The organism is Dietzia sp. NPDC055343 (genome assembly GCF_053645265.1).
On sequence record NZ_JBSHMJ010000005.1, the window covers coordinates 55,622 to 112,548 of the forward strand.

At 69.7% G+C, this 56,927-nt stretch carries 54 protein-coding genes and 4 tRNA genes (2 of these 58 running past the window's edge); 45 read left to right on the top strand and 13 right to left on the bottom strand.

Features of this window, described 5'->3' with window-relative positions; all coding sequences use genetic code 11:
* The 3 genes from ACWIE7_RS03915 to ACWIE7_RS03925 form a co-directional block, all read left to right on the top strand.
* A protein-coding gene (locus ACWIE7_RS03915; RefSeq protein WP_454068624.1) for a hypothetical protein crosses the window boundary here: on the top strand, positions 1-10 show its final stretch. The gene continues 479 nt to the left of window position 1, outside the view; the window shows 10 of its 489 coding nt (coding positions 480-489); its start codon lies off the left edge, out of view; the stop codon is at positions 8-10.
* A gap of 61 nt (positions 11-71) precedes the next feature.
* A complete protein-coding gene (locus tag ACWIE7_RS03920) occupies positions 72-1,322 on the top strand; it encodes a glycosyltransferase family 4 protein (protein WP_454057647.1) in 1,251 nt (416 codons plus the stop codon).
* 24 nt (positions 1,323-1,346) lie between these two features.
* Positions 1,347-2,036 (top strand): demethylmenaquinone methyltransferase, encoded by a 690-nt coding sequence (locus ACWIE7_RS03925; protein ID WP_452098521.1) that lies wholly within the window; start codon positions 1,347-1,349, stop codon positions 2,034-2,036.
* A gap of 58 nt (positions 2,037-2,094) precedes the next feature.
* Here ACWIE7_RS03925 and ACWIE7_RS03930 read toward each other — a convergent pair whose 3' ends face one another.
* On the bottom strand, positions 2,095-3,402 hold the full coding sequence (locus ACWIE7_RS03930; protein ID WP_452098734.1) for a geranylgeranyl reductase family protein: 1,308 nt from the start codon (positions 3,400-3,402) through the stop codon (positions 2,095-2,097).
* Positions 3,403-3,538: 136 nt separating this feature from the next.
* Here ACWIE7_RS03930 and ACWIE7_RS03935 point away from each other — a divergent pair, with 136 nt between their 5' ends.
* The gene (locus tag ACWIE7_RS03935) at positions 3,539-4,588 is read left to right on the top strand and encodes a polyprenyl synthetase family protein (protein ID WP_452098522.1); all 1,050 of its coding nucleotides are present in this window, start codon (positions 3,539-3,541) and stop codon (positions 4,586-4,588) included.
* A 68-nt stretch (positions 4,589-4,656) separates the two neighbouring features.
* Here the strand turns inward: ACWIE7_RS03935 and ACWIE7_RS03940 are convergent, their stop codons facing one another.
* The 5 genes from ACWIE7_RS03940 to ACWIE7_RS03960 all read right to left on the bottom strand — a co-directional run bounded on the left by ACWIE7_RS03940 (position 4,657) and on the right by ACWIE7_RS03960 (position 8,387).
* The gene (locus ACWIE7_RS03940) at positions 4,657-5,829 is read right to left on the bottom strand and encodes a sulfate/molybdate ABC transporter ATP-binding protein (RefSeq protein ID WP_454068625.1); all 1,173 of its coding nucleotides are present in this window, start codon (positions 5,827-5,829) and stop codon (positions 4,657-4,659) included.
* Positions 5,822-6,607, bottom strand: a complete 786-nt coding sequence (locus tag ACWIE7_RS03945) for an ABC transporter permease (RefSeq protein ID WP_454057702.1) — start codon at positions 6,605-6,607, stop codon at positions 5,822-5,824. The genes ACWIE7_RS03940 and ACWIE7_RS03945 overlap by 8 nt, the downstream gene beginning before the upstream one ends.
* 35 nt (positions 6,608-6,642) lie before the next feature.
* Complete coding sequence (gene modA, locus ACWIE7_RS03950; RefSeq protein WP_454068626.1) at positions 6,643-7,404, bottom strand: molybdate ABC transporter substrate-binding protein; 762 nt, start codon at positions 7,402-7,404, stop codon at positions 6,643-6,645.
* On the bottom strand, positions 7,401-7,811 hold the full coding sequence (locus ACWIE7_RS03955) for a TOBE domain-containing protein (RefSeq protein ID WP_452098525.1): 411 nt from the start codon (positions 7,809-7,811) through the stop codon (positions 7,401-7,403). The genes modA and ACWIE7_RS03955 overlap by 4 nt, the downstream gene beginning before the upstream one ends.
* Positions 7,812-7,892: 81 nt before the next feature.
* Entirely contained in the window at positions 7,893-8,387 is a 495-nt protein-coding gene (locus tag ACWIE7_RS03960; protein WP_454068627.1) for a YajQ family cyclic di-GMP-binding protein, read from the bottom strand.
* Between the two features lie 134 nt (positions 8,388-8,521).
* Between ACWIE7_RS03960 and ACWIE7_RS03965 the strand changes: the two genes are divergently transcribed.
* The 6 genes from ACWIE7_RS03965 to ACWIE7_RS03990 all read left to right on the top strand — a co-directional run bounded on the left by ACWIE7_RS03965 (position 8,522) and on the right by ACWIE7_RS03990 (position 13,984).
* Positions 8,522-8,603 (top strand) — tRNA-Tyr (locus ACWIE7_RS03965).
* Between the two features lie 198 nt (positions 8,604-8,801).
* Positions 8,802-9,815, top strand: a complete 1,014-nt coding sequence (locus tag ACWIE7_RS03970; RefSeq protein WP_454068628.1) for a polyprenyl synthetase family protein — start codon at positions 8,802-8,804, stop codon at positions 9,813-9,815.
* Positions 9,812-10,687: a phytoene/squalene synthase family protein gene (locus ACWIE7_RS03975; protein ID WP_454068629.1), complete on the top strand. Its 876-nt coding sequence runs from the start codon at positions 9,812-9,814 to the stop codon at positions 10,685-10,687. Before ACWIE7_RS03970 ends, ACWIE7_RS03975 begins: the two co-directional genes overlap by 4 nt.
* The gene (gene crtI / locus ACWIE7_RS03980) at positions 10,684-12,339 is read left to right on the top strand and encodes a phytoene desaturase family protein (protein WP_454068630.1); all 1,656 of its coding nucleotides are present in this window, start codon (positions 10,684-10,686) and stop codon (positions 12,337-12,339) included. The genes ACWIE7_RS03975 and crtI overlap by 4 nt, the downstream gene beginning before the upstream one ends.
* Complete coding sequence (locus ACWIE7_RS03985; RefSeq protein WP_452098529.1) at positions 12,336-12,710, top strand: lycopene cyclase domain-containing protein; 375 nt, start codon at positions 12,336-12,338, stop codon at positions 12,708-12,710. Before crtI ends, ACWIE7_RS03985 begins: the two co-directional genes overlap by 4 nt.
* Entirely contained in the window at positions 12,707-13,984 is a 1,278-nt protein-coding gene (locus ACWIE7_RS03990) for a prenyltransferase (RefSeq protein ID WP_454057643.1), read from the top strand. Before ACWIE7_RS03985 ends, ACWIE7_RS03990 begins: the two co-directional genes overlap by 4 nt.
* Before the next feature lie 51 nt (positions 13,985-14,035).
* Here ACWIE7_RS03990 and ACWIE7_RS03995 read toward each other — a convergent pair whose 3' ends face one another.
* Positions 14,036-14,758 (bottom strand): glycosyltransferase family 2 protein, encoded by a 723-nt coding sequence (locus ACWIE7_RS03995; protein ID WP_452098531.1) that lies wholly within the window; start codon positions 14,756-14,758, stop codon positions 14,036-14,038.
* A gap of 158 nt (positions 14,759-14,916) precedes the next feature.
* Here ACWIE7_RS03995 and ACWIE7_RS04000 point away from each other — a divergent pair.
* Together ACWIE7_RS04000 and ACWIE7_RS04005 are read left to right on the top strand one after the other, a co-directional pair.
* A tRNA-Thr gene (locus tag ACWIE7_RS04000) sits at positions 14,917-14,989 on the top strand.
* Between the two features lie 41 nt (positions 14,990-15,030).
* Positions 15,031-15,104 (top strand) — tRNA-Met (locus ACWIE7_RS04005).
* A gap of 103 nt (positions 15,105-15,207) precedes the next feature.
* Here the strand turns inward: ACWIE7_RS04005 and ACWIE7_RS04010 are convergent.
* The 4 genes from ACWIE7_RS04010 to ACWIE7_RS04025 are packed head-to-tail and all read right to left on the bottom strand — an operon-like array spanning position 15,208 to position 17,895.
* A complete protein-coding gene (locus ACWIE7_RS04010) occupies positions 15,208-16,935 on the bottom strand; it encodes an acetolactate synthase (RefSeq protein WP_454068631.1) in 1,728 nt (575 codons plus the stop codon).
* Between the two features lie 53 nt (positions 16,936-16,988).
* Positions 16,989-17,171 (bottom strand): hypothetical protein, encoded by a 183-nt coding sequence (locus ACWIE7_RS04015; RefSeq protein ID WP_452098533.1) that lies wholly within the window; start codon positions 17,169-17,171, stop codon positions 16,989-16,991.
* Positions 17,168-17,416: a helix-turn-helix domain-containing protein gene (locus ACWIE7_RS04020; RefSeq protein ID WP_452098534.1), complete on the bottom strand. Its 249-nt coding sequence runs from the start codon at positions 17,414-17,416 to the stop codon at positions 17,168-17,170. Before ACWIE7_RS04020 ends, ACWIE7_RS04015 begins: the two co-directional genes overlap by 4 nt.
* Positions 17,416-17,895, bottom strand: a complete 480-nt coding sequence (locus ACWIE7_RS04025) for a DUF2975 domain-containing protein (protein ID WP_454068632.1) — start codon at positions 17,893-17,895, stop codon at positions 17,416-17,418. Before ACWIE7_RS04025 ends, ACWIE7_RS04020 begins: the two co-directional genes overlap by 1 nt.
* Positions 17,896-18,066: 171 nt before the next feature.
* Between ACWIE7_RS04025 and ACWIE7_RS04030 the strand changes: the two genes are divergently transcribed.
* The 11 genes from ACWIE7_RS04030 (at position 18,067) to ACWIE7_RS04080 (ending at position 26,544) form a co-directional block, all read left to right on the top strand.
* Positions 18,067-19,296 (top strand): aminotransferase class I/II-fold pyridoxal phosphate-dependent enzyme, encoded by a 1,230-nt coding sequence (locus ACWIE7_RS04030; RefSeq protein WP_454057641.1) that lies wholly within the window; start codon positions 18,067-18,069, stop codon positions 19,294-19,296.
* On the top strand, positions 19,296-20,213 hold the full coding sequence (locus tag ACWIE7_RS04035) for an NAD-dependent epimerase/dehydratase family protein (protein WP_454068633.1): 918 nt from the start codon (positions 19,296-19,298) through the stop codon (positions 20,211-20,213). The genes ACWIE7_RS04030 and ACWIE7_RS04035 overlap by 1 nt, the downstream gene beginning before the upstream one ends.
* Before the next feature lie 84 nt (positions 20,214-20,297).
* Complete coding sequence (locus ACWIE7_RS04040; protein WP_454068634.1) at positions 20,298-21,407, top strand: acyl-CoA dehydrogenase family protein; 1,110 nt, start codon at positions 20,298-20,300, stop codon at positions 21,405-21,407.
* Positions 21,408-21,529: 122 nt separating this feature from the next.
* Positions 21,530-21,928, top strand: coding sequence for a (3R)-hydroxyacyl-ACP dehydratase subunit HadA (gene hadA / locus ACWIE7_RS04045; RefSeq protein ID WP_454068635.1), 399 nt, complete (start codon positions 21,530-21,532; stop codon positions 21,926-21,928).
* The gene (locus ACWIE7_RS04050) at positions 21,925-22,383 is read left to right on the top strand and encodes a MaoC/PaaZ C-terminal domain-containing protein (RefSeq protein WP_452098539.1); all 459 of its coding nucleotides are present in this window, start codon (positions 21,925-21,927) and stop codon (positions 22,381-22,383) included. The genes hadA and ACWIE7_RS04050 overlap by 4 nt, the downstream gene beginning before the upstream one ends.
* Before the next feature lie 153 nt (positions 22,384-22,536).
* Positions 22,537-22,609: transfer RNA gene (locus tag ACWIE7_RS04055), tRNA-Trp, on the top strand.
* A 37-nt stretch (positions 22,610-22,646) separates the two neighbouring features.
* Positions 22,647-22,982: a preprotein translocase subunit SecE gene (secE, locus tag ACWIE7_RS04060; protein ID WP_230928309.1), complete on the top strand. Its 336-nt coding sequence runs from the start codon at positions 22,647-22,649 to the stop codon at positions 22,980-22,982.
* A gap of 64 nt (positions 22,983-23,046) precedes the next feature.
* On the top strand, positions 23,047-23,955 hold the full coding sequence (nusG, locus tag ACWIE7_RS04065) for a transcription termination/antitermination protein NusG (RefSeq protein WP_452098540.1): 909 nt from the start codon (positions 23,047-23,049) through the stop codon (positions 23,953-23,955).
* A gap of 238 nt (positions 23,956-24,193) precedes the next feature.
* On the top strand, positions 24,194-24,628 hold the full coding sequence (rplK, locus tag ACWIE7_RS04070; RefSeq protein WP_230928307.1) for a 50S ribosomal protein L11: 435 nt from the start codon (positions 24,194-24,196) through the stop codon (positions 24,626-24,628).
* 90 nt (positions 24,629-24,718) lie between these two features.
* Positions 24,719-25,441 carry a 50S ribosomal protein L1 gene (gene rplA / locus ACWIE7_RS04075; RefSeq protein WP_454068636.1) on the top strand — a complete coding sequence of 241 codons (723 nt, stop codon included), beginning with the start codon at positions 24,719-24,721 and terminating at the stop codon, positions 25,439-25,441.
* 116 nt (positions 25,442-25,557) lie between these two features.
* On the top strand, positions 25,558-26,544 hold the full coding sequence (locus ACWIE7_RS04080; protein ID WP_454068637.1) for a hydroxymethylglutaryl-CoA lyase: 987 nt from the start codon (positions 25,558-25,560) through the stop codon (positions 26,542-26,544).
* Here the strand turns inward: ACWIE7_RS04080 and ACWIE7_RS04085 are convergent.
* Positions 26,537-27,757 (bottom strand): CaiB/BaiF CoA transferase family protein, encoded by a 1,221-nt coding sequence (locus ACWIE7_RS04085; RefSeq protein ID WP_454068638.1) that lies wholly within the window; start codon positions 27,755-27,757, stop codon positions 26,537-26,539. The genes ACWIE7_RS04080 and ACWIE7_RS04085 overlap by 8 nt on opposite strands.
* A gap of 144 nt (positions 27,758-27,901) precedes the next feature.
* Positions 27,902-28,885, bottom strand: a complete 984-nt coding sequence (locus ACWIE7_RS04090; RefSeq protein ID WP_454068639.1) for a diacylglycerol/lipid kinase family protein — start codon at positions 28,883-28,885, stop codon at positions 27,902-27,904.
* Positions 28,886-29,230: 345 nt separating this feature from the next.
* Here ACWIE7_RS04090 and rplJ point away from each other — a divergent pair, with 345 nt between their 5' ends.
* From rplJ to ACWIE7_RS04200, 22 genes are all read left to right on the top strand, one after another.
* Complete coding sequence (rplJ, locus tag ACWIE7_RS04095; protein WP_230928303.1) at positions 29,231-29,743, top strand: 50S ribosomal protein L10; 513 nt, start codon at positions 29,231-29,233, stop codon at positions 29,741-29,743.
* A gap of 60 nt (positions 29,744-29,803) precedes the next feature.
* On the top strand, positions 29,804-30,190 hold the full coding sequence (gene rplL / locus ACWIE7_RS04100) for a 50S ribosomal protein L7/L12 (protein ID WP_230928302.1): 387 nt from the start codon (positions 29,804-29,806) through the stop codon (positions 30,188-30,190).
* Between the two features lie 287 nt (positions 30,191-30,477).
* On the top strand, positions 30,478-31,581 hold the full coding sequence (locus ACWIE7_RS04105) for an ABC transporter ATP-binding protein (protein WP_452098546.1): 1,104 nt from the start codon (positions 30,478-30,480) through the stop codon (positions 31,579-31,581).
* A 28-nt stretch (positions 31,582-31,609) separates the two neighbouring features.
* Positions 31,610-32,440: an MlaE family ABC transporter permease gene (locus tag ACWIE7_RS04110; RefSeq protein ID WP_452098547.1), complete on the top strand. Its 831-nt coding sequence runs from the start codon at positions 31,610-31,612 to the stop codon at positions 32,438-32,440.
* 48 nt (positions 32,441-32,488) lie between these two features.
* Positions 32,489-33,298 (top strand): MlaE family ABC transporter permease, encoded by an 810-nt coding sequence (locus tag ACWIE7_RS04115; RefSeq protein WP_452098736.1) that lies wholly within the window; start codon positions 32,489-32,491, stop codon positions 33,296-33,298.
* Positions 33,295-34,731, top strand: coding sequence for an MCE family protein (locus ACWIE7_RS04120; protein ID WP_454057634.1), 1,437 nt, complete (start codon positions 33,295-33,297; stop codon positions 34,729-34,731). Before ACWIE7_RS04115 ends, ACWIE7_RS04120 begins: the two co-directional genes overlap by 4 nt.
* Positions 34,728-35,819 (top strand): MCE family protein, encoded by a 1,092-nt coding sequence (locus ACWIE7_RS04125; RefSeq protein WP_452098549.1) that lies wholly within the window; start codon positions 34,728-34,730, stop codon positions 35,817-35,819. The genes ACWIE7_RS04120 and ACWIE7_RS04125 overlap by 4 nt, the downstream gene beginning before the upstream one ends.
* Positions 35,816-36,838, top strand: a complete 1,023-nt coding sequence (locus ACWIE7_RS04130; protein ID WP_295647650.1) for an MCE family protein — start codon at positions 35,816-35,818, stop codon at positions 36,836-36,838. The genes ACWIE7_RS04125 and ACWIE7_RS04130 overlap by 4 nt, the downstream gene beginning before the upstream one ends.
* Complete coding sequence (locus tag ACWIE7_RS04135; RefSeq protein ID WP_452098550.1) at positions 36,838-38,064, top strand: MCE family protein; 1,227 nt, start codon at positions 36,838-36,840, stop codon at positions 38,062-38,064. The genes ACWIE7_RS04130 and ACWIE7_RS04135 overlap by 1 nt, the downstream gene beginning before the upstream one ends.
* Entirely contained in the window at positions 38,064-39,374 is a 1,311-nt protein-coding gene (locus ACWIE7_RS04140) for an MCE family protein (RefSeq protein WP_452098551.1), read from the top strand. Before ACWIE7_RS04135 ends, ACWIE7_RS04140 begins: the two co-directional genes overlap by 1 nt.
* Complete coding sequence (locus ACWIE7_RS04145; RefSeq protein ID WP_452098552.1) at positions 39,371-40,615, top strand: MCE family protein; 1,245 nt, start codon at positions 39,371-39,373, stop codon at positions 40,613-40,615. The genes ACWIE7_RS04140 and ACWIE7_RS04145 overlap by 4 nt, the downstream gene beginning before the upstream one ends.
* 53 nt (positions 40,616-40,668) lie before the next feature.
* On the top strand, positions 40,669-41,358 hold the full coding sequence (locus tag ACWIE7_RS04150) for a hypothetical protein (RefSeq protein ID WP_454057632.1): 690 nt from the start codon (positions 40,669-40,671) through the stop codon (positions 41,356-41,358).
* A gap of 20 nt (positions 41,359-41,378) precedes the next feature.
* Positions 41,379-42,098 (top strand): hypothetical protein, encoded by a 720-nt coding sequence (locus ACWIE7_RS04155; protein WP_452098554.1) that lies wholly within the window; start codon positions 41,379-41,381, stop codon positions 42,096-42,098.
* Between the two features lie 440 nt (positions 42,099-42,538).
* Positions 42,539-46,045, top strand: coding sequence for a DNA-directed RNA polymerase subunit beta (rpoB, locus tag ACWIE7_RS04160; protein ID WP_452098555.1), 3,507 nt, complete (start codon positions 42,539-42,541; stop codon positions 46,043-46,045).
* A gap of 132 nt (positions 46,046-46,177) precedes the next feature.
* Positions 46,178-50,137 carry a DNA-directed RNA polymerase subunit beta' gene (locus tag ACWIE7_RS04165; RefSeq protein WP_452098556.1) on the top strand — a complete coding sequence of 1,320 codons (3,960 nt, stop codon included), beginning with the start codon at positions 46,178-46,180 and terminating at the stop codon, positions 50,135-50,137.
* Positions 50,138-50,347: 210 nt separating this feature from the next.
* On the top strand, positions 50,348-51,721 hold the full coding sequence (locus ACWIE7_RS04170; protein WP_454057631.1) for a glycosyltransferase family 4 protein: 1,374 nt from the start codon (positions 50,348-50,350) through the stop codon (positions 51,719-51,721).
* Positions 51,715-52,434 carry a class I SAM-dependent methyltransferase gene (locus ACWIE7_RS04175; protein ID WP_454057630.1) on the top strand — a complete coding sequence of 240 codons (720 nt, stop codon included), beginning with the start codon at positions 51,715-51,717 and terminating at the stop codon, positions 52,432-52,434. Before ACWIE7_RS04170 ends, ACWIE7_RS04175 begins: the two co-directional genes overlap by 7 nt.
* A 90-nt stretch (positions 52,435-52,524) precedes the next feature.
* A complete protein-coding gene (locus ACWIE7_RS04180) occupies positions 52,525-53,718 on the top strand; it encodes a prenyltransferase (RefSeq protein WP_454057701.1) in 1,194 nt (397 codons plus the stop codon).
* A 76-nt stretch (positions 53,719-53,794) separates the two neighbouring features.
* Positions 53,795-54,652: an LLM class F420-dependent oxidoreductase gene (locus ACWIE7_RS04185; protein ID WP_454057629.1), complete on the top strand. Its 858-nt coding sequence runs from the start codon at positions 53,795-53,797 to the stop codon at positions 54,650-54,652.
* 134 nt (positions 54,653-54,786) lie between these two features.
* Positions 54,787-55,680 carry an SDR family NAD(P)-dependent oxidoreductase gene (locus ACWIE7_RS04190; protein WP_452098559.1) on the top strand — a complete coding sequence of 298 codons (894 nt, stop codon included), beginning with the start codon at positions 54,787-54,789 and terminating at the stop codon, positions 55,678-55,680.
* A gap of 60 nt (positions 55,681-55,740) precedes the next feature.
* A complete protein-coding gene (locus tag ACWIE7_RS04195; protein WP_454068640.1) occupies positions 55,741-56,781 on the top strand; it encodes a pirin family protein in 1,041 nt (346 codons plus the stop codon).
* Positions 56,782-56,836: 55 nt separating this feature from the next.
* Positions 56,837-56,927 carry the start of a GNAT family N-acetyltransferase gene (locus ACWIE7_RS04200; RefSeq protein WP_452098561.1) on the top strand. It continues 272 nt past the right edge of the window, so 91 of the gene's 363 nt are visible here — the first part of the coding sequence; the start codon lies at positions 56,837-56,839; the stop codon falls past the right edge of the window.

The following is a 56,927-nucleotide window of genomic DNA, read 5'->3' on the forward strand; positions in this document are numbered from 1 at the left end:
GTCATCGTGAATTCCCCGGGTCGTCCCCGGGAGATCACCGGCGTGTGGCCGGCGCGGGCGACAGTGATGAGGTGCGAGTAGCAATCGTCACCGAATCGTTCCTGCCGAACGTCAACGGCGTCACCAACTCCGTCCTCCGCGTGCTGGAATACGCGCGCAGGCACGGGCACGACTGCCTGGTCGTGGCGCCGTCGGGCAACGTCGGCCTGTGGCAGGGTGCGGCGGACGCGGTGCGCGCGCATCCGCTGGTCAGCGGGTTCGTCCCCCTCTTCGGCGGGCCCGAGTCGATGATGTCCGAGCGCGACCACCACCTGGGCTTCCCCGTCCACCGGGTCACGTCCGTTCGTGTGCCGGTCGTCTCCTCGCTGCCCGTGGGCGCCCCCAGCCCGAGCGTCTACAACGCGCTCCGCGACTTCGCGCCCGACGTGGTGCACCTGGCCTCGCCGTTCGTGCTCGGCGCCGCGGGTGCCGCCGCCGCGCGCGCCCTCGACGTGCCCACCGTCGCCGTCTACCAGACCGACGTCGCCGGGTTCGCGGACTCCTACGGCGTCGGCGTCATGGCCGACGCGGCCTGGGCCTGGACCCGGGCCATCCACGTCAGCTGCGACCGCACCCTCGCGCCGTCCACCGCGGCCATGGCCGACCTGTCCGGCCACGGCATCCCGCGCCTCTACCGGTGGGGCCGCGGTGTGGACTCCGTCCGGTTCAACCCCGCCCGGCGCAGCGAGGCCCTGCACAGGCTGTGGTCGCCAGAGGGGCGGCCCGTCGTGGGGTTCGTCGGCCGGCTCGCCCCGGAGAAGCACGTCGAGAGATTGCAGGCGATCGCCGACCGGTCGGGCCCCGCCGGCGATCTGCAACTCGTCGTCGTCGGCGACGGCCCGGACCGTCCCGCGCTCCAGGACGCGATGCCGCACGCGATCTTCACCGGTGAACTCCACGGAGAGCAGCTCGGCCAGGCCTACGCCACCTTCGACGTGTTCTGCCACGCCGGCGAGTTCGAGACGTTCTGCCAGTCCATCCAGGAGGCGCAGGCTTCGGGCGTGCCCGTCCTGGGCCCCGACCGGGGCGGCCCGCGCGACCTGGTCCGGGCCGGCGTGAACGGCTATCTGCTCGACCCCCGTACCTACGCCGCCGAGGTCTCCGACACGGTGGACCGCGTGCTCGCCGACCACGACGCGCTCGCCGCCGGCGCCCTGTCGACCGTCTCGGGCCGCACCTGGGACGCGATCTGCGGTCAACTCTTCGACCACTACGCGGCCGCGGGGGCCCGGACCACCGCCCGACGGCACGGCGTGGCCCGGCCGTCGCGTGTGGTGGCCTGACCACCAGCGGGTAGCGTCGTGGGCGTGTCCCGCGCCGATCTCGACAAGCAGCCCCGCGACGTAGCGTCGATGTTCGACGGAGTCGCCGACCGCTACGACGTGACCAACACCGTCCTCTCCGGGGGCATGGACCACCTGTGGCGTCGTCGTGCACGCTCGCTGCTCGCGCCGCGGCCCGGCGAGAGTGTCCTCGACCTGGCGGCCGGCACCGCGGTGTCGACGGTCGAGCTGGCGAAGTCCGGCGCATGGTGCGTGGCGGCCGACTTCTCGCTCGGCATGCTCCGCGCCGGTGCCCGCCGCGACGTGCCCAAGGTCGCCGGTGACGCCATGAGGCTGCCGTTCGCCGACGACTCCTTCGACGCCGCGACCATCAGCTTCGGGTTGCGCAATGTGCAGGACACCGCCGCCGGGCTGCGGGAGATGGCACGCGTGGTGCGGCCCGGCGGCCGGCTGGCCGTGGTGGAGTTCTCCACCCCGGTGTTCCCGCCGTTCCGTGCGATCTACATGAACTACCTGATGAGGGCGCTGCCGAAGATCGCCACCAGCGTGTCCTCGAACCCGGACGCCTACGTCTACCTGGCCGAGTCGATCCGCGACTGGCCCGACCAGGCGGCACTGATGCGGATCATCGAGTCGAGCGGCTGGGAGCGCTGCAGCGTCACCAACCTCACCGGCGGGATCGCGGCGATCCACATGGCCCGCAAGCCCGCCTGACCTCACCCCGCCCGTCCCATCCGGCAACGGATGCCGGGGCGCAGAGCGGCGCGCAGGGTCAGTCGGTGAAGAGCGGGCGGCGGTCCAGGCGGCGGGCGATCGAGCCTGCGGCCCGCCAGCTCCGGGCGACGATGTCGCGGTCGGAATCGGCCACCGTATTGGACATGCAGCGCACCGCGGCCGTCATCAGCGCCTGCGAGCGCATCCCGATCGGCCCGGCCAGTGGCAGGAACTTCGGGAACGTCAGCAGATGGGCCGCGTCGCGGGCGATCGCGAACGACTCACCGTAGGTCGCGCGCAGCAGCTCCGGCCAGGCGCGGGAGAGGTCGACGGTGACGGGGCGCGTGCCGGACCCCGAAGCGCTCGAGCCGGCGCCGGCGGGCCCGGGGCCCGAGCAGATGAGCTCGGCCAGCAGACGACCTCCCTCGAGTGCGTAGTCGATGCCCTCGCCGTTGAGCGGGTTCACGCACGCCGCGGCATCGCCCACGGCAGCCCAGTTGCGACCGGCCACCCCGGACACCGCGCCCCCCATCGGCAGCAGCGCCGACGTCACCGCCCGCGGCTCGCCGGTCAACTCCCAGTCGTCGCGCACGAGACGCGCGTAGTGCTGCAGCAGTTCCTTGACCGCGACGTTCGCCGGGCGGGCCGCCGTCGCGAGTGCACCCACGCCCAGGTTGATCTCGCCGTCGCCGAGCGGGAACACCCAGCCGTAGCCGGGTTGGATGGCGCCCGCTTCGTCGCGCAGTTCGAGATCAGAACCGATCCACGGATGGTCGTGCCTGCCCGACCGGATGTAGGAGCGCGCCGCCACGGCGTACACGGTGTCGCGATGCCAGGTCCGACCGAGCATCCTGCCCACCGGCGAGCGGACGCCGTCCGCGACCACGAGGGTCCGGCACGCGATTCGCTGCTCCCCGGCCCGGACGGCGACGACCGCGTCGTCGTCGCCCCTCTCCACGCCCGTCACCCGCACGCCCTCATGGACCACGGCGCCGGCCTCGACGGCGGTCTGACGCAGGCGGTTGTCGAACACCGTGCGGCGCACGGCCGAACCGGTCCCGCCGTGATCGCCCGCCGGCCACGGAACCCGGCGCTGATGGCCGAAGCCGCGCAGATCCAGCCCCCTGATGGTGATGCGATCCCGCGCCCACGTGCCCAGACCCAGCCGATCGACCTCGGCCATCGCCCGTGGCGTGAGCCCGTCACCGCAGGTCTTGTCCCTGGGGAAGATCGCTGCGTCCAGCACCGTCACCTCGCGCCCGGCCCGCGCCAGCCACGTCGCCGTGGCCGACCCGGCGGGCCCGCAGCCCACCACGAGGACATCGGTCGAAGCGGGAAGTGGCGGCCGTGACTCCATGTGCTCCATGGTGGCAGGTCGCACGGCCGGACGGTCGCCGGGACCTCGGACGGGGTGGGGTGCCGCAGCCCTGAGTGCGGGACCGTAGTCTGTCCTCAGGGCCGGTCGACGCCGGTTCCGCTACAGGCGACGAGGACGAGTGGGGATGTCGAGCGATTCAGTGACGACCGGCACCGCGGCAACGACGCCCGACCACACGGTGGCGGGTGTGGACCTCGGTGACGCAGCCCTCGCGGCCGACTTGCGGAGCACGCTCGACGAGGTCGAGAAGTTGCTCGTCAGTCGACTGGCCAGCGGGGAGGACTTCCTCTCCGAGGTCGCCCTGCACCTCGTCACCGCCGGCGGCAAGCGATTCCGCCCGCTCATGACGCTCCTGACCGGGCAGCTCGGCCCGGAGCCCGACCGCGAGCGACTGGTCAAGGCCGCCGTCGTGTGCGAGATGATCCACCTCGCCACCCTGTACCACGACGATGTGATGGACGAGGCGGCCATGCGTCGCGGTGTCGAGTCCGCGAACAGTCGCTGGGATAACTCGACCGCCATCCTCGCCGGCGACTTCCTGTTCGCCCACGCGTCCATGTTGCTGGCCGACCTCGGCCCGGCGGCGGTGCAACTCATCGCCCAGACCTTCGCCGAGCTGGTCACCGGTCAGATGCGTGAGACCGTCGGACCCGGAACCGGTGAGCAGGCCACCGACGCCGCCGAGCACTACCTGCGCGTGATCTGGGAGAAGACCGGCTCGCTGATCGCCGCCGCCGCCCAGTTCGGTGGCGAGTACTCCGGAGCGGACGCCGAGCAGATCGAGCGCCTGCGCCGCCTCGGCGACGCGGTGGGGATCGCGTTCCAGATCGCCGACGACATCATCGACATCGCCTCGCCCGCAGACGACTCGGGCAAGACGCCCGGCACGGATCTGCGCGAGGGCGTCCACACGCTGCCCATGATCTACGCCATGGAGGACGGTTCAGCGGACAGCGCCCGGCTGCGGGAACTGCTCGCGCAGCCGTTGACCGACGACGCCGAGGTCGCCGAGGCCCTCGACCTGCTCCGTGCCTCGGAGGGCATGCGCCGCGCGCGGGTCGCGCTGGAGCAGTACGTCGACGACGCCATGGCCGAACTCGACGCGCTGCCGGCCGGCCCCGCCAACGAAGCGCTGCGACGGCTCGTGCGCTTCACCGTCGACCGCGTCGGCTGACACCTCCGCCCGGGAGTCGCCGGGTAGTCGCCGCGCGCCCCAGAGGCGATCGACGAGGCGGGCGGGCGTCAGGGACGCGGATAGAGCGCGACCTGGGCGGCTTTGACCACCAGCATCACGTCCGACCCCGGCGCGAGCGACAGCTCGGCGGCCGAGCGGCTGGTCACCTCGGCATCCACCCGCTGCCCGTCCCGTAGCTCTGCCGTCAGCCGGGTCAGCGCGCCCGCCGGGGCCACCGCCACCACGCGCGCGGGCCACGAATTCCGCGGGCTCGAGGCGGGGCCGGCCGGGCTGTGGGCGAGGTCGACCGGGCTCCCCGCGAGCGCGCCCGGACCCGCCGGCGCGCCGACCGCACGGATCGCCACCGATCGCGGATCCACCGTCGCGATCGCCCGCCCGCCGTTGCGCCACCCGTCCGCGGGCTCGGCACGGACCCCGGTGACCGCGTCGCCGGCGGGGGTGTGGACCTCGTCGTCGTCGACGATCGTCCCCTCCACCAGCGACACCCCCGCCAGTCGCGCGCCGAAGTCGGACGCGGGGCGGGCGAGGACCTGCTCGACCGTGCCGGTCTGCGCGGCGCGACCGGACAGGACGACGACGACATCGTCCGCCAGCGCCCACAGGTCCAGCGGATCGTGGGTCACCAGCGCGACGGCCCGGCCGGTGAGGCGGTCGGCGAGGAGGCGCCGGATCGCGGGTGCGACCTCTACGTCCAGGGCGACCAGGGGCTCGTCGAGCAGGACGAGCTCCGGATCCACCGCCAGCGCGCGGGCCAGGGCGACGCGTTGCGCCTGCCCGCCGGACAGCTGGTGGGGGCGGCGGTCGGCGAGGTCTGCGCAGCCGACGGCATCGAGTTCGGCGCGGGCGCGGGCGAGCGCGTCCCGGCGACGGACACCGCGGGCGCGGGGGCCGTACGCGACGTTGTCGAGGGAGGACAGGTGGGGGAACAGGCCGGGGCGCTGCTCGAGCGTCACCACGCGGCGGCGATGGGCCGGCAGGTGGGCGCGGGGAGAGCTGACCACGTGGCCGTCGATCCGGACCTCACCGGAGTCGGGTCGCAGGTGCCCGGCGAGCAGCGCCAGAGCCGTGGACTTGCCGGCGCCGTTGGGGCCGACGATCGCGACGCGGCGCCCGGCCGGGACGGTGAGGCCCAAGTCGACGTCGCGGTCCGTGACGCTGCAGTCGAGCTCGGCGGCAGGCACGGCGGCGGACGCGACGGCCCGGGCGGGGGCGTCAGCCACGGCCCGTCACCGCCCTGCGCGCGACGACGGCCGAGCCGGCCATGAGGACCGCCGCCACGACGATGAGCAGCAGGGCCAGGGTGAGCGCGGTCCCGGTGTCCGACTCGCGGCTGAGATAGATCTCCAGCGGCAGCGTGCGCGTGGTTCCCTGCAGCGAGCCGGCGAAGGTGAGCGTCGCGCCGAACTCGCCGAGGGCGCGGGCGAAGGACATCGTGGCCCCGGCCACCAGGGCGGGCAGCACGAGCGGCAGCGTCACCGTGGTGAGGACGCGGGTGGGGGAGGCGCCGAGGGAGGACGCGGTCTGCTCGAGGCGAGCGTCGACCGAACGGAGCGCGCCCTCGACCGCCACGACGAGGAACGGCATGGCCACGAAGGTCTGTGCGATCACCACGGCGGCGGTCGTGAAGCCGATCTCGATGCCCAGCACCGACAGGTGCCGGCCCACCACGCCGGTGCGGCCGAACGTGATGAGCAGCGCCAGGCCCGCCACCACCGGGGGCAGGACCATGGGCAGCGCGGTGACCGTCCGGGCGAGCGCCGCGAACGGGCCGTGACTGCGCGAGAGCAGCACCGCCAGCGGGGTACCCAGGAGCACGCACAACACGGTCGAGATCGCGCACGTGCGCAGGCTGAGCAGCGCCGCGTCCCGCGCGGCCTCGGACCCGACGAGCGTGGGGACATCCGCCCACGGGATCCGCACCGCCAGGCCGAGTAGCGGCAGCGCCATCAGCAGGACGGTGCCCGTCGCCGCGACGAGAAGCCACCGCGGGAGCGGCATCGCCACAACGCCGGGGCTGCGGACACGCCGACCGGTCACGGCGGGCCGAACCCGTACCCGGCCAACACGGCCAGACCGGCGGGGCTGGTGACGGAATCGATGAAGCGCTGGCCGAGGTCGGGGGCAGGGGAGTTCTCCAGCATCGCGATCGGGTAGCGGTTGGGATGGGCGCTCGCGCCGCTGATCCCGACCTTCTCGACCGCGTCCCCCGCAGTCGCGGCGTCGTAGACGATCCCGGCGTCGGCCTCGCCGGAGGAGACCTTGCCGCGCACATCGGTGACCTTGGTCTCCTCGCTCACCGGCCGCAACTCGACCCCGGCGGATTCCGCGAGCGCCAGGGTGGCGTTGCCACACGGCACGCCCTCGGCGCACACGACGAGCCGGGTGCCGTCCAGAGAGCCGTCGAGCCCGGTGATCCCGGCCGGATTGCCGGGCGGGGTGATGAGCGTGAGGTCGTTGGTCGCGATCACCGCCGGCGTGCCGGCCACCAGCCCCTCGGAGATCGCGCGGTCCATGTTCGTCTCGTCCGCCGAGACGAACACGTCGGCCGGGGCGCCACTCGCGATCTGGTCGACCAGACCGGAGGAGCCGTCGAAGGAGAGCCGGACCTCGACACCGGGATTGGCCGCCTCGAAGTCCTCGGCCAACTCCGAGAACGCCTCGGTGAGCGAGGCGGCGGCGAACACCGTCAGCGTCTGCGACGCCGCGGTGTCGTCGTCGCCCCCGGAGGCGCAGCCCGCCAACGCGGACAGCCCAACGACGGCGCCGAGCGCGGCGGCGGCGAATCGGCGCGTCATTGCGGGGCGCCTTCGATCACGACGCTCGTCGCCTTGACCCGCGCCGTGGCCAGAGAGCCGGCCTCCAGGCCCATCTCGCGCACGGCCTCCGTGGAGATCAGCGAGACCACGCGGTAGGGCCCACACTGGATGTCGACCTGGGACATGACCGGGTCGGACTTCACCGACGTGACCAGGCCGCGGAAGCTGTTGCGCGCGCTGACCGCGGCGTCGCCGGAACCGTCCACTCCTGCGCCCCGCCCGGCGGCCCGTTCCTGGGCCAGCCGGGCGAGATCGGCGCCGGCGACGGTCTTGCGACCGGAATCGTCCGGGGACGCGGTGAGCTCGCCGCGTTCGATCCACCGGCGCACCGTGTCGTCGCTGACCCCCATCAGGGAGGCCGCCTCGCTGATTCGCAACTGCGTCATGAAGCTCACTCTAGACCCGCAGGTGCGCAATGGTGGGGGAGTCGGGCTCGCTTCCGCGGAACCGCGCGCCAGGTTGGCGGGTCAGCGGTAGTTGGTGAACTGCAGTGCCACCTCGAAGTCCGCTTCCTTGAGCAGCGAGATGCAGGTCTGCAGGTCGTCGCGCTTCTTGGACGACACGCGGATCTCCTCGCCCTGGATCTGCGCCTTGACGCCCTTGGGTCCCTCGTCGCGCAGGAGCTTGGTGATCTTCTTGGCGTTCTCCTTGTCGATGCCCTGCTTGAGCGAGCCGACCAGGCGGAAACTCTTGCCCGACGGCATCGGCTCGCCCACCTCGAGCGCCTTCATGCTGAGCCCGCGGCGGACCAGCTTCTCGATGAACACGTCCTTGGCGGCCATGACGCGGTCCTCGGTGTTAGCGGTGATCTCCACCGCGTCCTCGCCCTTCCACTCGATGCCGGCGTCGGTGCCGCGGAAGTCGTAGCGCGTGCCCAGCTCCTTGGCGGCCTGGTTCAGTGCGTTGTCCACCTCCTGGCGGTCGAACTCCGAGACGATGTCGAACGAGGACTCCGAGGCCATGGACGCTCTCTCCTTCACTGGTGGCGGGGCTTGCTGCGGTCGATCCAGGCCAGGTTACCCGCCCCCGGAGACCCCCGATTTGGTACCCGGGGGGCGGGGCGTTGTACTGTGTCTCTGCGCCCTGCGGGGTGCACGCCAGATTGCCCGAGCGGCCAAAGGGAGCGGATTGTAAATCCGTCGGCTTAGCCTTCGTTGGTTCGAATCCATCATCTGGCACTCGGAGACCCCTGCCACAAGCGGGGGTCTCCGTGCATTTCAGGGACACCCCCTCAGCGCTGGCGGTCGCCGCGGCGCGCCGCGATAGGCTGGCGGCGTGCATACGTGGGTGGCGACAGGCTCGGACTCGACTGGGCGCGGTCAGGACCCATCCGCGTTCGCCTCCGCTCCGAATAACAGGGCATGACCTTGTGTTCTGTGCCCGCAGTCCCTCGGATGGCCGTGCGTGACGTGCCAGCGGGGCTCGGCTCCGCCGTCGACGACTGGGTTGCGGATCTCGACGCCACGACGCGCGCCGGCAAGGGGATACGGTCCGCTTTGCTCGAGGCCGTGTACGTCGCCGCCGGTGGCGAGGAGCCTGCAGTGCGGGTCGCGGTGGGCGAGGCGCTCGAACTGCTCCACGAGGCATTTCTCATCCACGACGACGTCGTTGACGGCGACGACCACCGCCGTGGTCAGTCCAACCTCCAGGGCCGGACGAGGGATCGGGTGGCGGCTCGGGGCGCCGCCCCGGCGGTCGCGGAGGGCGTCGGCAGGGCCGCCGGTCTGCTGGGAGGCGACATGCTCCTTGTCGCGGCGATGAGCGGCTTCGCACGCCTGCCGGTGCCCGCACCGACGGCGCACCGGGTCCTCGACGAGGTCGAGCGGGCGGTCGCGGCCTCCGTGGCCGGCGAGTACGCCGACATCCACTATTCCGCTGACGCCCGCCCGCCGAGCCGGGAGCGTGCCCTGGCGATCGGCCAGGCCAAGACCGCCGCCTACTCGGTCTCCCTGCCGCTCGTGCTGGGCGCGATTCTCGCAGGTGCCGGGGACCAGACCGTCGAGTCGTTGCGTGAAGCGGGCGCTCACCTGGGCACGGCCTATCAGGTGGTCGACGACCTGCTGGGAGTGTTCGGCGACCCGGGCGAGACGGGCAAGTCCAACGAGGGCGATCTCCTGCGCGGTGCGCCCACCGTCCTACTGGCGTTCGCCGCCACCACCGACGCGTGGCCCCGCATCGACGCCGCGCTCGGGGGCCACGGCCACGGAGACCCCGACCCGGATACCGCGCGTGATCTCCTGTACGAGTGCGGGGCCCGGGACCACGCGCAGCGGGTCGCCGAGGATCTGGTCGCCGCGGCCCGCACCGCGCTGGACCGTCCGACCATCCCGGCCGCGATCCGGGCCGCCCTCGCACCCCACCTGGCCGCCGCCCTGGAGAGGACCCGATGACCCCGACGAACCCGCACGCGGAGTTCACCGAGGCCGCGCGGGCGTGCGCGCAGGTGCTGCTGCGCCGCTACTCCACGTCCTTCGCCCTGGCCTGCCGACTGTTGTCGCCGGCCACCCGGCCGCATGTCGCCGCGATCTACGCGTGGGCGAGGGTCGCCGACGAGGTCGTCGACGGCGCGATGGACGACCCGGCCGCCGCGCGCGAGCTCATCGCCGAGGCACGCCGCCGCACCCACCGCGCGATCGAGCAGGGGCTGGACCCGGACCCCGTCACCCACGCCTTCGCCGACACCGCACGCCGGTTCGGGATCGGCGCGCGCCTGGTGGACCCGTTCTACGACTCGATGGAGGCGGACCTGGACGTCACCGTGCACAGCGACGAGTCGCTGCGCCGGTACATCCACGGGTCGGCGGAGGTGATCGGGGAGATGTGCCTGCGGACGTTCGCGGGTGGCGGATCGGGCGACGACGACGAGCTCGCAGCCGGTGCACGAGCACTGGGATCGGCGTTCCAGAAGGTCAATTTCCTCCGGGACGTCCGTGAGGATTCCGGAGAGCTCGGCCGCAACTATCTGCCCGGTCGGGATCCGCTCGCACTGACCGACCGCGATGTCCGGGAGTTGGCGGACGACGTGGACGTCGACCTGCGGCTGGCCCGCATCGCGATCGGCCGGATCCCCGGCCGGGACCGCCTCGCGGTGTTGGCCGCGCACGATCTGTTCGCGGAGCTCAACGAGCGGCTGCGCGCCGCGGGCGCCGCCGGAGTGAGCTCCGGACGGGTCCGCGTGCCCGACGCGGTGAAGCTGAAGATCATCGCCCGCGCCGCGGCCACCGGTCGCCGGGTCTCCCAACGGTCGGGGGAGTCCCGATGAGTGGTGAGTTCGAGCGGCTGCGACTGCGGCTGCGTCGGGGTCGACCCGTCGCCCCCGACGGTCCTGTCGTGGTGGTGGGCGGCGGTATCGCTGGGCTGGCCACTGCCGCGCTACTCGCCCGGGAGGGCCGTGACGTCACGCTCGTCGAGGCCACCGAGGAGGTCGGCGGCCGGGCGGGTAGCTGGTCGTCCGGAGGGTTCCGCTTCGACACGGGCCCGTCGTGGTTCCTCATGCCGGAGGTGTTCGACCACTTCTTCCGACTCTGCGGCACCTCGTCCGCCGAGCAGCTCGACCTGGTCCGCCTGGACCCCGGCTACCGCGTGTACTTCGAGAACCAGTCCGAGCCGGTCGACGTCCGCTCGGACCGGGCCGCCTCCACCGCGCTGTTCGAGTCTCTCGAGCCGGGGGCCGGCGCGGCCCTGGAGAAGTATCTCGACTCGGCCCGCATGACCTACGATCTCGCACTGCGGCGGTTCCTCTACACGAGCTTCACCTCGTACCCGGCCCTGGTGCGGCGGGAGGTCGTGGCCCGCGCGGGGACGCTTCTCGCGCGGCTCGCCCAGCCGCTGCAGTCGTACGTGGCCCGCCGCTTCCGGGACCGCCGCATCCAGCAGATCCTCGGCTACCCGGCGGTGTTCCTGGGCTCCTCGCCGTACCTCGCGCCGTCGATCTATCACCTCATGAGTCACCTCGACCTGGCCGACGGGGTGCTCTACCCGCGCGGCGGTTTCGCCGAGCTCATCGCGGCCGTCCGGAGGGTGGCCGAGCAGCAGGGCGTGCGCATCCACACCGGCACCGAGGCGATCGCCCTCACGGTCTCCGACCCCGGCCCGGAAAGGCCCTCCGTGACGGGGGTCCGGGTACGTGACCGGGCAGGAGCCGAGCGGACGCTGCCGGCCGGCCTCGTCGTCGGCGCCGCGGACCTGCACCACCTCGAGACCCGGTGGCTGCCGGACCACCTCCGCACCTACCCGCAGTCCTACTGGGACCGGCGTATGCCGGGGCCCGGTGCGTTGCTCGTGCTGCTCGGCGTGCGCGGCGAGCTGCCGCAGCTGGCGCACCACACGCTGTTGTTCACCGAGCGCTGGGAGGAGGGGTTCGACGCCATCTTCGGCGACGAGCCGCACATCCCCGATCCCGCCTCCCTCTACGTCTGTAGGCCGAGCGCGACCGACACCGACCCGAATGCCGGGATCGCGCCGGAGGGTCACGAGAACCTCTTCGTCCTGGTGCCGATCCCCGCCGACCCCGCGTCGGGGCGTGGCGGTGTCGACGGTGCCGGTGACGCGACGATCGAGGCGGCCGCCGACCAGGCGATCGCGCAGATCGCCGACTGGACCGGCATCCCGGACCTCGCCGAGCGGATCGTCGTACGCCGCACCATCGCGCCGGCCGATCTCGAGGCGGATCTGGGCGCCTGGCGCGGTACCGCACTCGGCCCGGCACATACCCTGGCGCAGAGCGCGTTCTTCCGCACCCGCAATGTCAGCAGGCACGTCGACGGGCTGTTCTACGCGGGCGCCTCGACCATTCCGGGGATCGGGCTGCCGATGTGCCTCATCAGTGCGGAGTTGGTGCTCAAGCACGTGCGCGGCGACACCGGCACCGCCCCGGTGGCCGAGCCGGGCGGAGGCACGGTGTTCAGCGGGTGATCGGGCTGGCGTACCTGGCTGTCCAGGCCCTCTCGTTCGCGGGGATCCTCGTGATCGACCACCGCTGGCGTCTCGCCGCATTCCGCGCCCCGGCCGCCACCGCGCTGGCCGTCACCGCCGCAGTGGCGTTGTTCCTGACCTGGGACGTACTCGGCGTGCGCAGCGGTGTGTTCTTCCGCGGCACGACCGACTTCATGACCGGACTGCTCATCGCGCCGGAGATCCCTGTCGAAGAGGTGGTGTTCCTGGCGTTCCTGTCGTACCTGGCGCTGGTCTGTGCGACCGGGGTGACGGCCGCGGCCGAGCACCTCCGCGCACGGCGGACAGGGAACGACCCGGCCCGTACCGACGAAACGGGGGAGCACCCGTGACCGGTATCTACACGACCATCAACCTCACCATGTCGATCCCGGTGCTCGGCGCCGCGGCGATCGCCCTGTGGCGACTGCGCGGGGCCGAGCGACGGCGGTGGTTGCTCGGCGTCGGCGGCTCGCTGGTGGTGCTGCTCGTCCTCACCGCGATCTTCGACAATCTCATGATCGCCGCCGGTCTCGTGGCCTACGACGACGCCCTCACCAGCGGTCTGCGCCTCGGGCTGGCGCCGATCGAGGACTTCTCGTATGCGATCGCCGCCGCCGTGTTCGTGCCCTCGGTGTGGTCCGTACTCACGGCGCGGACGCCGGCGGCCGTGGCCGACGAACACACCTCTCCGCAGGACTCCGGGGCAGGCGTTCCGGACAGCGTTCGGGACAGCGTTCCGGATAGGCCGGCGCCGCCCGCACTGCTGACCACGCTGTTCTGGTCATCGCGTCCGGTGTCGTGGGTGAACACCGCCGCCCCGTTCGCGCTGGCCTACCTCCTGGCCACCGGCGGATTCGACCTCGTGGGGGTGATCGGCACGGTCTTCTTCCTGGTGCCGTACAACCTCGCGATGTACGGGATCAACGACGTCTTCGACTACGAGTCCGACCTACGCAATCCGCGCAAGGGCGGGGTCGAGGGCGCCGTGCTCGACCGGTCGCGGCACACGGCGACGCTCGTGGCCTCGGCCGTGACGACGGTGCCGTTCCTGGTCTACCTGGTCCTGGTGGGTTCGGCGGAATCATCTTTGTGGCTGGCGGCCAGCATGTTCGCCGTGATCGCCTACAGCGCCAGAGGAATGCGGTTCAAGGAAGTCCCGTTCCTGGACTCGATCACATCCGCATTCCACTTCGTCTCCCCGGCCATCATCGGGTGGACGATCGCCGGGGCCGAACTCACCGCGGGGGTGTGGGCGTGCCTGGTCGCGTTCATGCTGTGGGGCGCGGCGTCCCAGGCGTTCGGGGCCGTGCAGGATGTGCGTTTCGACCGCGAAGCCGACCTCAAGTCGGTCGCGACCGTGCTCGGGGCGCGGAGCACCGTCTGGTTCGCGCTGGCCTGTTACGTCGCCGCCGTCCTGGTGTTGCTGATCTGCGCGCCGTGGCCCGCGTCGGGTGCGGCGTTCGCGATCCTGCCGTACCTGGCGACGGTCGCCGCCTACCTACGGGTCGACGATTCGACCGCCGAGGCGACCAATGAGGGCTGGAAGCGCTTCCTCGTGCTCAACATGCTGGCCGGCTTCTGCGTGACCCAACTCGTCCTCTGGTCGGTTCTCGTCTGGGCCTGACCGCCGCCTCGCCGCCCGGCCCTTCCGCTCGGCCCGGACCGTGCACGTCTCTCAGCGCCGGGCGCGCTCCAGCCACCGCTGCGAGGGTGGGCTCGTGCGCCAGTTACGGAAGATCGTCCGGAACGCGCGGGAGAACCGTCTCCGCATGGCGGCCGGGTCGTCGAAGGGGCGCGCGGAGATCCCGACGCTCAGCGAGCGGTCCACGACCACGCGGTCGGCGGCGCCGAACTGGAACGACAGGTCGATGTCGTCGTGGAGTTCGGGGTCAGTCCGGTCGACACCATCGCGCGCCCGATCCCACGCACTGCGGCGCATCGCCAGGTTGGAACCGAACAGCACCGGGTGGGCCATCGCCGCGCCGACCGACAGGAAGAAGGCGTCCATGTAGAGCACCCGGGCCGCCGCAGCGCGCCATCCTTCGAGCCCGATGAACTCGCCGGGCCCGGAGAGTGCCGAAAGCGCCGCGTCCGTCTCAAAGGCCGTCTCGATCCGGGCGAGCCAGTCGGGGCCGGGGCGAGAGTCCGCGTCCAGCCGGGCGATCACATCGCCTGTTGCCGAGTCGTAGCCGGCCGCCGCCGCAGCCGGGATGCCCCTGACGGGCTCCTCGATCACCCGCGCGCCCGCGGCGAGGGCGACGGCCGCGCTGTCGTCGGAGCAGCCGTTGTCGACCACGACGATCTCGTCGGCCGGTCGTGACTGCCCGAGCAGTGCGGCGAGGCATCCGCGGAGTTCATCGACGTCGTCCAGGACGGGAACGACCACGGAGATGCGCATGCGAGCATTCTGCCACCCCCGACGGCGAGCAGCCGCCGCTCAGATCGGGGTAGGCCACCGTTGACCAGCCGATTTGTGTGCGCTCGAAGCCTGTGTGTAATCTGCTAAAGGCTTACGCACCGAGCCGAGGACGGACAGTCCGAGACTCGATGTGGCCCGCCCCCTTAGCTCAGTCGGCAGAGCGTTTCCATGGTAAGGAAAAGGTCGTCGGTTCGATTCCGACAGGGGGCTCGCACTGTGCGGGCGGCGCGATCGTCCGACTAGCAGAGCATGCCGGTGTAGCTCAGCTGGTTAGAGCGCACGACTCATAATCGTGAGGTCGGGGGATCGAGTCCCCCCACCGGTACTCCTGACGAAAGCCGTCCACGGATCCGTGGACGGCTTTCGTATTCTCAGGCGCGGGCCCTTACCCCTTCAGCCCTCAGGGGTTGCGGAAATCGGGCGGCCGGTCACACCCCGAACGTCGAGCGCGGGTACATGGCCTCGACATCGGTGATCACGTTCACCAGGTACGGAACCCCGCTGGCGAACGCGCGGTCCAGGGCCGGGCCGATCTGCGCCGGATCGGTCACCATCTCGCCGGCCCCGCCGAGGGCGCGGACCACCTCGTCGTAGCGGGTTCCCGGGGCGAGGTCGGCGATCACGTCGTAGCCGTACAGCATCTGCATCGGACCCTTCTCCAGGCCCCACGCACCGTTGTTCCCCATCACCATCACCACGGGCAGATTGTGCCGCACGAGCGTGTCCACGTCGATGAGGGAGAAGCCGGCGGCGCCGTCGCCGAGCAGGAGCACCACCTGGCTCGACGGGCGGGCGATGCGGGCCGCGATCGCCGCACCCAGCCCCGCGCCGAGGCAACCGAAGGGCCCGGGGTCGAGCCAGTTGCCGGGCCGGGCGGGCTCGATGAACTTGCCGGCGTAGGACACGAAGTCCCCGCCGTCGCCGATCACCACCGCGTCCTCGGCCAGTCGCGGGAGCAGCTCGCCGTAGATCCGCCCCGGGTGGATCGGGTCCGCGCTCGCCGAGAACAGCTCCAGATCGGCGGCGTGGGTGGCGTCCGCCTTCTCCCGCAGCGAGGCCGTCCAGCTGCTCCGGTCGGGTCGCGTGGGGCGCTTCTCGACCGCCGCCAGCATCGCGTCGAAGATCCGGCCCAGGTTTCCGGCGGTCGCCACGGCCGGGGAGGCGTGGTGGCTGAGCTGGCTCTCGGAGTCCGCGATGTGGATCACGGTCGCGGGCGTCGCGTCGTCCTTGCCGCCGAACACCCCGTACCCGAGCCGGAAATCGAGCGGTGTCCCCACCACGATCACCAGATCGGCGGTGCCGAACGCCAGGCCGCGGGCCTTGGTCACCAGCAGCGGATGCCCCGCGGGCAGGATCCCGCGGCCCATGCCGTTGGGGATCGTCGGCAACCCGAGCGTCTCCACGCAGCGCAGCGCCGCCGCCTCGGCGCCGTCGGCCCACACGTCCGAGCCGATCACCACCACGGGCCGCTCGGCGCCCACGATCAGGTCGGCGATCCGGTCGACGGCGTCGGTGTCGGGGGAGCGGTCGGGCGCGGCGGCGGGGGAGCCGTCGTCGGCCGGGCCCGGGCCGGGCCGCACCGACTCGCTGCGATCGAAGAAGTGGTCCATGTGCACGTCGAGGAACGCCGGACCGCGGTGGGCGGTGCCCGCGGCGGTGAACGCGCGATGGGTGGCGGGGGCGATGTCGGCGGTGTCTCGGGCGGTCTCCGCTGACACGGTCACGGACTGCACGACCGGCACGTGGTCGAACTCCTGCAGACTGCCGGTGCCCCACCGCGCCGCCGGGGCCCGCCCGCCGATCATGACCATCGGAGCTCCCGAGAACGTCGCCTGCGCCAACGCGCTGACCCCGTTGGTGACGCCCGGACCGGCGGTCAACACCGCCAGGCCGGGGGAGCGGGTGAGTTTGCCGGTCGCCTCGGCCGCGAACGCCGCCGTCTGCTCGTGCCGCACGTCCAGGAGCGAGACGCCGTGGTCCTCTTTCTCGGCCGCGTCGTACATCGGGAAGACGTGAGCGCCGGACAGGGTGAACATGGTCCGCACCCCGTGCGCGGCGGCCACGGCCGTGGCGTGCGAGCCACCGTGCCCCTCGACGGGGGACGGCCCCGTTCCGGTGTCCCGGCGGCTCTGGTCGGTCGGACTGTTCTGGCGCACGGCTCTCTCCCTGGTCGACTCCCCTCCACCGTAGGAGTTGAGGGGTGCGACATTCAGGGCTTCGGCGTATGCGGTGTCCGCAGGGCGACGACCACCGGGATCACGATGAGCACCACCCCGATCGCCTGCAGCCCCGGGGAGTCATCGGCCTCACCGAGGATCAGCCCGGCGATCCCGAGACCGATCACCGTGAGAAGGCCGATGAGGATCACCACGAAACGCGCTGCCGCCTTCATCGACCGACCTCGTTGTCGTCGTCGTTGTCGTCGTTCTGGTCTTCCTCGACCCACTCGAGCAGGTCTCCGGGTTGGCAGTCGAGCACCCGACACATGGCGTCGAGCGTGCTGAAGCGCACCGCCTTGGCCCGCCCGTTCTTGAGGACGGAGACGTTGGCCGGCGTCAGGCCCACCCGCTCCGCGAACTCGCCGACGCTCATCTTGCGCCGGGCCAGCTCAACGTCGATTCGCACCACGATGGGCATCAGATCACCGCGTCCATATCCGTACGCAGCCCGGTCGCCTGCCGCAGTAGCGCACGCATCACGACCATCAGCAACGCGGCCACCGCGATGATCGTCACCATCAGCAGGAGTAGGAGCGGCAGCCCGGGGTCGTCGGCGGTGAACCCCACCACCAGGAACACCCCGGCCAGCACCAGCCAGGCGGCGACGATCGCACCGAGGATCACGTCCACCCATTTCAACGAGGCCACCGTGAAGCTCCGGTCGGCCACCACCATCCCGAGCAGCCTCCACGTCGCGACGATCACCACCTGGATGCACAGCACCCAGAAGACCGTCACGGCCGTCAGCGGCCAGCGCAGATGTGCGCTCTCAGGGTGCTCCGCGGCCATGTGGGCGAACTGGCCGGGCAGCGACATGGTCTGGAACACCAGCAGGATCGCGAACAGCAGGACCAGGAGCGCCCGAAGCGGTAGGACCGCACGAATGACGATGTTCATGCAATGAGTCTCGCTAAATACCTATCGAAAGTCAATAGGGGCACCCGGTTCGGAGAATCGGACGTGGTCGGGCCGCCGGCCGGGCGGTCATAAGGAAAAAGTTGTGCCGGGCCCACCCATCCGGCAGTCCATCCGTCGCGAAGCCCGAGAACCCGACGGAAAGGATCCTCCGTGAACCACCCCATCATCGACCGACTGCACGGCGACGACCGTGTGCAACTCTTCGAGGCCATCACCGCGGCCGGCCAGAGCCCGTACTTCGCCGCGTCGCAGTCCGGCTGCGGCACCGTGACCACCTACGACGGCACCGAGCGGATCATGCTCGGGTCGAACAACTACCTGGGTCTGGCCCAGCATCCCGAGGTCGTCGAGGCGGCGGTCCGCGCGGTCCGGGAATTCGGCGCGGCCAGTACCGGAAGTCGCCTGCTCAACGGCACCATGGAGCTGCACGAGGAGTTCGAGGACGAGATCACCCGCTGGTTCGGCACCGAGCAGAGCCTGAGCTTCTCGACCGGCTACCAGACCAACCTCGGGACGCTGGCCGCCCTGTTGGGTCCCGACGACGCGGTGGTGGTGGACCAGTTCGCCCACGCCTCGATCCGCGACGGCATCCGGATGTCCCGCGCGACGCCCCACGTGTTCGCCCACAACGACCTCGGATCACTCGACAAGGCCCTGGTCGCGGCCCGCAGGTCGGGGGCCGACCAGATCCTGGTGGTCGTGGATTCGCTGTACTCGATGGAGGGCAGCCTGGCCCCGGTCCCGCAGATCGCGGCGTCGGCGCGCGAGCACGGCGCGGCACTGATGGTCGACGAGGCCCACGCCCTCGGTCTCTACGGACAGAACCGTCGCGGCTGGGCAGAGGAATGTGAGTGCTCGGCCGACGTGGACGTGACCATGTCGTCGCTGTCCAAGGCCACCGCCTCCATCGGCGGCTTCATCACGGGCAGCCGCGAGCTGATCGCCGGGTTGCGGGTCAGTGCGCGACCGATGTTGTTCTCCACCGCGGCCGTGCCCGCGACGGTTGCCGGCGTGCTGGCGGCCGTGCGGATCATCCGCAGTGACGAGGGCGCACGTCGCGTGGAGGCTCTGCGGCACAAGGCCACGGGACTGCGTGCGGAACTCGAGCGCCGCGGCCACGAGTGCGGCTCGGGGCACGCCGGCGCCGACTGGTCGCCGATCGTGCCGGTACACGTGGGCGACGACATGTTGGCGTTCGAGGCATGGAACCGACTGATGGCGCGCGGCGTGTACACCGGCACCGCGGTCAGCCCGGCCGTCCCCGCGTCGGGCGCGATCCTGAGGGTGTGCGTGACCTCTGAGCACACCGAGGAGCAGCTGGCGCACGCCGCCGAGGCGATCGACGGCGTGCTCGCGGAACTCGTCGGGGCGCCGGCCTGATGCGGGTCGTGCTGACCGGTGCCTCCGGCGACTTCGGCACGGCGATCCTGCGACGGCTGATCACCGAGAGCCGGGTCGATTCGATAGTCGCGATCTCACGCTCGCCGCAGCGGGTGTCCGACCCGCGTATCGAGACGGTGGCGCTGGACCTGGCCACCGACCCCGTCGACCGGGTTATGGCCGGCGCCGACGCGGTGATCCACTGCGCGTTCGTCGTGGAGGAGCCCAGGGACAAGGCCGCGGCCCGCCGGGTCAACGTGGACGGCTCCGCCCGGATCCTCCGCGCGGCCGACGCGGCCGGGGCCGCGATCTGCGTGATGACCTCCAGCGTCAACGCCTACGGGCCCCGCGGTGGGCCCGAGGTCCTGGACGAATCGGCCCCGATCGGTGCGGGGCCCGAGCACTACTACCTGCACCACAAGGCCCTGGTCGAGGAGGACATCCGCCGCTGGCGCCACACGAGTGGTGGCCGGATGGCCGTGGCCGTCCTGCGCCCCACCTACATCGTGGGCCCGGACATGGACAACTCCGGACTGGCGTCGATGCGGGCCCGGGTCGTCGCCTACCCGACACCGTGGCGCTCGTACTACCAGTTCCTCCACCAGGACGATCTGGCCGACGCGTACGTCCGGGTGATCCGCGACCGGGTGGACGGCGAGTTCAACGTGGGAGCCGAGGACGCGGTCACCGTCGCGCAGATGTGCCGCTGGAACCGCTCGCTGTGCGTGCCCCTGCCGCTCGGACTCGCCGGCCGCCTGGCGGACCTGGGCTACCGACTCCGACTGCTGCCCTACTCGTCCCACTGGGTGACGCCCGGTGAACCCGTCACGACGTCCCGGCGCCTGCGCCACGCCACCGGCTGGAGACCGGCACGGACGAGCGCCGAGGCCGCCCGACTCATGCTCGCGGGCGGCTGACCGCCACCGAGCCCCGGCCGCAGGCGGTCTCGATCGGCCAGCGACGCCGATCAGCTCTGATCGCCACCCAACGAAAGGAACCCCATGACCCTGACCACCGAGTACGCCGTTCTGGACCACTACGCGCCGGGCCTGCGGGAACGACTGTCCACCGCGGGCCTGATGGCCAATGAGAGCCCCGATTCCAGCGCGATCGCCGAGTGGGCCGCCACCGATGCCACCGGGCTGATCGTTCCCGCCGAACTGGGAGGCCGTGGCGCAACAGCAGTAGAGGCGGTCCGGTTCCAGACCGCGGTCGGCGCACTGGCCCCGTCGCTGGCGGCGGCGACGACCATGCATCACCTGTCCTGCGCCACCCTCTTCGAGGCCGCCGAGGACGCGACGCCGGACGAGCGCGAGCTCATCCGCTCCCTGGTTGAGCAGCGCACCGTGATGGCGTCCGGGTTCTCCGAGGGCAAGCCCGGCGGGTCCGTGTTCCGTCCCACGATGACCGCGCGCAGGGAGGGCGACGACTACGTGCTCTCCGGTCGCAAGATGCCCTGCAGTCTGTCCCGGTCCATGTCGCTGCTCGTGGCCAGCGCTCTGGTCGACGACTCCGAGCGGGCTGTCGTCCTGGTGTTCAACGGCTCCGACGGCCTGACCCGCGAGGACTTCTGGAAGGCGCCCGTCCTGGCCGCGGCCGAGAGCGACGCGCTGGTGCTGGACGAGGTGCGGGTCGAGTCCGACATGGTGTTCCTCACCTCGGAGAACGACCCCGACGACGTCCATGAGATGACCGGCTACCTGTGGTTCGGACTGCTCATCAGCGCCGGCTACCTCGGCGTGGCCGCACGCCTGGTGGAAGCCCTCGCGGCCAGGGACACGGTGGACCCGAAGCTGTTCGCGACCGTGCTGGCCGAGGTGGAGACGATGCGCACCGCGCTGCTGGCCGTGGCGGCCGCGTTCGACTCCGGCGAGCGCGGGGGTGATCTGTCCGGCCGCCTCGCGCTGGTCCGTTGGTCGATGCGCGAGGCCCTGGTCCGCGTCCAGTCCGGGGTCCGCGAGGCCGTGGGCGGGTTCGCCTATATGCAGGATCCCGAGCTGGCGTACGCCTTCGAGGCCGTCCAGGTGTTCGGCTACCACCCGCCGTCGCGGCGTGAGACCGCCGACAAGCTCCTCGCGTGGGCGCAGGGCGAGGACTTCCGATACGTGTGACTCCGATACGTGTGACCCGGCCTCGGGCCGGCGGTAGGCCGGGCCGGCGGCGGGCCGGGGGCGGCGGCCACCCGGGCGGGACCGGCGGGACGGGCACCGATGCTCGGGTAGCGTCGCCGGGTGTGAGCACAGATAACGCTGATGACCCCGTCGTCGTCGTCGGGGATCCCGTCACGGTCACCGACGCGGTGGTCGCGCGCTTCGCCGAGGCGGTCTCCGCACCGCCCGGACAGCTTCCGGCGACCCTCGCCGCCGCGCTGACCGCCCCGGTCCAGCGCGCAGTGGTGGACCACCCCGCGCTGCGCATCGACCTCTCGCGCACCCTCCACACCGCGCAATCCAGCGAGCACCACCGACCGATCCGGGTCGGCGACGTCCTCACCGCCACCGCGACGGTCACCGGCGTGCGATCGGCGCGCGGCGGGCGGATGATCGGCTTCGACACCGTCCTGCGCGACGCCCGCGGCGCGGCCGTCCAGACCCTGACCAGTGCACTGCTCACCGCGGAGGTGGAGGGATGACGACGCCGCACGACCCGACGACGACCCCGACGACGACCCCGCCCGTCGCCCCGTCCGTCGGCGACGCGTTGCCTTCCCGCGACGTGGAGATCACCCGTGCCGACCTGCGTCGCTACGCCGAGGCCTCGGGCGACCACAACCCGATCCACCTCGAGGACGGGGCGGCGCAGGCGCTCGGCCTGCCCGGCGTGGTGGCGCACGGGATGCTCACCTCCGCGCTGGCGATCGGGGTCGTGGCCGGGTGGGCCGGGGGAGCGGACCGCGTCCTGGCCACATCGATCCGGTTCGCCGGGCCCGTGGTGGTGCCGGCCGAGGAGCCCGCGGTGCTGCAGGTGTCCGGCACGGTGCGCAGAGTGGCCGAGGACGGGGCGAGCGCCGACGTCGCGCTGGCGGTGACGTGTGGCGGCGCGAAGGTGTTCGGCAAGGCGATCGTCACGGTCGCGGTGGGGGTGTGATTTCGGCGGACGGCCGCCGCTGTCGTACAGTGGGACGCCCGACCGAACGCGGTCGCGGACCACGCTGCCCGAGGCAGTAGCCGACACTGTAGAGTCGAGGCGTTCGTGCGGACCGCAGACGCGGAAGGCACGGGTGGCCGGGAGACCGGCCGAAGGGGCGTAGCTCAATTGGCAGAGCAGCGGTCTCCAAAACCGCAGGTTGCAGGTTCAAGTCCTGTCGCCCCTGCACTTCCCCGCAAGCCAGACGACCCGGAGGTAGGCGCGTGAGCAAGGATCGCGACGACGACGTCGACACCAGCGGCGCCCGCGACTCCGATGCCGCCGTCCCCACCGGGAAGGCCGGTCGTGGCGACACGACCGTCGCGAGCCGCGTCCGGACCGATGCGGACAAGCCGGAGGACACGCGGGCATCCCGCGCCAATCCGTTCCAGTACATCGCGCAGGTGGCCGAGGAACTGCGTAAGGTCATCTGGCCCACGCGCAATCAGATGGTCACCTACACCATCGTGGTGTTCCTGTTCCTCATCTTCATGACGGCGCTGGTCTCCGGCGTCGACTTCGGTGCGGGCAAGCTCGTCGAGCTCGTCTTCGACCGCTGACGACCCGCCGCACCAGGTCCGGGGCGAGAACCGGACCGACGAAACTCGAGAGGACCGCATTTCCGTGAGCGACATCGACCAGAGCCCTGAGGCCGACGGCGTCGAGGAGACCCCCGCTGCCGCCGAGCAGGCCGAGATCGAGGCCGACGCGGTGCTCGGTGACACGGGTGCGGATCCGTCGGACGCCGAGGTCCCCCCGGCTGCCGACGACGAGACCGCCGGTGACGACGCGATCGACGAGACCGCCGGTGACGAGGGGATCGTCGAGGAGATCGTCGACGGCGACGAGGCTGACCTCGAGGGCGGCGACGAGGCCGAGGCGGAGGCTCCCGCCGAGCCGGCCGCGCCGACGATCGACCCGATCATCGCGTTCAAGCGCCAGCTGCGGAAGCTGCCCGGTGACTGGTTCGTCATCCACTCTTACGCCGGGTACGAGAACAAGGTGAAGGCCAACCTCGAGACCCGCGCCGTCACCCTCGGCGCCGAGGACAAGATCTTCCAGGTCGAGGTCCCGATCGAGGAGTACACCGAGGTCAAGAACGGTCAGAAGAAGACCGCCAACCGCAAGGTCCTGCCCGGCTACGTGCTGGTGCGCATGGAGCTCGACGACGAGTCGTGGGGCGTCGTGCGCAACACCCCCGGTGTGACCGGCTTCGTCAGCGCGACCGGTGGTGCCACGGGCGCCCCGACCCCGCTGTCGCTGAGCGACGTCGCCAAGTTCCTGGCCCCCAAGCCGGAGAAGAAGGCCGCCGCCGGCGCCGCCGAGGGCGAGGGCGGTCTGGTCGCACCGGCCATCGAGGTCGAGTTCGAGGTCGGCGAGTCCGTCACCGTCATGGACGGTCCGTTCGCCACCCTCCCCGCGAGCATCTCCGAGGTCGACCCGGCCGCGCAGAAGCTCAAGGTGCTGGTGTCGATCTTCGGGCGCGAGACCCCGGTCGAGCTCGGTTTCAACCAGGTCGAGAAGATCGACTGACGCCCACGGGCTTGTCGGCGAACCCGCCCCGCGCAGCACGCGCCGGGCGGGTTCGCCGTTTCCGGGGCCGGGTGCCGATTGGGTGTTGGGGCCTGATTGGACGTAGACTCTCTCAGGTTGCGCCTGTATTCCCGCATGCCCGCCAGGTGGCTGGACGTCGCGGGGGAGGCGCACACGACAGTCGGTCCCCCGCGTGTACAGCGCGGCACCGAGATCCAGTCGAAGAATCAGGAAGACGATGCCTCCGAAGAAGAAGAAGGTCTCAGGGCTCATCAAGCTCCAGATCCAGGCCGGCGCTGCAAACCCGGCCCCGCCGGTCGGCCCGGCTCTGGGTGCCCATGGTGTCAACATCATGGAGTTCTGCAAGGCCTACAACGCAGCAACCGAGAACCAGCGCGGGAACGTCGTGCCGGTCGAGATCACGGTCTATGAGGACCGGTCGTTCGACTTCAAGCTGAAGACGCCCCCGGCCGCCAAGCTCCTGCTCAAGGCCGCCGGCCTGCAGAAGGGCTCCGGCACCCCGCACTCCGACAAGGTCGGCAAGGTCTCCATGGACCAGGTCCGCGAGATCGCGCAGACCAAGATGGAGGACCTCAACGCCAACGACATCGACCAGGCGGCCAAGATCGTCGCCGGCACCGCCCGTTCCATGGGCATCACGGTCGACGGCTGACCTCCACCCCGATAGCACCTGTGGAAGGGCAGCTCAGGCCCGCACCACACCCAACCGCTGCGCAATAGGCGTGGCAGGAATGGAACTGAAATGAGCAAGAACAGCAAGGCCTTCAAGGCCGCCGCTGAGAAGGTCGACCGCACCAAGCTGTACTCGCCTCTGGATGCCCTGGCCCTGGCCAAGGACACCTCCTCGACGAAGATGGATGCCACCGTCGAGGTCGCCATGCGACTTGGCGTCGACTCCCGCAAGGCGGACCAGATGGTCCGCGGCACCGTGAACCTTCCGAACGGTACCGGTAAGACCGCCCGCGTCATCGTCTTCGCCGCGGGCGAGAAGGCCACCGAGGCCGAGGCCGCCGGTGCCGACGCCGTGGGCTCCGAGGAGCTCATCGAGAAGATCCAGGGCGGCTGGCTCGACTTCGACGCCGCGATCGCCACCCCGGACCAGATGGCCAAGGTCGGCCGTGTGGCCCGCGTGCTCGGCCCGCGCGGCCTCATGCCGAACCCCAAGACCGGCACCGTCACCATGGACGTGGCCAAGGCCGTGTCCGACATCAAGGGCGGCAAGGTCACCTTCCGCACCGACAAGGCCAATAACCTGCACTTCATCGTGGGTAAGGCGTCGTTCTCCACCGAGCAGCTCACGGAGAACTACCAGGCCGCGATCGACGAGGTCATGCGTCTCAAGCCGTCCTCCTCGAAGGGCCGCTACCTGCAGAAGATCACCATCTCCACCACGACCGGCCCCGGCATCCCGGTCGACACCTCCGCCGTGTCCAAGCTGCTCGAGGGCGGCTCCGGAGACGAGTGAGCTGATCCTCGACTGAGGTGAGCCCCGGCAGGGGCGAGGGCCCCGCGACCAGAATCCGGTCGCGGGGCCTACTCGCATTTCCGCTTCCTCGCAGACGGATACGGGAGGATGTCCTCATGACCACTTCGCCGAACAGCTCGCTCGCCGGGTCGTCCCCGACCGCGCACCCCGTCGCGGTGCGGGATGTGGCCCTGCGGGACGGGCTGCAGCTCACCGAGGGGCGTCTGAGCACCGACTCGAAGGTTGAGCTCGTCCGCACCCTCCTCCGGCTCGGAGTGCCGGAGCTGGAGGTGGGGTCGATGGCCCGCCCCGATCTCGTACCGGCGCTGGCCGACACCCTCGAGGTGATCGGCGCGCTGGACGAGGCCGAACGCGACCGCTGCTGGGTCTGGGTGGCCACCCCGGGGCACGTCCGTCGGGCCGCGGACGCCGGCGTGCGCCGCTTCCAGTACTGCCTGTCCGTGACCGACGAGCACAACACCGCGAACATCGGCCGCGACACTGAGACGTCCATGGCCGGACTGCCCGAGGCGCTCGAGGCCGCCGCGGAGGTGGATGGCACGGTCCAGCTGTGCCTGGCCACCACCTTCACGTGCCCGATCACCGGGCAGGTCGACCCGGACCGGGTCCTGGGGCTCGTCGGCGACCCGCGCGGGGCGGGGACGGTCGACGTGGTCCTGGCCGACACCCTCGGCCAGGCGCACCCGCGTCAGGTGTCCGAGCTGGTCGCGGCCGCACAGGAGGCCGCTGGCGACCGCCGGATCGTCTTCCACGGACACGACACCTGGGGGATGGGCGTGGCCAACACGCTGGCCGCCGTCAGCGCGGGCGCCACCATGGTGGATGCGGCCCTCGGCGGACTCGGCGGCTGCCCTTTCGCCCCGGGTGCCTCGGGGAACACGGCCACCGAGGACGTGCTGTTCGCGCTGCGACCCGACTGGCTGGATCCGCAGCGTTTCCACGAGTTGATCGCCGCCGGTGACCGCATGCTCGCCGAGTTGGGGGAGGCCTCGCGGTCGCGGGCCTCGGCGGGAGCGCACGGCAACGGCCGCGAGTTCGCCTGGACCCTGCCGCAGGGACCGCGGGCCCCGGTCGTCAGATGACGCCACGCGCGGCCAGATCGGACATGCGTGTGTCGTCCATCCCGAGCAGGTCGCGGTAGACCGCATCATTGTCGAACCCGGGCTCCGGCGCGCCGCCGCGGCCGACCTGTCCAGGGGTGTCGGTCAGGACCGGCACGACGCCGGGGCCGAGGACGGTGTCGTCCACGCCGGGTACCGCGTGCGGCACCAGCATCCCGCGGGCCCGGAACTGCTCGTCGCGCACCACGTCGGCCACTGTGTTGACCGGACCGGCCACGACGCCCGCACGGTCGAGCGTCTCGCGGATCTGCTCGGCGGTGCGGCCGGCGGCCCAGTCGGCGATGATCTCGTCGATCTCGTCCTGGTGGATGCCGCGCGCCTGATGGTCCACGAACCGGGGATCATCGGCGAGCCCGGGGCGTTCCATCGCCGAGCACAGGCGGCGGAACACGGTGTCCTGGTTGGCGGCGATGATCACCCAGAGGCCGTCCGAGGCCCGGTACAGGTTGGACGGGGCGATCCCCTCGAGCCGGGTGCCGGACGGTCCGCGGACCACCCCGGCCGCGTCGTAATCGGGGATCACCGACTCCTGGACCGCCAGGCAGGACTCGGTGAGCGCGACGTCCACCACCTGGCCGCGGCCGCTGGTGGCGCGGGCGAGCAGCGCCGCGAGGATGCCCTGCACGGCGAACATTCCGCCCAGGGTGTCGCCGATCGACAACGCCATGCGCGGCGGCGGTTGGTCGGGGAAGCCGTTGAGGTGACGCAGGCCCGACACGCCCTCGGCGACGGAGGCGTATCCGGCGCGCTTCGCCTGCGGACCGGTCTGGCCATACCCCGAGACACGGCCGATCATCAGGCCCGGGTTGATCTCGTGCAGCTCATCAGGTCCCAGACCCCACTTCTCGAGGGTGCCGGGGCGGAAGTTCTCCACCACCACGTCCGCGCGGGACACCAGGTCGCGGAAGATCGCCGCGCCGTCGTCCGAGCGCAGATCGAGCGTGACGGATTCCTTGTTGCGGGCGTGCACCGTCCAGAAGTGTCGGCGCCCGTCCCGCTCGCCCTGCCCCCAGGTGCGCAAGGGGTCGGGGCGGCCGGGGTCCTCGATCTTGATCACGCGGGCGCCCATGTCGCCGAGCAGGCGGCCGGCGAAGGGGCCGGCTATGAGGGTGCCGAGCTCCAGCACGAGTATCCCCGCCAGCGGTCCGGTCCGGTCCTGCGTCGTCGACTCCACGTCCTGCTCCCTCCCCGCCGCGCGCCGCCCGGCTCGTGGCTCCTACATCTCTACTCAGAACCCTAGGTGGACGGTCTCGCCCTCGGCGTGGAGGAGATCCACGATGTGTTGGCGCTTCTCGTGCGCGACGACTGACCTGAGGGGTCAGTTCGGGACGCGGACCATCAACCCCCGGTGCTTGATCCGTGCCGAGAAGCCCGAAACCGTACCGCAGTCCTCCCCGTCGATCTGGAACGACGCCGGCTTCTCGAGGATCCGGGTGTGTACTCGCACGCCCTGCCGGAAGTCCACCGGGGGCGTCCGGCGCTGTTCTCGCTCGTCCGCCGGCGCCCTCGTCCCCGGGAGCGACCGGACCCGGTGTCGGACGGTGTGTTGGGCGAGAACGGCACCGGCCTCGGCCCACTCGAGCACGCCCTTGGCGCGAAGCGCCATCACGTCCAGTTGGCCGTCATCGATCACGGCGGCGGGCAGGAGCACCATCCCACCCTGCAGCATCCCGCAGTTCGCGACGAGGAGCGTCCGCGCCCTCGTCTGCACGAGTGGACCGTCGTCCAGTGAATACTCGACCTTGATCCGGTGGCCGCGCACCAGGGTGTTGGCGAACGCCCCGACGTAGGCGAGCCACCCCACGCGGGCCTTGAGATCGTCGTCGGTGCCGGCGATCATGTCGGCGTCCATGCCGGCGCCGAGCATGACGAGAAAGACATCGTCGTGCGAGGTGCCGTAGCCGTCGGTGTACCGGACCTCGCCCAGATCGATCGGGCGCGTCCGCCCGCCCATGGCCACATGCAGCGCGCGGTCGACGGCGTCGCGAGGGACGTCGAGATTGCGGGCCAACAGGTTGCCGGTACCGAGGGGGACCACGCCCATCGGTACGGAACTGCCGATGAGCCCCCGGGCGACGGAACGCACCGTTCCGTCACCACCGCAGGCGATCACCAGGCCGACGCCCTCCGCCACAGCCGCGGCGGCCTGCCCGGTTCCCGGATCGGCTTCCGTGGTCTCGTGGAACAGGGGATCGGTCCACCCGTGGCGCGCTGCCCGGATCTCGGTGCGTCGACGGATCTCGTCGCCACTGACTTTGATCGGGTTATAGACGACGGCGACACGGGACGGGGATGGGGCCACGGCACCAATCTGTCAGAATCCCGACCGGCCCGCCATTCCACCCGGCCAGGAGATTTGGTCTGTTCCTCCGATTGCCTATACTCTGGAGCAGAAGTTTGAACGCCTGGTCGCCTCGTGCAGCCGGGCAACTGATCAAGTTTCACCGAAGACCGCAGGTCGCCACTCCCGCCGGGGGTGGTCGAAGGGTCCGGGAGCGCCCGGACGGCCCGCGCAGGAGAACACCGGTCAGCGTCGGACGTGTCAGTGAACCCCCGGGTTCGCGGCCATTCCTCCACGCCCCGTGCCCCCTGCGCACGGGGCGTTCGTGTTTCTCTCGGGCGAGACGAAGCAGAAAGGAGGCGAAACATGGCAAAGCCCGCCAAGGTCCAGGCCGTCGCGGAGATCACGGAGCATTTCCAGAACTCCACGACCGCTGTGGTCACCGAGTACCGCGGACTCTCCGTTCCGCAGGTCACCGAGCTGCGTAAGGCGCTGGGTGAAGGTTCCACGTACACCGTGGCCAAGAACACCCTGGTGAAGCGCGCGGCGCAGGAAGCCGGCGTCGAGGGTCTCGACGACCTCCTGTCCGGCCCCACCGCCATCGCGTTCGTCACCGGTGAGGTCGTGGACGCCGCCAAGGCGCTCAAGAACTTCGCCAAGGACAACAAGGCGCTCGTCATCAAGGGCGGTGTCATGGACGGCCAGCCGCTGTCCGCCACCGACTTCGAGAAGATCGCCGAGCTCGAGTCCCGCGAGGTCCTGCTCGCGAAGCTCGCTGGTGCGCTCAAGGGCAACCAGACGAAGGCCGCCGGCCTGTTCAACGCGCCCGCCTCGCAGCTGGCGCGTCTGTTCGGCGCCCTCCAGGACAAGAAGAACTGACCTACCCCACATGCTTCCGGGCCGCATGACGGCGCCGGGACACAACGAAAGGACGCCACCATGGCGAAGCTCAGCAACGACGAGCTCCTTGATGCCTTCAAGGAGATGACCCTTCTCGAGCTCTCGGAGTTCGTGAAGCTGTTCGAGGACACCTTCGAGGTCACCGCCGCCGCTCCGGTCGCCGTCGCGGCCGCCGGCGCCCCGGCTGCCGGTGGCGAGGCTGCCGCCGAGCAGGACGAGTTCGACGTCGTCCTCGAGTCGGCCGGCGACAAGAAGATCGGCGTGATCAAGGTCGTTCGCGAGATCGTCTCGGGCCTGGGCCTCAAGGAGGCCAAGGACCTCGTCGAGTCCGCTCCCAAGGCGCTGCTGGAGAAGGTCGACAAGGAGGCCGCCGAGGCCGCCAAGACCAAGCTCGAGGAGGCCGGTGCCTCCGTCTCGCTCAAGTGAGCTGACGCACCACCGCTCGTCAGGGGCGGTCCGGCATTCGTGCCGGGCCGCCCCTGCGGCATTTCCGGGCGACGGGCGGCAGGGGATCGACCGGGCCCGATCAGGCGCTCCACAGCGTCCGGCAAGCCACCCGGGCGGCGTGCCTTGGCGGCCGTCCACCGGTCTCGCACTACCGGTTCGATCTGATCCCGTAACGGAATCGGTGGGCATGTAACAAAGCAGTTCCTCCGAGCGGTAGTTTACAGTGACCGTGGCCACAAACGTGGGCTGAAGTGAGGAGTGCTGACGTGGGTGTCGAGGTTTCCGTCGAAGGGCTGACCAAGTCGTTCGGTTCGCAGAAGATCTGGGAGGACGTGACGTTCACCCTCCCCGAGGGAGAGGTCAGCGCGCTACTGGGCCCGTCGGGCACCGGTAAGTCCGTGTTCCTCAAGTCGCTGATCGGTCTCCTGCGGCCTGAGCGCGGCAAGATCATCATCGACGGCACGGACATCCTCCAGTGCACCGCCAAGGAGCTCTACGAGGTCCGCAAATTATTCGGCGTCCTCTTCCAGGACGGTGCGCTGTTCGGCTCGATGGACCTCTACGACAATGTGGCGTTCCCGTTGCGGGAGCACACGCGCAAGTCGGAATCAGAGATCCGGAACATCGTCATGGAGAAGCTGGAGCTCACCGGTCTCACCGGCGCCGAGGGCAAGCTTCCCGGGGAGATCTCCGGCGGTATGCGCAAACGCGCCGGCCTGGCCCGCGCCCTCGTGTTGGACCCGGAGATCATCCTCGTCGACGAGCCCGACTCGGGACTCGACCCGGTGCGTACGACCTACCTCGCACAGCTGCTCATCGACATCAACGCGCAGATCGACGCCACGATCCTCATCGTGACGCACAACATCAACCTCGCCCGTACGGTTCCCGACAACCTCGGGATGCTGTACCGCAAGAACCTCGTCATGTTCGGCCCGCGCGAGGTGCTCCTTACAAGTGAGGAGCCGTCCGTGCGTCAGTTCCTGCGCGGATCCAAACTCGGCCCCATCGGGATGTCCGAGGAGAAGGACGACGCGCAGATGCGTGCGGAGATGGAGCAGGCCGAGGCCGGGCACAACGACGGCTCCCCGGGCGAGGACGAGCTCCGAGGCGTGCCGTCGCAGATGCAGCCGACGCCGGGTAGCCCGGTGCGACAGGGCGAGCTGCGTCGTGAGAAGCGCGTGTCGGAGATGCTCGACACCCTGCCCGCGGGCGCCCAGAACGCCATCCGCGAGGAGTGGGCCGCGCGAGGCCACGGCAACGGCAACACCGCCGGGGCCGTCCCGGCGGGTGCCGTCGCGCCGGCTTCCGGAGGTGACTCCGCCTCCGGAAGCGGCCTGGACGACCATTATGGTTCTGCTGAGAACTGAATCGGCGACGAGTCCGGGGGGAGGGTAGATGGCGGAGGGAGCAACCCAGCAGCCAGGCGAGAAGGCCGGGGTCTCGGCCGCCGAGGTCGGCGGTGGGATCCGGGACGCGGTCGGCGCGGCTGGTTCGGTGTTCCGACTCTTCCTCGAGGTGCTTCGGGGAATCTTCAGAAGGCCGTTCCAGTTCCGTGAGTTCATCGAGCAGTCCTGGTTCATCGCCTCGGTGACCATCCTGCCGTCGGCATTGGTCGCGATCCCGTTCGGTGCGGTCGTGGCGATGCAGACCGGATCGCTGGTCCAGCAGCTGGGTGCGGAGGCGTACACCGGTGCGACCGGTGTCCTCGCCGTCGTCCAGCAGGGCGCGCCCCTGGTGACCTCTCTGCTCATCGCCGGCGCCGCGGGATCCGCGGTCGCCGCCGACCTGGGGGCCCGCAGTATCCGCGAGGAACTCGACGCGATGCGGGTACTGGGAATCGACCCTGTGCAGCGCCTCGTCGTCCCCCGCGTGCTGGGGATGATGCTGGTGGCGGTCCTGCTCAACGGCTTGGTCTCGATCGTCGGGATCTCCGGTGGCTACGTGTTCAACATCCTGCTGCAGGGCGGTACCCCCGGTGCCTACCTCATGTCGTTCGGTGCGCTCGCGCAGTTGCCGGACTTCATCATGTCCTCGTTCAAGGCCCTGGTCTTCGGGCTCATCGCCGGAGTCGTGGCCTCGTACTGCGGCATGAACCCCAAGGGTGGGCCCAAGGGTGTCGGCGATGCCGTGAACCTGGGCGTGGTCCTGACCTTCCTCCTGCTGTTCTTCGCCAATCTCATCCTCACGGCGATGTACCTGCAGATCGTTCCCCCGAAGGGCTCGTAGATGGCGATCCATACCGACGTCGGGCCCACGCGGGCACGACTGCGGGCCATGATCCGTGGCCCCATTGCGTCATTCGACTCGCTGGGCGACCAGCTGGCGTTCCACCTCCGGGCCATCCGCTGGATCCCGCAGACGATCGTGCACTACCGACACGAGGTGCTGCGCCTCATCGCCGAGGTCACGTTCGGAGTGGGCGTGCTGGCGGTCCTCGGCGGCACCATCGGCGTCATCGTCATGATGAGCGGTTTCACCGGCGTGGTGGTCGGCCTGCAGGGCTACGCGGCGCTCGACCAGATCGGCAGCTCCGTCCTCACCGGCTTCCTGTCGGCCTATGTCAACACCCGCGAGGTGGCGCCGGTCGTGGCGGCGCTCGCGCTCTCGGCCACGGTGGGCTGCGGGTTCACCGCCCAGCTCGGTGCCATGCGGATCTCCGAGGAGATCGACGCCCTCGAGGTCATGGCTATCCCGAGTGTCCCGTACCTGGTCACCACCCGGATCATCGCCGGCTTCATCGCGGTGATCCCGCTCTACGTGGTCGGTCTGCTGGCGTCGTATCTGGCCACACGGGGGGTCAACACCCTGATCCAAGGCCAGTCCACAGGCTCATTCGACCACTATTTCCACCTCTTCCTGCCACCAGAAGACGTCATATATTCCTTCATCAAGGTCATCATCTTCGCGTTCGTCCTCGTGATGATCCACTGCTTCTACGGGTTCACCGCCACCGGCGGCCCGGCCGGTGTCGGCGTGGCCGTGGGGCGCGCCGTCCGGACGACGATCGTCGTGGTGGCAATCCTCAACTTCTTCGTCGGACTCGCCCTGTGGGGCACGACCACGACTGTGCGGGTGGCCGGATGAACGAGATGTCCTCGACGAGGAAGCGACTGCTCGCAGCCCTGTTCATCGTCATCGTCATGGCCTTCGTCGCTGTCACCGTCGCCATCTACAACCGGGCGTTCACATCGTCGGACAGCGTCACCATGTACACCGACGACATGGCCTTCGCCCTGCCGAACGACGCGGACGTCAAGGCCCGGGGTGTACTGGTCGGTCGCGTCGCAGGCGTTGAGCTGGAGGGCGACCGGGTGCGCGTCGACATGGAGTTCGACCCGGCCTATATGGATCAGCTGCCCGCGAACATCAGCGGCCGGTTGCTGCCCAAGACGCTGTTCGGCGAGCGCTACGTCTCACTGGCGTTCCCCGAGCAGCCGGTCGGCACGATCGAGGCGGGTGCGACCATCGAGCAGGATTCCCGCGGTAACGCGACCGAGCTCGGTCGCGTCCTCGACGGACTGCTCCCGGTGCTGGAGGCCGTCCCGCCGGAGAAGCTCGCCGGCACGCTCGGTGCCATCAACCAGGCGCTGGCCGGCAGGGGAGACGAGATCGGCGCGGGCCTGGTCGACATCGGACAGGTCTTCGACGGCATCACCCAGGAGATGCCCGCTCTGGAGGCCGGGCTCGAGGACCTGGCGACCTTCTCACAGACCTATTCCGAGGCGCTGCCCGACCTCATCCACGCTCTCGACGCGCTCCGGACCACCGGCGACACGGTGATCCAGCGGCGCACCGACATCGCGGACGGGTTGGAGCGGATCAGCTCGGGCACCGAGGCGGCCACCGGCTTCCTCGCCGACAACCGCGACGACCTCATCGCGCTGACCATCAACTCGCGACGTTCGCTGGAGGCGCTCGCCGAGTACACGCCGGCGCTTCCCTGCACGGCCGAACTGTTCATGACCGCTCTCGAGCGTTCTGACGACATTCTCGGCGTGGGGACCTCGACCCCCGGCATCCGGGTGACCATCGAGGTCGTCAACCCCAAGGGCCGGTACGTCCCCAACCAGGACGAGCCCCGGTTCTTCGACACGCGCGGACCGCGCTGCTACGAGCCCGCCCAGGCACCGCAGAACTTCCCGATGGCACCCGGCGGTGCGATCGCGGACGGCTCCTATCAGCCGCCGTCACGTAACCCCGGGCCGGAGTTCATGCCCACCCTGCCGAATCCCCTGTTGGAAGACGGTCCCGTGCCCCCCATGCGCACTCGGGGTTCAGTTCCCGCGGCCCCCGGCCGCGCCGTCGCGGAGCAGCCGAACATGCCGTTCCCGTCGACCGTCACCGCGGGACAGGGAGCAGACGTGATGGCCATGGCCTACGCCGGATCTCCACTGGAGGCCGACACCGTCCGAACCGTGTACGGAGTCGCCACCTCGCGTAATGCCGACGAGGTCCCGGGGTGGATAGGCGCCGTCGGCGCTCCCGCGCTTCGCGGAACGGAGGTGGCCTTCAAGTGAACGCGAAACTCAGGGCATTGTTCCGAGGCGGCCTGCTGGGATCGTTCGTCAAGCTCACCGTCTTCGTGGTGGTGACGGTCCTGCTCAGTGCGGTTCTCGCCACCACGATCCGCGGTGGCACCCGTGAGGACGGGACCAAGTACTCGGCGATCTTCTCCGACGCGACCATGGTCGAGGAGGGGGACGACGTCCGTATCGCCGGTGTCGTGGTGGGGCACGTGACCGACTTCGAGGTCTACGACCGGGACAAGGCGAAGGTCTACTTCACCATGGTCGGCGACCGCACCCTTCCGGAGAACGTCCACCTGACGCTGCGTTTCCGCAACATGATCGGTCAGCGGTACATGAACATCGCCCGGGTGCCGGGCCCCGCCCAGCCGGCGATGCCGGCGGGGACGACGATCCCGCTGGACAAGACCTCGCCGGCCGTTGACCTCACCGCGCTGTTCAACGGGTTCCAACCCTTGTTCACCACGCTGCAGCCCGACGACGTCAACGCGTTGGCGGACTCGCTGGTCAAGGTCCTCCAGGGTGAGGGCGGGACCGTCGCCAACCTGGTCCAGCAGACAGGTCAGCTGACCAACCATCTGGCCGATCGCGACCAGGTGATCGGCGAGGTCATCGACAACCTCACCCAGGTGCTGCAGACCATCAACGATCGTGATGTGCAGTTCCAGCAGCTCGTGGTGACCACCCGCCAGCTCGTCGAGGGCCTGGCCCAGGAGCGTGACGCGATCGGTAGCTCGCTCGATTCGATGGCTGACCTGACCTCGTCCGCGGAGAACATCGTCACCGCGACCAGGCCCAGCGTCACCGAGTCGCTCGACCATCTCAAGAAGGTCACGGACGACGTGGTCGCGAATGAGGACAAGGTCAGCGAGGTGCTGCACAACATGCCGCTCAAGACCGACAACCTCATCCGGATGGGATCGTTCGGGTCCTGGTTCCAGTTCTATCTGTGTGGCGCGGACATCGTGTCGGGGCCGGGCAACAACGTGCCCAACCTCCTGCCCTCCGGCGGTCCGACACTCAACCACGTGCTGTACACCAACTCCGCACCTCGGTGCCACGAAGGGGGGATCCCGTGAGCAAGCGCAAGCCGGGGGAGCCCCGGTTCTCCAACGCGATGGTCGGCGCCGTGGGCGTGCTGGTGATCCTCGTGCTCACGGCGGGATCGTTCATGCTGGACGCTCTGCCGTTTGTGGGTGCCGGGCCGAAGTACAAGGCCTATTTCTCGGAGGCCGCCGGCCTCACCGACGGCAACGAGGTGCGGGTCGCCGGCGTCAAGGTCGGGGTCGTCACCGACGTCGAACTCGAGGGCGACAAGGTCGCCGTGGGGTTCCGGGCGAAGGATGCCTGGCTCGGCGACGACACCCGCGCGAGCATCCAGATCAAGACGGTGCTGGGGCAGAAGTACCTCGCCCTCACTCCCGCGGGCAACAGTGAGCTGGACCGGTCCGAGCCCATCCCGCTCGAGCGGACGGTGGCGCCGTACGACGTCGTGACCGCGTTCTCGTCGGCCGCCGAGACCCTCGACAAGATCGACGACACCAAGCTGGCGACAAGCCTCGACACCCTCACCGACGCGATGCAGGCCTCTCCCGAGGAGTTCCGCGGCGCCGTCGACGGCGTGGCCCGCCTGTCCCAGACCATCTCCAGCCGCGACGACGAACTCCGTGCACTCCTCGAGGCCACCAAGACGAGCTCGGAGATCCTGGCCGAGCGTAACGACGACTTCCGGCGGCTCATCATCGGCACCGGGCAGCTCCTTGGAGAGCTGAACGCACGGTCGGAGAGCCTCAAGTTGGTCCTGGCGTCGACCCGCGGACTGTCCGCCGAACTCCGGCTCTTCGTGGCCGAGAACGAGGCGGAGTTCGCTCCCACCCTGGAGAGTCTGGATTCCGCGCTCGGGGTCCTGACCGACCACGAGGAGGAGCTGAAGAAGTCGATCCACAACCTCGCCCCGTTCTACCGGTTGTACGCCAACATGCTGGGCACCGGACGGTGGTTCGATTCGGTGGTCACCAACCTGATACCGCCGGGCGCGCCTGAGCCGCCGTTCTACCCGGGCGCCCGTGGCCCCGCACGACTGAGTGGGATCAACTGATGACCAAGAAACTGCCGTACTGGCTGCTCGCGCTGATCCTCGTCGTCGTCGTCGCGATCGTCGCCGTCACCTACCTGGCCGTGTCCCGCATGGGGCGGACCACCATCACCGCGACGTTCCCGTCGGCGGTCGGTATCTCCCAGGGCACCGACGTGAGGATCCTCGGCATCACCGTGGGCTCGGTGGACAAGGTGGTCCCGATGGGCGAGACGGTCGAGGTGGAGCTCCACGTCCGGCGGGGTGTCGAGGTCCCGGCCGACGCCAAGGCCGTCCAGGTGACCCCGTCGGTCATCCCGGACCGCAATATCCAGTTGGTCCCGGCCTACGCGGGTGGCCCGACCATGGAGTCAGGCGCGCACATCCCGCTGGACCGGACCGCGACACCGGTCGAGGTGGACAAGCTCTACGCCTCGGTCCAGGAGCTCACCGAGGCGCTCGGCCCCGACGGGGCCAACAAGGACGGCTCGCTCGACCGCTTCCTGGCCACGTCCGCGGACACGCTCGGCGGCAACGGCGCCGCCCTCGGACGGTCGATAGACGAGCTGTCCACGGCGGCCACGACGCTCGCCGACTCCAGCCAGGACATCAGCGACACCGTGGTCAACCTGCAGTCCTTCGTCACCATGCTGGCGGAGAACGACGCACAGGTCCGCAACTTCAACACGCAGATGGCGACCTTCAACTCGACGGTCGCCGGGCAGCGGGAGGACCTGCAGGGCGCGCTGGCCGAGCTGAGCTATGCGCTGGCCGACGTGGCCCGTCTCGTCCGGGACAACCAGGACGTGATCCGTAGCAACGCCGACCGGCTGGCCTCCCTCAGCCAGATCACGGCGGACCAGCGCGGCGACATCGAGGAGATCCTCAAGACCGCCCCGCTGGCGCTGGCCAACCTCATCAACGCCTACGACGCGGAGTCCGGGACCCTGTCGATGCGCGCGAACATCCCGGAGAAACAGAACCCCGCCGGCGTTCTCTGCACGCTCATGAAGCTGGGCCGGCTCAATCCGGGCAATGAGATGTTCCAGGAGCTCGACAACCTGCGGCGCGCCGACATCCAGGCGTGCGAGGCGCTCGCTCCGGAGCGCAACCAGGAACTCCGTGCGTCCAACCCGAACCTGCCGCTGGGCATCCTCGAGGGCGAGATGAAGCAGTCCATTCCGGTGCCCGGCACCGTTCCGGGGATCCGTGGCTGGCCGATGACCCCCGCATCCGAAGGGGGGCAGTGATGAGACACGACAGTCACGACGCCGCGACCGGGCCGACTGCAGCCGGTCGCGCCCGATCGGGTCTCGGGTTGCCCGGGATCGGCCGCGCCGGACGGGTTCTGGGCGCCACGGCGCTCGTCTCGGCGCTCGCGGCCGGGTGTTCAATGAACCTCGAGGACTACACCCTGCCCGGTGGTGCCGACGTGGGGGAGAACCCCCTGAACGTGGCGATCCAGTTCGACGACGTCCTGGACCTGGTCCTGCAGTCCTCGGTCAAGATCAACGGTCTCGACGCCGGCCGGGTCACCGGGATCTCGCTCGCCGAGGACGGGTGGACCGCCCAGGTCGAGGTGCTGATCAACGACGACGTGGACCTCCCGGAGAACGTCGAGGCGTCGATCCAGCAGACAAACCTCCTCGGTGAGAAGTTCGTCCAGCTCACCCCGCCGGAGGACGCCGAGCCCGTCGGCCAGCTCGAGTCCGGTGACGTCATCCGCACCTCCAACACGCGCACGGCCACCGATATCGAGCAGGTGCTCGGCGCCCTGTCGCTGTTGCTGAACGGCGGCGGCGTGGACCAACTGCAGCCGATCGTGGCGGAGATGCGCAAGGTCACCGACGGCCGGGAGGAGGGGCTCACCGAAACCCTGCGGTCGGCCGACGAACTCATCTCGGGTCTCAACCGGCAGCGCGACAGCATCACCGCTGCGCTCGAGGGGGTCAACCTGATGTCCGCCCGGGCGAACGACCAGCGCGCGCAGATCCAGGCGGCCCTGGACGAGTTGCCCGCGGGTGTGGCGGTGCTCGAGGAGCAGCGGCCGCAGTTCGTGGAGATGCTGCGTCGGGTGGACGCCCTGGGGCAGGTCGGTTCCGACATCCTGCTGACCAGCCGTGAGGACCTCATCGCGGATCTGCGGGCGCTGCGGCCGGTACTGCAGTACCTCGGTGAATCCACGCCGGAACTCATCGAGCTGACCGGGTTCGTCCCGACGTTCCCGTTCCCGGACGCCTCGATCCAGTCGACGATCGGTGGTTCGGCCAACGTGTTCCTGTCGATCGACGCCACGATCTCCGAGACCCTCCGTAACCTCGGCGCCAACCAGGGCAACCCTGTTCCGCTCTGGCCCACCACGACCAGCGGTCCGTACAACGTCGATCCGGGCAACCCCTGGATCGGGGACAACGGACCCGACAGGCGCACGACCATCGTGCTGCCGTTGCTTCCCGTCCCGCCGATCATGGACCGGGCAGTGAACCCCCCGCCCGCGCCCGGTACCTCGGAGTTCTCCGAGAACTACCTGCCCGAACCAGGGGAGCCCGGATACCAGTGAACAAGACCCTGAGAACGCAGCTCATCGTCTTCTGCGTGATCGCCGCAGTGGGGATCACGTATGTCGGCGCCAACTACGTGCGCCTGCCGTCGCTGTTCGGCATCGGCCAGTACAAGGTCTATCTCGACCTGCCCGACACCGGCGGCGTGTTCACCAACGCGGCCGTCAGCTACCGGGGCACCCCGGTCGGCCGCATCGGGGACCTCTCGCTCACCGAGGACGGCGTCAGGGTGGAACTGGATCTGGACTCCAGCGCGCCCGACATCCCGGCCGACACGGTCGCCGTGGTGGCCAACCGGTCGGCGATCGGTGAGCAGTTCGTCGACCTGCGACCTAACAGTCTCTCCGAGCCCTATCTGGAGGAGGGCGATGTGATCTCGGCGGGCGACGAGGCGCTGCCCGTCCGCGTGGAGGACCTGCTGCTGTCGGTCGACGAGCTGTCGCGGTCGGTTCCGCTCGACGAGCTCGAGGTGACGGTCGACGAACTAGGGAAGGCCTTCGAGGGGCGGGGTCCCCAGCTCCAGCGGCTGTCCGATTCGTTGATCACGATCTCGGACTCCGGAATCCGGACCATGCCCCAGCTTCAGGCGCTCATCCGCGACGGCGCCACGGTCCTGGACACGCAGGCGGACCAGTCGGGTGAGATCATCAGCTTCTCCAGCGACCTGCGGACTGTCACCGAGGCACTGCGTGACTCGGACTCGGATCTCGAGCGGCTGATCTCCACCGCGCCGGAGTTCGCCGACGAGACCCGCCGCCTGGTGGAGAACTCGGGCGAGCCCCTGACGCGTTCGGTGACCAATCTGTCGAACACCATGAAGACGGTCGACCCGCTGGCGCCGTCGTTCAAGGTGCTGCTGCAACTGTTGCCCGCCCTGGCCGCCGGCGGTCTGTCAGTGGCCCCGGGCGACGGGACGATCCACTTCGGTCTCGTTCTCGAGATGGACAACCCGACCCCCTGCACCATGGGCTACGAGGGGACGCAGCAGATCATCGACGAGATGAAGGCACAGGATCCCTCGTTCGACCCGCAGGAGCAGAACTTCCCGCCCAACTACGACGCGCACTGCTCGGTGCCGTTCGGCAGCCCGACCAACGTGCGTGGCGCGGAGCGGGTCGAGTACGCGTACCCGGGTGTCGTGCAGCCGTGGGACAACAAGCCCAAGATCGATCCGGACAAGCTCAACCTCTCGGTGGCCGCCGAGCAGCTCGCGGTGCTGCAGGGACTGATCCCGCGGTGACGCGGCGACCGCCCGGTGATCCGGCGCGCCGCCCGTCCGGTACCGTCGCCGCCATGAGTTCGCAGGAGACGAGCGAGAGCACGGACACCACTGCCGCTGCCGCCGGGGTGCCGCGGTGGCTGACGGCCGTGTCCCTGGTGGTGCTGGTGGTGGGGCTGTCGATCCTGGGCGTATTCGGCTGGCGCTACGCCGAGGCACGTTCGGCGCAGACCGCGGCCACGCAGCGGGACGAGGTCGCGGACGTCGCCTCGCAGGTGATCATCAACGCGTTCAGCTTCGATCATCAGAAGGTGGACGAGTCGCTCGAGCAGCTCTCCTCCATGTCGACCGGGGACTTCCTCACCGAGCAGGAGCAGTGGTCGGAGGACGTCCGCAACCGGGTCATCGAGCAGAAGGCCGTCACCACGGCCACCGTCTCGAACGCCGCGGTCGAGGAGTTGAACGTCGACGAGGGTGACGCCGCCGTGCTGGTCGTGTTCACCGCCCACTCTGAGCGCGAGGGCCAGGAGGACATCACGGGCCGTCAGGCGATGCGGGTGGACCTGACCCGGGTCGACGGCCAGTGGAAGGCCGACGCGGTCAACCAGGTGGGCGTGACGGTGCCGGTCGGCCAGTCCAGCCAGTCCGTGCAGGACCTCGAACTCCCGGACCCCGAGGACGTCGAGGACGAGGACAGCTCCGCCGGCACCGCGGGGGAGGGGTCGGCCTCCGCGCCGGCTCCCACCACCACCGCCGGACGATGAGGAAGGGCGAGGAGAGCTAGATGCCACCCATCAAGAGGAACCAGAAGCCGGCCCAGGCCCCCGCCACGCGTCGACTCGCCGGCCACTCCGGCCCCCGCCAGGGATCGACCGGGTCGCCCGAGGCAGGTACCGGACCGGTGACCACGCCCCGGGGTGTGAACAAGGTCGACGACGACAAGGCCGCCACCCGCTCCACGGCCACCGACCCGCGGACGGATGCGGGGGAGGCGGCGTCTCGTCGTCGTCCCTCCGGGCGGGCCGTCGCCTATGCCGCTCTCGCCGTGGGCGTGGTGGCCGGGGCGGCGGGCGCCTATCTCGCCACCGAGCCGGGCATCTCGGTGCCCAATCAGGCGTTCGTGGACAGGGCGGAGACCGACGAGGTCCTCACCGCGGCGTCGACCAACGTGCAGCGGCTGGTGTCGATCGATCACGAGAGCCTCGACGAGTACCACGACTCGCTGGGCGAGTTCCTCACGCCGAACCTCGTCGAGGAACTCGACGCGAACTGGCCGGCGCTTCGTGACAGCTACGAGCAGTCCGCGACCACCGTCGACGCGCAGGTCCGCGAGGCCGGCCTGTCCTACCTCGAGGGCGACCGCGCGGAGGTCCTGCTGGTCCAGGACGTCTCGATGGAGCGCGACGGCGCCGCCGCGGGCAGCACCAGCGGCACCTACCTCGTCGGTCTGGACAGGGTCGACGGCGTCTGGAAGCTGTCGAAGATCCCGGATCTGCCGTCCTGACACGCCTCGGCCGGCCGCGGATCGGACATTCTCCGGCCGGGGATCGGGGACAAGCGGCGTCAGATCCTTGACGAACGGGCTTCGACCCGTCACTCTTTAGGGGCATCGGGCGTAGAGGACTCCGCTCGGGTGCGACGTCCCGACCGGGGGCCGATGAGGCGAGAGCCACGAGGGCAACCAGCGCAGGGACGGTCGTCGCACCACGCGTGCCACAGCCTCCGGGGCTCTTCCCGTCGAGGGCTGGACTTCAGCGCCGCTATAGGCTAGATTAGGTCGTTGCGCTGGCTGCTATTTGCCTCTTGTTCCGTCATCGACGGCCCGTTCCCGGTCTGACCGGGTATTTCCGGGCCTTGAAGTTCAGTGACGGCACACGGGTGGATACCCGTCGGCGGACCGCTCGCAGATACATCTGTGGTCACCGCCCGTGGTGATCACGTGAGGTGCTGGAAGGACCCATCTTGGCAGTCTCCCGCCAGACCACGTCAGTCTCCACCGTTCCCGGTGCGCCCCGGAGAGTCTCGTTCGCGAAGCTCACCGAGCCGTTGCCGGTCCCGGGGCTGCTCGACCTCCAGACGGAGTCGTTCGAGTGGTTCATCGGTTCGGAGGAGTGGCAAGAGAGGGCCGCCTCGCGCGGCACCACGAACCTCGAGGGAGGCCTGGAGTCCATCCTCAAGGAGATCTCCCCGATCGAGGACTTCTCCGGCTCCATGTCGCTCTCGTTCTCGGAGCCGTATTTCGAAGAGGTCAAGGCGTCCCTCGAGGACTGCCGTGAGAAGGACCGCACCTACGAGGCGCCGCTCTTCGTCACCGCCGAGTTCGAGAACACCGAAACCGGTGAGATCAAGTCCCAGACCGTCTTCATGGGTGATTTCCCCATGATGACCGACAAGGGCACCTTCATCATCAACGGCACCGAGCGGGTCGTCGTCTCGCAGCTCGTCCGTTCGCCGGGCGTCTACTTCGACCGGTCGCGCGACAAGTCGACCGAGCGTGACGTCCACGCGGTCAAGGTCATCCCGTCGCGCGGTGCGTGGCTCGAGTTCGACGTGGACAAGCGCGACACGGTCGGTGTCCGCATCGACCGCAAGCGTCGCCAGTCCGTCACCGTGCTGCTGAAGGCGCTCGGCTGGACCACCACCGAGATCAAGGAGCGCTACGGCTTCTCCGAGATCATGATGTCGACCCTCGAGAAGGACACCGTCGAGGACACCGACCAGGCGCTGCTCGAGATCTACCGCAAGCTGCGTCCGGGCGAGCCCCCGACCCGCGAGTCGGCCGAGGCGCTGCTGGAGAACCTGTTCTTCAAGGAGAAGCGCTACGACCTGGCCCGCGTCGGCCGCTACAAGGTCAACCGCAAGCTCGGTCTGCCGGACCCGGAGGGCGACGCCACCACGACGCTCACCCGCGAGGACATCGCGGCCACCATCGAGTACCTGGTGCGCCTGCACGCCGGCGACGCGTCGATGCAGGTCGAGGGCGGCCGCGAGGTGCCGGTCGAGGTGGACGACATCGACCACTTCGGTAACCGTCGTCTCCGCACGGTCGGTGAGCTGATCCAGAACCAGGTCCGCGTCGGACTGTCCCGCATGGAGCGCGTCGTCCGCGAGCGCATGACCACGCAGGACTCCGAGGCGATCACCCCGCAGTCGCTGATCAACATCCGGCCCATCACCGCTGCGCTCAAGGAGTTCTTCGGAACCTCCCAGATGTCGCAGTTCATGGACCAGAACAACCCGCTGTCGGGCCTGACCCACAAGCGTCGTCTCTCCGCGCTCGGCCCCGGCGGTCTGTCGCGTGAGCGTGCCGGCCTCGAGGTGCGAGACGTCCACGCCTCGCACTACGGGCGCATGTGCCCCATCGAGACCCCCGAGGGGCCGAACATCGGCCTCATCGGATCTCTCTCGGTGTACGCGCGGGTCAACCCGTTCGGCTTCATCGAGACCCCGTACCGCCGTGTCGTCGACGGCGTCGTCACCGACCAGGTGGACTACCTGACGGCCGACGAGGAGGACCGCTACGTCGTGGCGCAGGCCAACTCCGAGCTCTCGCCGGAGATGACCTTCGTCAGCGACCGGGTGCTGGTGCGCAAGAAGCACGGCGACGTCGAGGTCGTCGAGGCCGCGGATGTCGACTACATGGACGTCTCGCCGCGTCAGATGGTCTCCGTGGCCACCGCGATGATCCCGTTCCTCGAGCATGACGACGCCAACCGTGCCCTCATGGGCGCGAACATGCAGCGTCAGGCCGTGCCGCTGGTGCGTTCCGAGGCGCCGCTCGTCGGTACCGGCATGGAGCTGCGTGCCGCCGTCGACGCCGGTGACGTGATCGTCAACACCACCCCGGGCATGGTCGAGGAGGTCTCCGCCGACTTCATCACCGTGATGGACGACGACGGGGGTCGCCAGACCTACCGCCTGTCGAAGTTCGCGCGCTCCAACCAGGGCACGTGTTCCAACCAAAAGCCGATCGTCGACGAGGGTGACCGCGTCGAGGCCGGCCAGGTTCTCGCCGACGGACCCTGCACCGAGGACGGTGAGATGGCCCTGGGCAAGAACCTGCTCGTGGCGATCATGCCGTGGGAGGGCCACAACTACGAGGACGCGATCATCCTCTCGCAGCGCCTGGTGGAGGAGGACGTCCTGACGTCCATCCACATCGAGGAGCACGAGATCGACGCCCGCGACACGAAGCTGGGCGCCGAGGAGATCACCCGCGACATCCCGAACGTCTCCGACGAGGTCCTCGCGGACCTGGACGACCGTGGCATCGTGCGCATCGGCGCCGAGGTCCGCGACGGCGACGTCCTGGTCGGCAAGGTCACGCCGAAGGGCGAGACCGAGCTCACCCCCGAGGAGCGCCTGCTGCGCGCCATCTTCGGCGAGAAGGCCCGCGAGGTCCGCGACACCTCACTCAAGGTGCCGCACGGCGAGTCCGGCAAGGTCATCGGCGTCCGCGTCTTCTCGCGTGACGACGAGGACGATCTTCCCCCCGGTGTCAACGAGCTCGTCCGCGTGTACGTGGCGCAGAAGCGCAAGATCCAGGACGGCGACAAGCTCGCCGGCCGCCACGGCAACAAGGGCGTCATCGGCAAGATCCTCCCCGCGGAGGACATGCCGTTCATGCCCGACGGCACGCCGGTGGACATCATCCTCAACACCCACGGTGTCCCGCGTCGTATGAACATCGGTCAGATCATGGAGACCCACCTGGGCTGGCTGGCCAAGGCCGGCTGGGAGGTGCCGCGTGAGGCGGACGGTTCCCTGCCCGAGTGGGCGGCCAAGCTGCCGGAGCAGATCCACCGCGTCGAGCCCGACACGAACACCGCCACCCCGGTGTTCGACGGTGCCGCGGACACGGAGATCACCGGCCTGCTCGGTCACACCCTCCCGAACCGTGACGGCGAGCGGATGGTCCAGGGCGACGGCAAGGCGACCCTCATCGATGGTCGTTCGGGTGAGCCGTTCCCGTACCCGGTGTCCGTCGGCTACATGTACATCCTGAAGCTGCACCATCTGGTGGACGACAAGATCCACGCCCGGTCGACCGGTCCGTACTCGATGATCACCCAGCAGCCGCTCGGCGGTAAGGCCCAGTTCGGTGGCCAGCGCTTCGGTGAGATGGAGTGCTGGGCCATGCAGGCCTACGGCGCGGCGTACACGCTGCAGGAGCTGCTGACCATCAAGTCCGATGACGTCGTGGGCCGCGTGAAGGTCTACGAGGCGATCGTCAAGGGCGAGAACATCCCGGAGCCCGGCATCCCGGAGTCCTTCAAGGTTCTTCTGAAGGAGCTGCAGTCGCTGTGCCTCAACGTCGAGGTGCTCTCCAGTGACGGGCAGGCCGTCTCCCTCGGCGAGGGGGACGACGACGACCTCGACCGCACCGCCGCGAACCTGGGGATCAACCTCTCGCGCGACGAGTCCTCCGCGGCCGACGAGCTGGCGCAGTAAGTAGGCGGGCGGTGCCGCCGAGAGGTCGCACCGCACCGCACCCGAAGAATTCAGTTCCACCACGGCGGGCCCCGCAAGCGGCCCCACCCCGAGCGGGGCCCGCCATCATCCCACCCGGGAAAGGACGCCTACGTGCAGGACGTCAACTACTTCGACGAGCTGGTCATCAGCCTCGCCACCGCCGAGGACATCCGTAACTGGTCCTACGGCGAGGTCAAGAAGCCGGAGACCATCAACTACCGCACCCTCAAGCCGGAGAAGGAGGGCCTGTTCTGCGAGAAGATCTTCGGCCCCACCCGGGACTGGGAGTGCTACTGCGGTAAGTACAAGCGCGTCCGCTTCAAGGGCATCATCTGTGAGCGCTGTGGCGTCGAGGTGACCCGCGCCAAGGTGCGTCGTGAGCGGATGGGCCACATCGAGCTGGCCGCGCCGGTCACGCACATCTGGTACTTCAAGGGCGTTCCGTCGCGCCTGGGCTACCTGCTCGACCTGGCGCCCAAGGATCTCGACAAGATCATCTACTTCGCCGCGTACGTCATCACCGATGTCGACACCGAGCTGCGCCACAACGAGCTCAGCACCCTCGAGGCCCAGGTCGTCGAGGAGCGCAAGATCATCGAGGACGAGCGTGACTCCGACATCGAGGCGCGCGCCAAGAAGCTCGAGGCCGACCTGGCCGAGCTCGAGGCCGAGGGCGCCAAGGCCGACCAGCGCCGCAAGGTGAAGGACGGCGGCGAGAAGGAGATGAAGAAGATCCGCGAAGCGGCCCAGCGTGAGCTGGACCGTCTCGAGGAGATCTGGACCACCTTCACCAAGCTCGACGTCAACCAGATCATCGTCGACGAGGGCATCTACCGCGAGCTCGACGACCGCTTCGGCGAGTACTTCGAGGGCGGCATGGGCGCCGAGGCGATCCAGTCGCTGCTGGAGAACTTCGACCTCGAGGCCGAGGCCGAGTCGCTCCGCGACGTCATCCGCAACGGCAAGGGGCAGAAGAAGATCCGGGCGCTCAAGCGCCTCAAGGTCGTCTCGGCGTTCCTGCAGTCGGGCAACCACCCGGCCGCGATGGTGCTCGGTGCCGTCCCGGTGATCCCGCCGGAGCTGCGCCCGATGGTCCAGCTCGACGGTGGCCGCTTCGCCACGTCGGACCTCAACGACCTGTACCGCCGTGTGATCAACCGCAACAACCGCCTCAAGCGACTGATGGACCTCGGCGCGCCCGAGATCATCGTCAACAACGAGAAGCGGATGCTGCAGGAGTCCGTCGACGCACTGTTCGACAACGGTCGTCGCGGCCGCCCCGTCACGGGCCCGGGCAACCGTCCGCTCAAGTCGCTGTCCGACCTGCTCAAGGGCAAGCAGGGCCGCTTCCGTCAGAACCTGCTCGGTAAGCGCGTCGACTACTCGGGTCGTTCCGTGATCGTCGTGGGCCCGCAGTTGCAGCTGCACCAGTGTGGTCTGCCCAAGCTCATGGCACTCGAGCTGTTCAAGCCGTTCGTCATGAAGCGTCTGGTGGACCTCAACCACGCGCAGAACATCAAGTCCGCCAAGCGGATGGTCGAGCGTCAGCGCGACCAGGTGTGGGACGTGCTCGAAGAGGTCATCGCCGAGCACCCGGTGATGCTCAACCGTGCGCCCACGCTGCACCGTCTCGGCATCCAGGCGTTCGAGCCGCAGCTCGTCGAGGGTAAGGCGATCCAGCTGCACCCGCTGGTGTGTGAGGCCTTCAACGCCGACTTCGACGGTGACCAGATGGCCGTCCACCTCCCGCTGTCCGCGGAGGCCCAGGCCGAGGCCCGCATCCTCATGCTCGCCTCGAACAACATCCTGTCGCCGGCGTCCGGCCGTCCGCTCGCCATGCCGCGACTGGACATGGTCACGGGCCTGTACTACCTGACCCGTCTCGACGAGGGGGCGACCGGCTCCCACGTGCCGGCCACCGAGAACGAGCCGGCCCAGGGTGTGTACTCGACCCCGGCCGAGGCCATCATGGCCGTCGACCTCGGTGTGCTCGACATCCACGCGCCGGTCCAGATGCGTCTGACGCATCAGCGTCCGTCCGCCGAGATCGAGGCCGAGAAGTTCCCCGAGGGCTGGGCCCCCGGCCAGGAGTGGATCACCGAGACCACGCTCGGCCGCGTCCTGTTCAACGAGCTGCTCCCGACGGACTACCCGTTCGTCAACGAGCAGATGCCGAAGAAGCGTCAGGCCGTCATCATCAACGACCTGGCCGAGCGCTACCCGATGATCGTCGTGGCGCAGACGGTGGACAAGCTCAAGGACACCGGCTTCTACTGGGCCACCCGCTCGGGTGTCACCATCGCCATGTCCGACGTGCTCGTGCCGCCGGCCAAGAAGGAGATCCTCGCCTCCTACGACGCCAAGGCCGCGCGCCTCGAGTCGCAGTTCGACCTGGGCAAGATCACCGACGAGGAGCGCAAGAGCGACCTCGTCAAGCTCTGGCAGGAGGCCACCGACGAGATCGGCCAGGCCATGGAGGCGAACTACCCGGACACCAACCCGATCCCGACGATCGTCAAGTCGGGCGCGGCGGGCAACATGACCCAGATCCGAGCGCTCGCGGGCATGAAGGGTCTGGTGACGCGTCCGAACGGCGAGTTCATCCCGCAGCCCATCAAGTCCTCGTTCCGCGAGGGCCTGACGGTGCTCGAGTACTTCATGAACACGCACGGTGCCCGTAAGGGTCTGGCCGATACCGCCCTGCGTACCGCCGACTCGGGCTACCTCACCCGGCGTCTGGTCGACGTGTCGCAGGACGTCATCGTCCGCGAGACCGACTGTGGCACCAACAAGGGTGTCGAGACGGTCATCGCCCGTCCGGTCATGGACGTCCAGGGCAACCCGACCGGTGACCTCGAGCGGGACGAGCACGTCGAGACCTCGACGTTCGCCCGGACGCTCGCAGAGGACGCCACGGACGCCTCGGGCAACGTCATTGTCGCCGCGGGCACCGACCTGGGTGACCCGACCATCGAGGCGCTCATCGCTGCAGGCGTGCAGAACGTCAAGGTCCGTTCGGTCCTGACCTGCACCACCGGCACCGGTGTGTGTGCGACCTGCTACGGCCGCTCGATGGCCACCGGCCAGCTGGTGGACATCGGCGAGGCCGTCGGCATCGTCGCCGCGCAGTCGATCGGTGAGCCCGGTACGCAGCTGACCATGCGTACGTTCCACCAGGGTGGCGTCGGTGACGACATCACCGGTGGTCTGCCGCGAGTCCAGGAGCTCTTCGAGGCCCGTGTCCCCAAGGGCAAGGCCCCGATCGCCGAGGAAGCCGGCCGGATCCGCCTCGACGAGGAGGAGCGTTTCTACACGATCACGATCGTCCCGGACAACGGGGCGGACGAGATCGTCTACGAGAAGCTCTCCAAGCGTCAGGGCCTCGCGCACATCGACCTCGACGACGGCTCGTCGCGGCCGATCGCCGACGGCGACCACCTCGACCGCGGTCAGCCGCTCCTCGAGGGCCCCGCCGACCCGCACGAGGTGCTGGCGATCCTCGGTACGAACGGCGTCCAGAAGCACCTCGTCGACGAGGTGCAGAAGGTCTACCGCTCGCAGGGTGTGTCGATCCACGACAAGCACATCGAGGTCATCGTCCGCCAGATGATGCGCCGCGTGGCCATCAGCGAGTCGAACAGCACCGAGTTCCTGCCCGGTGCCCTGGTCGAGCGTGCGGAGCTCACGGCGGAGAACCGTCGCGTGCTCACCGAGGGAGGCTCGCCCGCCTCGGCGCGCCCGGTGCTCATGGGTATCACCAAGGCCTCGCTCGCCACCGACTCGTGGCTCTCGGCGGCCTCCTTCCAGGAGACCACCCGCGTGCTCACCGACGCCGCCATCAACAAGCGGTCGGACAAGCTCGTGGGCCTCAAGGAGAACGTCATCATCGGTAAGCTCATCCCGGCGGGTACCGGTATCAACCGCTACCGGAATTCGACGGTCGAGCCCACCGAGGAAGCCCGCGCAGCGGCGTACTCCATCCCGGATTACGGCGACGGCTTCTACGGTCCCGAGGACGGTTTCGGCGACGCCACCGGCGCGTCGGTCCGCCTGGACGACCTGGGCTACTAACGCCGTCGGTGGGCGCGCGTAAGCCGTTCACCAGCGATATCGCCATAATCGGACCCCCGAGCACACACTGTGCCCGGGGGTCCGGTGCGTCAGCCCGGCCGCGTTCTGGCCAGGGGCGAACGTGTTCTAGACTTGACCGACGTGCCCTGGGCCGCCTCGCCTGTGGCGAGTGGCCCGCGGCGTCCGATGACCGGAGGGAGACGATCGACCGTGCGGATCGCACTGCTTTCGTACAGGAGTAAGCCACACGGCGGAGGGCAGGGCGTCTACGTCCGTCACCTCAGTCGTGAGCTGGCGGCACTCGGGCACACCGTCGAGGTGTTCTCCGGTCAGCCGTACCCCGAGCTGGACCCGGGGCCGTCGCTGTCGAAGATCCCGAGCCTGGATCTCTACAACGACGCCAATCCGTTCCGCACCCCGCACCCGCGGGAGATCCGCGACTGGATCGACGTGCTCGAGGTCGTCACCATGTGGACCGCCGGATTCCCGGAGCCGCGGACCTTCAGCCTCCGCGCCGCCCGCACCCTCAAAGACAGGCTCGCGGATTTCGATGTGGTGCACGACAACCAGTGCCTCGGTACCGGCCTCCTCGAGATGGAGGAGGCCGGATTCCCGGTGGTGGCCACGGTGCATCACCCGATCACACGGGACCGCGCGTTGGCCATGAAAGAGGCGCCGCTGCGTAAGAAGCTCACCACGTGGCGGTGGTTCGGATTCCTGGGCATGCAGATCAAGGTCTCCCGCCGGCTGCACGAGATCATCACGGTGTCGTCCAACTCGGCAGACGACATCGCCTCCGACTTCGGTGTGGACCCGCAGCGGATAGTCACCATTCCGCTCGGCGTGGACACGGACCGTTTCCACGACCGCCGCGACCGCGAGCCGGGTCGCCTGGTCTGTGTGGCCAGCGCCGATCAGCCGCTCAAAGGCGTGCCGATCCTCCTGCGCGCCCTGGCGAAGGTCCGCGAGGAACACCCGGGAGTGCGCCTGACGCTGATCTCCAAGCTCAAGCGCAAGGGTGAGGCCGCCAAGCTCCTCGATTCACTCGGGTTGCGGGATGCGGTGGACCTGGTCTCCGGGGTCGACGACGACGAGCTCGCCGAGCTCGTGGGTACGGCCGAGATCGCTGTCGTCCCGAGCATGTACGAGGGCTTCTCGTTGCCCGCGGTGGAGGCCATGTCCAGTGGTTGTGCACTCGTCGCGACCCGGGCCGGGGCGCTACCGGAGGTCGTGGGCACCGACGACTGCGCGGCCCGGCTGGTCGAGCCCGGCAACGTGGACGAGTTGGCGCAGCAGATCAGCGCGCTACTGGCGGACCCCGCCGAGCGCAGCCGCCTCTCGGAGGGTGGCCGGGAACGGGTCATGGAGCGTTACAGTTGGGCGGCTGTGGCGCGCCGGACCGTCGAGGTCTACCAGGCGGCCATCGCGCGGGTCCGCGGCGAGACGCCGCCGGACTTCACCGCCGGGCCGGTCATCGGACCGGATCAGGCCGAGATCGACGAGCACGTCACCGCTGACGTGCCCGAGGTACTGCCGGACGCCGGCACGTACGACATCCGTGAGCAGGAGGACGCCGCATGCTGACCGCTGACTTCGACCGTCTGGGGGTCACCCCGGGCATGCGAGCCATCGACGTGGGGGCCGGCCTGGGCCGGCACACCTTCGAGCTCTACCGGCGTGGAGCCGACGTGACCGCGTTCGACCAGAACGCGGACGAGATGCAGCAGGTCGCCGACATGCTCGCGGCCATGGAGGCGGAGGGGCACGGGCTCCCGGAATCCAAGGGTGAGGCCATCACCGGTGACGCGCTCGCGATGCCGTACGACGACGCGACCTTCGATCTGGTCCTCATCTCCGAGGTGCTCGAGCACGTGCCGGAGGATACCAAGGCGATCGCCGAACTGGTCCGCATCCTCAAGCCGGGCGGCGTCGCCGCGGTGACCGTCCCGCGGGAGTGGCCGGAGAAGCTGTGCTGGAAGCTCTCGGACGACTACCACTCCAACCCGGGTGGCCACTGCCGCATCTACACGGCTGAGGAGCTCGGCTACAAGCTCCGTGCCGCGGGCCTCGAGGTCACCGGGACCGGATTCGCCCACGCGCTGCACGCCCCGTACTGGTGGCTCAAGTGCGCGGTGGGTACGGACAAGGACGACCATCCGCTGCCGAAGGCGTACCACAAGCTTCTCGTGTGGGACCTGATGAAGGGGCCGTGGGTCACGCGGACCGCCGAGAAGTTGCTCAACCCGGTGATGGGCAAGTCCATCGTGTTCTACCTTCGTAAGCCCGTGGAGGCCTGATCGCCCGTGCAGCCCCAGAACATCGGTTCCCGTAACGGCGCGACGCAGGGCGCACCGGTAGGCGGTGACGCCCCCGCCGGTTCGCGGCTCGTGCCCGGCGTCCCGGGCGTTCTGGACGAGGACGCGGTCCGCGCCACCGGGGAGTGGATCGCCTCCGTCCAGAAGTCGAGCGGGGAGATCCCGTGGTTCACCGGTGGGCACACCGACCCCTGGGATCATGTCGAGTCCGCGATGGGGCTGACGGTCGCCGGACAGTGGGAGGCCGCCCGGCGCGCGTTCGGATTCCTCCGGGACACCCAGCGTGCCGACGGCTCCTGGCCGATCAAGTGGCAGGACGGCGAGATCGCCGATGCCGACACGGACACCAACTTCTGCGCCTACATCGCGGTGGGACTGTGGCATCACCACCTGGTCACCGGTGCTCGTGGCTTCCTGGAGTCGATGTGGCCGACCGTGCGTCGCGCCCTCGATCTCGTGTTGACCCATCAGGGCCCGCAGGGACAGATGTGGTGGGGCTCCAGCCCGCGCGGCTTCTGCGACGAGGCGCTGATCACCGGATCCTCGAGCATCCACCACGCCCTGCGGTGCGGAGTCGCGATCGCCGAGGAGCTCGGTGAGAGCGCCCCGGAATGGGATCTGGCCGCCGACCGGCTGGGGCACGCGCTGCGCGCGCACCCGGAGCTGTTCACGCCCAAACCCGAGTTCTCGATGGACTGGTTCTACCCGGTGCTGACCGGCGTGATGGTGGGCGAACAGGCACAGCAACGGATCGACGCCCGGTGGGGCGATTTCGTGGTGGACGGCCTGGGGATCCGGTGCGTCGACCACCGACCGTGGGTGACCGGCGCCGAGACGTGTGAGTTCGTGCTCGCGCTCGAGGCCGCCGGCCGTCACGAGCAGGCACTGGAGCAGTTCGCGAACATGCAGCACCTGCGCGAGGCGGACGGTTCCTACTGGACCGGCCTGGTCTTCGCGGACGGCAAGCGCTGGCCGGTCGAGCTGAGCACGTGGACCGGCGCGGTGGTGCTGCTGGCCGCGGATGCGCTCTCGCGCACCACGCCGGGCAACGAGATCTTCCGCTACGTTGCCGATCACACGATGCAGCGGCTGCGGTCGCGGCCGGGCGACCCGGCCACCTGCGAGAGCGACACCGCGGCCGACTGCGCGTCGGCCGCATCGCCGAACGGGGAGCCCGTCAACGGGGCATCGCGCAACGGGGCATCGCGCGAGGCGGCCGAGGGTGCGGTCGGCGAAGCCCGCCCGTCCGAGTACTCCGTGCGATAGCCTTTCGGCAGCCGTCGATGGACACCTGTCTGGTCGGGTGTCTTTCAAGGCGGGCGCCGCACACGAGGGAGCACGCATGGAGTTCGGACTGACCCTGTTCACCAGTGACCGGGGGATTCGGCCGACCACCGCGGCCGTCGCGGCCGAGCGGGCCGGTTTCTCCGCGTTCTACGTGCCCGAACACACCCATATCCCGGTCCGCCGCGACGCGGCCCACCCCGGCACCGGCGGTGCCGAGCTGCCCGATGAGCGCTACTGCCGGACCCTGGACCCGTGGGTCGCACTGGGGGCGGTCGCGGCCGTCACCCGGACGATCCGGCTGGGCACCGCCGTGTCGATCCCGGTCGAGAGCGATCCCATCACGCTGGCCAAGTCCATCGCCACCGTCGACAACCTCTCAGACGGCCGCACCGTCCTCGGCGTGGGCTACGGCTGGAACCTGGACGAGATGGCCGACCACAACGTGCCACCCGGGCGCCGCCGCACCATGCTCCGCGAGTACCTCGAGGCGATGCGCGAGCTGTGGACCCACGACGAGGCCGAGTACCACGGCGAGTTCGTGGACTTCGGGCCCAGCTGGGCCTGGCCCAAGACCGCGCGCAAGCCGGGCCCGCTCACCCTGGTGGGGGCGGCGGGCACCGAGAAGAACTTCAAGTGGATCTGCCGCAGCGCCGACGGGTGGATGACCACGCCGATCTCGCAGGACATCTCCGGGAGCGTCCGACTGCTCCGGGAACTGTGGGCCGAGGCGGGTCGTGACGGTGAGCCGTACATCGTCGTCCTGGACGGGAAACCAGAGCCCGGGAAGATCGAGATGTATCGCGAGCTCGGCGTCCACGAACTCGTCTACGGCACGCCGGACCGCTCCGAAGACGAGGTGCTCGGCTACATCGACCGCCTCGCCGGGAAGCTGGGAATCGGCGCCGGCGTCTGAGCCCGACGCTTGAGCCCGGCTTCGGAGACAGACGCCCGGCCCGGCGCCCAGTCCGTTACGGTGACGCCCTGCGCCCGCACCCGGGCCGCGTGAGGCGTCACCCGGGGACGGGCGCCCGACGGTAACGTCGGGTCATGGACACCGCGGAATCCGGTAACCCCGTCGTCGTCGTCACAGGTGCCGGGGGCGGCCTCGGGGCCGCCACGGCCGCGCTCTACGCCGAGCGCGGCTGGCAGGTCGTGGCCGTCGACCTCAGGGCGCCCGCCGGCGGCGCAGGCATCACCGGGCTGGCCGCCGACGTCACCGATTCGGCCTCGTTGGAGACGGTCGCCGACCGCGTGCGCGCCGAGCACGGCCGCATCGACGTGCTGATCACCTTCGCGGGAGTCCTCGGGATCGGGCCGCTCACCGAGTCCGACCCCGAGAAGACCCAGCGCGTGCTGGACGTCAACGTCATGGGCACCGTCCGCACCGTTCACGCGCTGTGGGATCTGCTGCGCGAGAGCGGCGGGCGCGTGGTGCTCATCAGCTCCGAGACCGGCCCGCAGCACGCCATGCCGATGAACGGCCCCTACGCCATGAGCAAGCACGCCGTGGAGGCCTACGGCGACGCGCTCCGCCGCGAGCTGATGTTCCTCGGGATGGACGTCGTGCTGGTGCAGCCCGGCCCGTTCCGGACCGGGATGACCGCCGCCATCCTGCGCAACTTCCAGGAGTCGACCCGGCCGGGCTCGCCGTTCGCCGCCATGGCATCGGTGATGGGGGAGATGGCCGCCGGGCAGGACGAGGTCGCCGGGGACCCGTCGGTGCTGGCGGAGACGGTATGGGCTGCCGGGACCGCCCGCCGTCCTCGACACCGCTACGCGGTGAAGTGGGACCTCGGACGTCGCCTGCTCGACCTCCTGCCCGTGCCGGTCGTCGACAAGGCGCTCACCCTCGCGCTCGCCGGAAAGATCAACGCCCGCAAGCTCGAGCTCCGGCGCGAGGCCGCCGACGACCGGCGGGCGATGAGCGAGGTGGCCGACTGACGCACCCTGCCATGACCGACCCGACCAGTTGTACCGACGTGACGATCAGGAGCGCGACCCATGACCAACCTCGACCCGCGACCGGACGAGATCGAGTGCGAGGCCGGCGGGGCGGCCAACGGCCGTGAGCCCGGCGGCGCCCGCGTGGAGATCATCACCTCCCGCGACGTCCCGCTCGGCGGCCCACGCGCGATGACCGTCAAGCGGACCCTGCCGCAGCGGCAGCGTTCCCTCATCGGGGCGTGGTGCTTCGTCGACCACTACGGGCCCGACGATGTCTCGGCGAGCGGCGGAATGGACGTGCCCTCCCACCCGCACACCGGGCTGCAGACCGTGAGCTGGCTGTTCGAGGGCAACGTCACGCACCACGACTCCGGGGACAACCACGCGGTGGTCCGGCCCGGAGAGGTCAATCTCATGACCTCCGGCGCCGGCATCTGCCACACCGAGGTGTCGACCCAGGACACGACGGTGTTGCACGGGGTGCAGCTGTGGACCGTGCTCCCCGACGAGCACCGCGAGACCAGCGGCCGCCGCTTCGATCACCACGTGCCCGAGCCGGTGGCACTCGACGGCGGTTCGGCCCTGGTGTTCATGGGCTCGTTGCTGGGGTCGTCGTCGCCGGTCTCCACGTTCTCCCCGCTGCTCGGGGCGGAGATCCGCCTGGACCCCGGTGCGGAGCTGACCATCGACGTCGACCGGGACTTCGAACACGGGCTCCTCGTCGACGCCGGGGACCTCACGCTCGAGGGCGTGAGCGTCGAGCCGGCCCAGCTGGCCTACACGGGCGTCGGTGAGACCACGCTGACCGTCCGTAACGTCGGCGATTCCCCGGGCCGCGCCGTCCTGATCGGTGGCACGCCGTTCGAGGAGGAGATCATCATGTGGTGGAACTTCATCGGCCGCACCCATGATGAGATCGCCCGCTACCGGCAGGAATGGGAGGAGCACTCGGAGCGCTTCGGACGCGTCCACGGCTACGTCGGCCACGACCCGGAGGGGCTGACCCGCCTGCCCGCGCCCACCCTGCCCACCACGACCCTCACACCGCGCGTCAACCCGGCGGGGCGAGCCCGGACCGACCGGCCCGGGACCGACTGACCCGCTGCGGCCCCGCACCGTGGCGCCGCCGAACCCGAAGGAAAGGACGACGACGATGACAGATCGCCAGTACACCGACAAGACCGGAGAGACCGTCACCGTGCGGCGCGACCCGCAGCAGGAGGCCTTCGAGATCAGAACGGCCG

Bases quoted from the DNA above. Each gene is read 5' to 3' on its own strand.
- ACWIE7_RS03930 (WP_452098734.1), bottom strand. From the start codon at position 3,402: ATGGAGCACATGGAGTCACGGCCGCCACTTCCCGCTTCGACCGATGTC.
- ACWIE7_RS03935 (WP_452098522.1), top strand. From the start codon at position 3,539: ATGTCGAGCGATTCAGTGACGACCGGCACCGCGGCAACGACGCCCGAC.
- ACWIE7_RS03945 (WP_454057702.1), bottom strand. From the start codon at position 6,607: ATGCCGCTCCCGCGGTGGCTTCTCGTCGCGGCGACGGGCACCGTCCTG.
- modA (WP_454068626.1), bottom strand. From the start codon at position 7,404: ATGACGCGCCGATTCGCCGCCGCCGCGCTCGGCGCCGTCGTTGGGCTG.
- ACWIE7_RS03955 (WP_452098525.1), bottom strand. From the start codon at position 7,811: ATGACGCAGTTGCGAATCAGCGAGGCGGCCTCCCTGATGGGGGTCAGC.
- ACWIE7_RS03960 (WP_454068627.1), bottom strand. From the start codon at position 8,387: ATGGCCTCGGAGTCCTCGTTCGACATCGTCTCGGAGTTCGACCGCCAG.
- ACWIE7_RS03975 (WP_454068629.1), top strand. From the start codon at position 9,812: ATGACCCCGACGAACCCGCACGCGGAGTTCACCGAGGCCGCGCGGGCG.
- crtI (WP_454068630.1), top strand. From the start codon at position 10,684: ATGAGTGGTGAGTTCGAGCGGCTGCGACTGCGGCTGCGTCGGGGTCGA.
- ACWIE7_RS03995 (WP_452098531.1), bottom strand. From the start codon at position 14,758: ATGCGCATCTCCGTGGTCGTTCCCGTCCTGGACGACGTCGATGAACTC.
- ACWIE7_RS04015 (WP_452098533.1), bottom strand. From the start codon at position 17,171: ATGAAGGCGGCAGCGCGTTTCGTGGTGATCCTCATCGGCCTTCTCACG.
- ACWIE7_RS04020 (WP_452098534.1), bottom strand. From the start codon at position 17,416: ATGCCCATCGTGGTGCGAATCGACGTTGAGCTGGCCCGGCGCAAGATG.
- ACWIE7_RS04025 (WP_454068632.1), bottom strand. From the start codon at position 17,895: ATGAACATCGTCATTCGTGCGGTCCTACCGCTTCGGGCGCTCCTGGTC.
- ACWIE7_RS04035 (WP_454068633.1), top strand. From the start codon at position 19,296: ATGCGGGTCGTGCTGACCGGTGCCTCCGGCGACTTCGGCACGGCGATC.
- ACWIE7_RS04040 (WP_454068634.1), top strand. From the start codon at position 20,298: ATGACCCTGACCACCGAGTACGCCGTTCTGGACCACTACGCGCCGGGC.
- ACWIE7_RS04050 (WP_452098539.1), top strand. From the start codon at position 21,925: ATGACGACGCCGCACGACCCGACGACGACCCCGACGACGACCCCGCCC.
- rplK (WP_230928307.1), top strand. From the start codon at position 24,194: ATGCCTCCGAAGAAGAAGAAGGTCTCAGGGCTCATCAAGCTCCAGATC.
- rplA (WP_454068636.1), top strand. From the start codon at position 24,719: ATGAGCAAGAACAGCAAGGCCTTCAAGGCCGCCGCTGAGAAGGTCGAC.
- ACWIE7_RS04080 (WP_454068637.1), top strand. From the start codon at position 25,558: ATGACCACTTCGCCGAACAGCTCGCTCGCCGGGTCGTCCCCGACCGCG.
- rplJ (WP_230928303.1), top strand. From the start codon at position 29,231: ATGGCAAAGCCCGCCAAGGTCCAGGCCGTCGCGGAGATCACGGAGCAT.
- rplL (WP_230928302.1), top strand. From the start codon at position 29,804: ATGGCGAAGCTCAGCAACGACGAGCTCCTTGATGCCTTCAAGGAGATG.
- ACWIE7_RS04110 (WP_452098547.1), top strand. From the start codon at position 31,610: ATGGCGGAGGGAGCAACCCAGCAGCCAGGCGAGAAGGCCGGGGTCTCG.
- ACWIE7_RS04115 (WP_452098736.1), top strand. From the start codon at position 32,489: ATGATCCGTGGCCCCATTGCGTCATTCGACTCGCTGGGCGACCAGCTG.
- ACWIE7_RS04120 (WP_454057634.1), top strand. From the start codon at position 33,295: ATGAACGAGATGTCCTCGACGAGGAAGCGACTGCTCGCAGCCCTGTTC.
- ACWIE7_RS04135 (WP_452098550.1), top strand. From the start codon at position 36,838: ATGACCAAGAAACTGCCGTACTGGCTGCTCGCGCTGATCCTCGTCGTC.
- ACWIE7_RS04140 (WP_452098551.1), top strand. From the start codon at position 38,064: ATGAGACACGACAGTCACGACGCCGCGACCGGGCCGACTGCAGCCGGT.
- ACWIE7_RS04150 (WP_454057632.1), top strand. From the start codon at position 40,669: ATGAGTTCGCAGGAGACGAGCGAGAGCACGGACACCACTGCCGCTGCC.
- ACWIE7_RS04155 (WP_452098554.1), top strand. From the start codon at position 41,379: ATGCCACCCATCAAGAGGAACCAGAAGCCGGCCCAGGCCCCCGCCACG.
- ACWIE7_RS04175 (WP_454057630.1), top strand. From the start codon at position 51,715: ATGCTGACCGCTGACTTCGACCGTCTGGGGGTCACCCCGGGCATGCGA.
- ACWIE7_RS04185 (WP_454057629.1), top strand. From the start codon at position 53,795: ATGGAGTTCGGACTGACCCTGTTCACCAGTGACCGGGGGATTCGGCCG.
- ACWIE7_RS04190 (WP_452098559.1), top strand. From the start codon at position 54,787: ATGGACACCGCGGAATCCGGTAACCCCGTCGTCGTCGTCACAGGTGCC.
- ACWIE7_RS04195 (WP_454068640.1), top strand. From the start codon at position 55,741: ATGACCAACCTCGACCCGCGACCGGACGAGATCGAGTGCGAGGCCGGC.